This window comes from Acetobacter sp. DmW_136, from assembly GCF_008690365.1.
In the GTDB taxonomy this organism is placed as follows: domain Bacteria; phylum Pseudomonadota; class Alphaproteobacteria; order Acetobacterales; family Acetobacteraceae; genus Acetobacter; species Acetobacter oryzifermentans.
This window is the reverse complement of sequence record NZ_VHON01000030.1, coordinates 1-57,671: the sequence shown is the minus strand read 5'-3', so window position 1 is coordinate 57,671 and position 57,671 is coordinate 1. Positions and strand designations below refer to the sequence as shown.

52 protein-coding genes (1 of these 52 running past the window's edge) are annotated in these 57,671 nt (G+C 54.2%); 24 read left to right on the top strand and 28 right to left on the bottom strand.

What is annotated here, in order from left to right:
- Window positions 1–429: the 5' end (the start) of an MDR family oxidoreductase gene (locus tag FKW31_RS10645; RefSeq protein ID WP_150178532.1), read on the bottom strand. 552 nt of this gene lie to the left of the window's left edge; 429 of the gene's 981 nt are visible here — the first part of the coding sequence; it begins with the start codon at window positions 427–429; its stop codon lies beyond the left edge, outside the window.
- A 225-nt stretch (window positions 430–654) separates the two neighbouring features.
- Between FKW31_RS10645 and FKW31_RS10640 the strand changes: the two genes are divergently transcribed.
- The gene (locus FKW31_RS10640) at window positions 655–1,977 is read left to right on the top strand and encodes a hemolysin family protein (protein WP_006116871.1); all 1,323 of its coding nucleotides are present in this window, start codon (window positions 655–657) and stop codon (window positions 1,975–1,977) included.
- Window positions 1,974–3,269 carry a histidine-type phosphatase gene (locus FKW31_RS10635; RefSeq protein WP_006116870.1) on the top strand — a complete coding sequence of 432 codons (1,296 nt, stop codon included), beginning with the start codon at window positions 1,974–1,976 and terminating at the stop codon, window positions 3,267–3,269. The genes FKW31_RS10640 and FKW31_RS10635 overlap by 4 nt, the downstream gene beginning before the upstream one ends.
- A 48-nt stretch (window positions 3,270–3,317) precedes the next feature.
- Here the strand turns inward: FKW31_RS10635 and FKW31_RS10630 are convergent, their stop codons facing one another.
- Window positions 3,318–4,184, bottom strand: coding sequence for a hypothetical protein (locus FKW31_RS10630; RefSeq protein WP_006116869.1), 867 nt, complete (start codon window positions 4,182–4,184; stop codon window positions 3,318–3,320).
- A gap of 219 nt (window positions 4,185–4,403) precedes the next feature.
- On the opposite strand from FKW31_RS10630, the gene FKW31_RS10625 reads away from it, so the two are divergent.
- The gene (locus FKW31_RS10625; RefSeq protein WP_006116868.1) at window positions 4,404–4,847 is read left to right on the top strand and encodes a glycine zipper family protein; all 444 of its coding nucleotides are present in this window, start codon (window positions 4,404–4,406) and stop codon (window positions 4,845–4,847) included.
- A gap of 104 nt (window positions 4,848–4,951) precedes the next feature.
- On the opposite strand, the gene FKW31_RS10620 is transcribed toward FKW31_RS10625, so the two are convergent.
- The 10 genes from FKW31_RS10620 to trpB form a co-directional block, all read right to left on the bottom strand.
- Window positions 4,952–6,619, bottom strand: a complete 1,668-nt coding sequence (locus FKW31_RS10620; protein ID WP_063353411.1) for an OprO/OprP family phosphate-selective porin — start codon at window positions 6,617–6,619, stop codon at window positions 4,952–4,954.
- 153 nt (window positions 6,620–6,772) lie between these two features.
- The gene (gene pstS / locus FKW31_RS10615) at window positions 6,773–7,807 is read right to left on the bottom strand and encodes a phosphate ABC transporter substrate-binding protein PstS (protein ID WP_082823102.1); all 1,035 of its coding nucleotides are present in this window, start codon (window positions 7,805–7,807) and stop codon (window positions 6,773–6,775) included.
- Between the two features lie 73 nt (window positions 7,808–7,880).
- Window positions 7,881–9,188 carry a cell wall metabolism sensor histidine kinase WalK gene (locus FKW31_RS10610; RefSeq protein ID WP_150178531.1) on the bottom strand — a complete coding sequence of 436 codons (1,308 nt, stop codon included), beginning with the start codon at window positions 9,186–9,188 and terminating at the stop codon, window positions 7,881–7,883.
- An 18-nt stretch (window positions 9,189–9,206) separates the two neighbouring features.
- Window positions 9,207–9,896: a phosphate regulon transcriptional regulator PhoB gene (gene phoB, locus FKW31_RS10605; protein ID WP_063353408.1), complete on the bottom strand. Its 690-nt coding sequence runs from the start codon at window positions 9,894–9,896 to the stop codon at window positions 9,207–9,209.
- A gap of 222 nt (window positions 9,897–10,118) precedes the next feature.
- Window positions 10,119–11,408: an adenylosuccinate synthase gene (locus FKW31_RS10600; protein ID WP_006116863.1), complete on the bottom strand. Its 1,290-nt coding sequence runs from the start codon at window positions 11,406–11,408 to the stop codon at window positions 10,119–10,121.
- A gap of 67 nt (window positions 11,409–11,475) precedes the next feature.
- Window positions 11,476–12,660, bottom strand: coding sequence for an ATP phosphoribosyltransferase regulatory subunit (locus FKW31_RS10595; protein WP_006116862.1), 1,185 nt, complete (start codon window positions 12,658–12,660; stop codon window positions 11,476–11,478).
- 52 nt (window positions 12,661–12,712) lie between these two features.
- On the bottom strand, window positions 12,713–14,191 hold the full coding sequence (locus FKW31_RS10590) for an ATP-binding protein (protein ID WP_150178530.1): 1,479 nt from the start codon (window positions 14,189–14,191) through the stop codon (window positions 12,713–12,715).
- The gene (locus tag FKW31_RS10585) at window positions 14,188–15,441 is read right to left on the bottom strand and encodes a TIGR03862 family flavoprotein (protein WP_150178529.1); all 1,254 of its coding nucleotides are present in this window, start codon (window positions 15,439–15,441) and stop codon (window positions 14,188–14,190) included. Before FKW31_RS10585 ends, FKW31_RS10590 begins: the two co-directional genes overlap by 4 nt.
- Window positions 15,442–15,474: 33 nt before the next feature.
- A complete protein-coding gene (gene trpA / locus FKW31_RS10580; protein ID WP_063353407.1) occupies window positions 15,475–16,308 on the bottom strand; it encodes a tryptophan synthase subunit alpha in 834 nt (277 codons plus the stop codon).
- The gene (gene trpB / locus FKW31_RS10575; protein WP_006116859.1) at window positions 16,305–17,624 is read right to left on the bottom strand and encodes a tryptophan synthase subunit beta; all 1,320 of its coding nucleotides are present in this window, start codon (window positions 17,622–17,624) and stop codon (window positions 16,305–16,307) included. Before trpB ends, trpA begins: the two co-directional genes overlap by 4 nt.
- A 188-nt stretch (window positions 17,625–17,812) precedes the next feature.
- Here trpB and FKW31_RS10570 point away from each other — a divergent pair, with 188 nt between their 5' ends.
- From FKW31_RS10570 to rho, 3 genes are all read left to right on the top strand, one after another.
- Window positions 17,813–19,003: a magnesium transporter CorA family protein gene (locus tag FKW31_RS10570; RefSeq protein WP_193562071.1), complete on the top strand. Its 1,191-nt coding sequence runs from the start codon at window positions 17,813–17,815 to the stop codon at window positions 19,001–19,003.
- Between the two features lies 1 nt (window position 19,004).
- Window positions 19,005–19,538, top strand: a complete 534-nt coding sequence (locus FKW31_RS10565) for a hypothetical protein (protein ID WP_150178528.1) — start codon at window positions 19,005–19,007, stop codon at window positions 19,536–19,538.
- A 235-nt stretch (window positions 19,539–19,773) separates the two neighbouring features.
- Window positions 19,774–21,072 (top strand): transcription termination factor Rho, encoded by a 1,299-nt coding sequence (gene rho / locus FKW31_RS10560; protein WP_035351198.1) that lies wholly within the window; start codon window positions 19,774–19,776, stop codon window positions 21,070–21,072.
- A gap of 62 nt (window positions 21,073–21,134) precedes the next feature.
- Here rho and FKW31_RS10555 read toward each other — a convergent pair whose 3' ends face one another.
- Complete coding sequence (locus FKW31_RS10555; RefSeq protein ID WP_003623789.1) at window positions 21,135–21,428, bottom strand: sulfurtransferase TusA family protein; 294 nt, start codon at window positions 21,426–21,428, stop codon at window positions 21,135–21,137.
- Between the two features lie 159 nt (window positions 21,429–21,587).
- Between FKW31_RS10555 and FKW31_RS10550 the strand changes: the two genes are divergently transcribed.
- From FKW31_RS10550 to FKW31_RS10535, 4 genes are all read left to right on the top strand, one after another.
- Window positions 21,588–22,076 (top strand): Fur family transcriptional regulator, encoded by a 489-nt coding sequence (locus FKW31_RS10550; RefSeq protein WP_006116856.1) that lies wholly within the window; start codon window positions 21,588–21,590, stop codon window positions 22,074–22,076.
- The gene (locus tag FKW31_RS10545) at window positions 22,073–22,921 is read left to right on the top strand and encodes a GNAT family N-acetyltransferase (protein ID WP_035351195.1); all 849 of its coding nucleotides are present in this window, start codon (window positions 22,073–22,075) and stop codon (window positions 22,919–22,921) included. The genes FKW31_RS10550 and FKW31_RS10545 overlap by 4 nt, the downstream gene beginning before the upstream one ends.
- Window positions 22,922–22,985: 64 nt before the next feature.
- Window positions 22,986–24,632 carry an apolipoprotein N-acyltransferase gene (gene lnt, locus FKW31_RS10540; protein ID WP_150178527.1) on the top strand — a complete coding sequence of 549 codons (1,647 nt, stop codon included), beginning with the start codon at window positions 22,986–22,988 and terminating at the stop codon, window positions 24,630–24,632.
- 164 nt (window positions 24,633–24,796) lie between these two features.
- Window positions 24,797–25,291 carry a helix-turn-helix domain-containing protein gene (locus FKW31_RS10535; protein ID WP_150178526.1) on the top strand — a complete coding sequence of 165 codons (495 nt, stop codon included), beginning with the start codon at window positions 24,797–24,799 and terminating at the stop codon, window positions 25,289–25,291.
- A gap of 39 nt (window positions 25,292–25,330) precedes the next feature.
- Here FKW31_RS10535 and FKW31_RS10530 read toward each other — a convergent pair whose 3' ends face one another.
- Window positions 25,331–26,149 (bottom strand): DUF2076 domain-containing protein, encoded by an 819-nt coding sequence (locus FKW31_RS10530; RefSeq protein WP_150178525.1) that lies wholly within the window; start codon window positions 26,147–26,149, stop codon window positions 25,331–25,333.
- 239 nt (window positions 26,150–26,388) lie between these two features.
- On the opposite strand from FKW31_RS10530, the gene FKW31_RS10525 reads away from it, so the two are divergent.
- The 3 genes from FKW31_RS10525 (at window position 26,389) to FKW31_RS10515 (ending at window position 30,550) form a co-directional block, all read left to right on the top strand.
- Window positions 26,389–27,273: a glycine--tRNA ligase subunit alpha gene (locus FKW31_RS10525; protein ID WP_035351216.1), complete on the top strand. Its 885-nt coding sequence runs from the start codon at window positions 26,389–26,391 to the stop codon at window positions 27,271–27,273.
- Between the two features lie 4 nt (window positions 27,274–27,277).
- Window positions 27,278–29,338 (top strand): glycine--tRNA ligase subunit beta, encoded by a 2,061-nt coding sequence (glyS, locus tag FKW31_RS10520; protein ID WP_150178524.1) that lies wholly within the window; start codon window positions 27,278–27,280, stop codon window positions 29,336–29,338.
- Between the two features lie 246 nt (window positions 29,339–29,584).
- On the top strand, window positions 29,585–30,550 hold the full coding sequence (locus tag FKW31_RS10515) for a DMT family transporter (protein ID WP_150178523.1): 966 nt from the start codon (window positions 29,585–29,587) through the stop codon (window positions 30,548–30,550).
- Window positions 30,551–30,552: 2 nt separating this feature from the next.
- On the opposite strand, the gene FKW31_RS10510 is transcribed toward FKW31_RS10515, so the two are convergent.
- From FKW31_RS10510 to FKW31_RS10470, 9 genes are all read right to left on the bottom strand, one after another.
- The gene (locus FKW31_RS10510; RefSeq protein ID WP_003623804.1) at window positions 30,553–30,723 is read right to left on the bottom strand and encodes a DUF1328 domain-containing protein; all 171 of its coding nucleotides are present in this window, start codon (window positions 30,721–30,723) and stop codon (window positions 30,553–30,555) included.
- A 132-nt stretch (window positions 30,724–30,855) separates the two neighbouring features.
- On the bottom strand, window positions 30,856–31,614 hold the full coding sequence (locus FKW31_RS10505) for an OB-fold nucleic acid binding domain-containing protein (RefSeq protein WP_063353402.1): 759 nt from the start codon (window positions 31,612–31,614) through the stop codon (window positions 30,856–30,858).
- A 121-nt stretch (window positions 31,615–31,735) separates the two neighbouring features.
- Window positions 31,736–33,313, bottom strand: coding sequence for a bifunctional phosphoribosylaminoimidazolecarboxamide formyltransferase/IMP cyclohydrolase (gene purH / locus FKW31_RS10500; RefSeq protein WP_063354824.1), 1,578 nt, complete (start codon window positions 33,311–33,313; stop codon window positions 31,736–31,738).
- A gap of 97 nt (window positions 33,314–33,410) precedes the next feature.
- Window positions 33,411–34,148 carry a tRNA (guanosine(46)-N(7))-methyltransferase TrmB gene (locus tag FKW31_RS10495; protein WP_006116847.1) on the bottom strand — a complete coding sequence of 246 codons (738 nt, stop codon included), beginning with the start codon at window positions 34,146–34,148 and terminating at the stop codon, window positions 33,411–33,413.
- An 18-nt stretch (window positions 34,149–34,166) separates the two neighbouring features.
- On the bottom strand, window positions 34,167–35,354 hold the full coding sequence (metK, locus tag FKW31_RS10490) for a methionine adenosyltransferase (RefSeq protein ID WP_150178522.1): 1,188 nt from the start codon (window positions 35,352–35,354) through the stop codon (window positions 34,167–34,169).
- A 188-nt stretch (window positions 35,355–35,542) separates the two neighbouring features.
- Window positions 35,543–36,322, bottom strand: a complete 780-nt coding sequence (dapB, locus tag FKW31_RS10485; protein WP_006116845.1) for a 4-hydroxy-tetrahydrodipicolinate reductase — start codon at window positions 36,320–36,322, stop codon at window positions 35,543–35,545.
- Between the two features lie 6 nt (window positions 36,323–36,328).
- Window positions 36,329–37,471 carry a molecular chaperone DnaJ gene (gene dnaJ / locus FKW31_RS10480; protein WP_006116844.1) on the bottom strand — a complete coding sequence of 381 codons (1,143 nt, stop codon included), beginning with the start codon at window positions 37,469–37,471 and terminating at the stop codon, window positions 36,329–36,331.
- A gap of 155 nt (window positions 37,472–37,626) precedes the next feature.
- Window positions 37,627–39,531: a molecular chaperone DnaK gene (dnaK, locus tag FKW31_RS10475; RefSeq protein ID WP_006116843.1), complete on the bottom strand. Its 1,905-nt coding sequence runs from the start codon at window positions 39,529–39,531 to the stop codon at window positions 37,627–37,629.
- A gap of 209 nt (window positions 39,532–39,740) precedes the next feature.
- A complete protein-coding gene (locus tag FKW31_RS10470; RefSeq protein ID WP_035351211.1) occupies window positions 39,741–40,337 on the bottom strand; it encodes a nucleotide exchange factor GrpE in 597 nt (198 codons plus the stop codon).
- Between the two features lie 193 nt (window positions 40,338–40,530).
- Here FKW31_RS10470 and FKW31_RS10465 point away from each other — a divergent pair, with 193 nt between their 5' ends.
- On the top strand, window positions 40,531–41,244 hold the full coding sequence (locus tag FKW31_RS10465; protein ID WP_003623821.1) for a response regulator transcription factor: 714 nt from the start codon (window positions 40,531–40,533) through the stop codon (window positions 41,242–41,244).
- A gap of 9 nt (window positions 41,245–41,253) precedes the next feature.
- Window positions 41,254–43,056 carry an ATP-binding protein gene (locus FKW31_RS10460; protein WP_006116840.1) on the top strand — a complete coding sequence of 601 codons (1,803 nt, stop codon included), beginning with the start codon at window positions 41,254–41,256 and terminating at the stop codon, window positions 43,054–43,056.
- Between the two features lie 20 nt (window positions 43,057–43,076).
- On the opposite strand, the gene FKW31_RS10455 is transcribed toward FKW31_RS10460, so the two are convergent.
- The gene (locus FKW31_RS10455) at window positions 43,077–43,475 is read right to left on the bottom strand and encodes a RidA family protein (RefSeq protein ID WP_063353399.1); all 399 of its coding nucleotides are present in this window, start codon (window positions 43,473–43,475) and stop codon (window positions 43,077–43,079) included.
- Window positions 43,476–43,739: 264 nt separating this feature from the next.
- Here FKW31_RS10455 and rapZ point away from each other — a divergent pair, with 264 nt between their 5' ends.
- Window positions 43,740–44,720 carry an RNase adapter RapZ gene (gene rapZ, locus FKW31_RS10450; RefSeq protein WP_063353398.1) on the top strand — a complete coding sequence of 327 codons (981 nt, stop codon included), beginning with the start codon at window positions 43,740–43,742 and terminating at the stop codon, window positions 44,718–44,720.
- A 26-nt stretch (window positions 44,721–44,746) separates the two neighbouring features.
- Here rapZ and FKW31_RS10445 read toward each other — a convergent pair whose 3' ends face one another.
- Entirely contained in the window at window positions 44,747–45,355 is a 609-nt protein-coding gene (locus FKW31_RS10445) for a YqgE/AlgH family protein (protein ID WP_150178521.1), read from the bottom strand.
- A gap of 113 nt (window positions 45,356–45,468) precedes the next feature.
- On the opposite strand from FKW31_RS10445, the gene FKW31_RS10440 reads away from it, so the two are divergent.
- Window positions 45,469–46,386: a polyphosphate kinase 2 family protein gene (locus FKW31_RS10440; RefSeq protein ID WP_006116836.1), complete on the top strand. Its 918-nt coding sequence runs from the start codon at window positions 45,469–45,471 to the stop codon at window positions 46,384–46,386.
- Between the two features lie 6 nt (window positions 46,387–46,392).
- Window positions 46,393–46,896: a DUF3465 domain-containing protein gene (locus tag FKW31_RS10435; protein WP_006116835.1), complete on the top strand. Its 504-nt coding sequence runs from the start codon at window positions 46,393–46,395 to the stop codon at window positions 46,894–46,896.
- A 92-nt stretch (window positions 46,897–46,988) separates the two neighbouring features.
- Here the strand turns inward: FKW31_RS10435 and clpA are convergent, their stop codons facing one another.
- Both clpA and clpS read right to left on the bottom strand, forming a co-directional pair.
- Complete coding sequence (gene clpA, locus FKW31_RS10430) at window positions 46,989–49,334, bottom strand: ATP-dependent Clp protease ATP-binding subunit ClpA (RefSeq protein ID WP_006116834.1); 2,346 nt, start codon at window positions 49,332–49,334, stop codon at window positions 46,989–46,991.
- A gap of 166 nt (window positions 49,335–49,500) precedes the next feature.
- A complete protein-coding gene (clpS, locus tag FKW31_RS10425) occupies window positions 49,501–49,878 on the bottom strand; it encodes an ATP-dependent Clp protease adapter ClpS (protein WP_081461458.1) in 378 nt (125 codons plus the stop codon).
- Between the two features lie 314 nt (window positions 49,879–50,192).
- Here clpS and FKW31_RS10420 point away from each other — a divergent pair, with 314 nt between their 5' ends.
- The 3 genes from FKW31_RS10420 to ggt all read left to right on the top strand — a co-directional run bounded on the left by FKW31_RS10420 (window position 50,193) and on the right by ggt (window position 54,095).
- A complete protein-coding gene (locus FKW31_RS10420) occupies window positions 50,193–51,341 on the top strand; it encodes a D-alanyl-D-alanine carboxypeptidase family protein (protein ID WP_150178520.1) in 1,149 nt (382 codons plus the stop codon).
- A 126-nt stretch (window positions 51,342–51,467) separates the two neighbouring features.
- A complete protein-coding gene (map, locus tag FKW31_RS10415) occupies window positions 51,468–52,268 on the top strand; it encodes a type I methionyl aminopeptidase (protein ID WP_063353396.1) in 801 nt (266 codons plus the stop codon).
- A 6-nt stretch (window positions 52,269–52,274) separates the two neighbouring features.
- A complete protein-coding gene (gene ggt, locus FKW31_RS10410) occupies window positions 52,275–54,095 on the top strand; it encodes a gamma-glutamyltransferase (protein WP_150178519.1) in 1,821 nt (606 codons plus the stop codon).
- A 2-nt stretch (window positions 54,096–54,097) separates the two neighbouring features.
- On the opposite strand, the gene FKW31_RS10405 is transcribed toward ggt, so the two are convergent.
- On the bottom strand, window positions 54,098–55,147 hold the full coding sequence (locus FKW31_RS10405) for a lysine-2,3-aminomutase-like protein (RefSeq protein ID WP_006116829.1): 1,050 nt from the start codon (window positions 55,145–55,147) through the stop codon (window positions 54,098–54,100).
- A 20-nt stretch (window positions 55,148–55,167) separates the two neighbouring features.
- On the opposite strand from FKW31_RS10405, the gene epmA reads away from it, so the two are divergent.
- The 3 genes from epmA to FKW31_RS10390 all read left to right on the top strand — a co-directional run.
- Window positions 55,168–56,193: an EF-P lysine aminoacylase EpmA gene (gene epmA / locus FKW31_RS10400; protein WP_006116828.1), complete on the top strand. Its 1,026-nt coding sequence runs from the start codon at window positions 55,168–55,170 to the stop codon at window positions 56,191–56,193.
- Window positions 56,194–56,284: 91 nt separating this feature from the next.
- Window positions 56,285–56,695 (top strand): hypothetical protein, encoded by a 411-nt coding sequence (locus tag FKW31_RS10395; RefSeq protein ID WP_006116827.1) that lies wholly within the window; start codon window positions 56,285–56,287, stop codon window positions 56,693–56,695.
- 52 nt (window positions 56,696–56,747) lie between these two features.
- Window positions 56,748–57,671 (top strand): fasciclin domain-containing protein (locus tag FKW31_RS10390; RefSeq protein ID WP_150178518.1); only part of this gene is annotated, 924 nt, incomplete at its 3' end.

Genomic DNA, 57,671 nt, shown 5'->3' with positions numbered 1-57,671 from the left:
CCCTTCTCTCTGAAGGGCCTGCACACATAACATGGCTGTAAAGCCAGCCGTGCCAAGCGCCATAACCTGCCGCCCGTTCAACCCCAATGGTTGCGGCACAGCCCATAAGCCCGGCACACGGGCCAATTGGGCAAAACCTCCCCAGCGGCTTTCCCCCAAGCCATGGCCGGTTACAATAACATCCTGCCCGACAGGAACCGCAGGGTGGGCAGAAGCCTCTACCCGACCGGCCAGATCAATACCCGGCACCATAGGCCAGTTGCGTATGATCGGGCCCTTGCCTGTAAGTGCTAACGCATCCTTATAATTAAGGGATGACCACTGCACCCGAATTGTTACATCCCCTTCTGGCAGGTCTGCTTCTGCCAGTTCGCGCAGCGTAACCCGCTGGCCAGTTTCTGTTTTTTCTACATACAGGGCTTTAAACATGTTTTTTTCACCGCTGGTTAAGCTTTTGCCACCCATCAACCGGCCAAAATTTGGGGCACGGTACGCATTACACCAACGCCTGCAAAGCCCATCTGTGCCTGCATGACAGTATTTTGAAGTTTCTTCTCATTCCGGTTGGGATCAAAAATTAAACTAGGTATCTGTTCGGCCTGCGGGTATAGATGAAACCACCATTACAGGTTTCACTTTATTTCGGACGTTCTCTTGTTCCTGTTTATTATGGGTCTGCTGACCCTTGTCCTGCTGATTGCTGTCAGCATCCTCATTTCACTTTCCGAGATATCCTTCGCAGCTGCGCGGGAGGTCAGGCTTCGCAGTCGTGCAGAAGCCGGAGATAAACGTGCACAGGCCTTTCTGGCCCTGCGCCGTAACAGCGGGCAGGTTATGACTGCCATCCAGATCTGCCTGAACGGTGTGGGGATTCTGGGCGGTATTGCCAGCTCCGAAATGTTCACCCCGCCTGTAACCGAATTTTTAAGCCGCTGGGGTATGTCAGACTGGTGGGCACAAAATCTGGCCTCCACCTTCAGCTTTATTTTTGTAACCGGCGCCTTTGTTCTGTTTGCAGATCTGCTGCCCAAGCGCGTTGCCATGAACAACCCGGACAAAGTAGCCATGGCGGTTGGGTGGTTCCCCCGCGTGGCGCTACGGGTGCTGTATCCGTTTGTGTGGATTTTCTCCAAAATTTCTGATGCCATTTTGCATGCACTGAAAATCCCGGCTGCTTCTGCGGTGGAACCCATAACACCGGAAGACCTGCACGCCATTCTGGCCGCTGGCACGGCATCCGGCGTGCTGCTGCAACAGGAACACCAGATGATTGAGAACGTGCTGGCCCTACAGGCACGTTCCGTTACCTCCGCCATGACACCGCGTGATGAAATTATCTTTCTGGATATTCAGGACACGCCCGAACATAACCACGAAAAGGTACGCACCAATCCTTATTCCCGCTATCCGCTGTGCAACGGCGGATTGGACAAGGTTATTGGCTCCATCCGTGCAGAAGACGTTCTGGCATCTGTGGTGGACCCTTCCATTGCGCCTTCTGGCCGCCCCCACAGCAACCCCATTGCCCGGATGCGGCGTGAAGTTCTCTCTGTTCCCGAAACACTCAACCTTTGGGATACGCTGGCCCAGTTTGATACCCACGGCACCGGCTTTGCCCTGATAGTTAATGAATATGGGCTGGTTGTGGGGCTAATTACCTTTAAAGACATTATGGGCGTGCTGATGGATGGGTTGGCCAGCCCGTTTGAAGAACAGGCCATTGTAAAGCGTGATGAAAACTCGTGGCTGGTAGATGGCGCAGCCCCGATTGGGGATGTTATCCGAGAACTGCATGTGTTGGATTTGCCCGATAGCGAGCAGTTTGACACAATCGGCGGCTTTATTATGCACCGTCTGCGCCGTATGGCCCGCAAGGCAGACCGGGTAGATGCCGCTGGTTTCCGCTTTGAAGTGGTGGATGTGGAAGGGTTCCGTATCAACCAGTTGCTTGTGACACGTATGACCGAGACCTCATGAATTTTTCCTATTTCCGTTCCTCCGCTTTGCTTCTTGCCTGCCTTCTGGGCACTTCACTTTCAGCCTTTTCACCCACAATCGCTATTTCAGAAGCATCTGCTGCACAGGCGAATACCTCTGAGGCGACATTAGAACGGGTTGTGCTGGTTTCCCGCCACGGAATCCGCAGCCCAACAAAACCTTTAGACAAGCTAGAAAAAAAGACCCGCCACACATGGACACCATGGCCTGTGCCCCCTGGTGAGATGACAGCACATGGCCAGTTTGATCTTGGCCTTATGGGGCAATTTTTAAAAAGCTATTACCACATTGCCAGCAGAGATGCTGCGGCCCGTTGCCTGCCAGAACAACCAGCTTTTATATGGGCAGATTCCGCCAGCAGCCGCACGCAGCACAGTGGCGATATTCTGGCTGCTGCATTAAGCGATGGATGCCAGACACAGGCCCGCTCCATGCCTGCCAAAACGCATGATCTGCTGTTTAACGCTTTAGCCGCTAAAAAAACGACACTGGACACAGATGACGTTGAAAAAGCCCTAGATCCAGAACGCATGCCGGATACGCAACTGCCGCCACCTGTGCAATCCGGCGTCCAAACCTTGCAAACTCTGTTCGCCCCTAGCGCATGCACCACGGGCGCAACCCCATGTTTTTTCAAGCATGCGCCCCTCTCATGGAAAAAAGGTGCGCCTCATGCAGAAAACGGATTGGCATTAGGTTCTACTGTTTCAGAAGCCCTGTTGCTGGAATATGCGCAGGGGCTCCCTTCTTCCATAACCGCAGCAAATACAGATGCCGTGCATACGCTCAACAGTGTTCTGCCTGTGCATAATTATCAAAGTGCGCGTATGCGCCGCGCCCCTGCCATTGCCATCCCACGTGGCGGCAAACTGGCCCAAGCTATTCTAACACTATTGAATGAACAGCCCCTGACCTTGCCAGATGGCAATGTGCTGCCTACGCAAGCCCGTGTGGTTATGTTTGCCGGGCACGATACCACGTTGGACATGCTGACAACGCTATTTGGGCTGGATTGGACCTTTACAGACCAACCAGACCCCACAGCCCCAGATACAACACTGGCTTTTGAAACATGGAAGCACCCTGATGGACGCAAAGAAATCCGCTTTGCTGTTTTCCATCAATCTCTCGCCCAACTGCGAGATGGCCTGAAGCTAGACAACGTTCCGGGGCAAGGTGCGCCTCTGCCCTTAACCAGCACACTTTGTAACCAACCCAAAAACGAAACCTGCTGGCTGGAAAACTTAAGCCAACACGTGCCACAACATTAACGCAGGATAGCCTATGCATCGGAACACCAGTGCATAGGCCAAAGCATTTTACTTGATCGGTTTAAGAAACCGAAATAACGAGCGCGTAATTTTGTTACCCTTGTAACGCACCTGCGTTTTTTTGGGTAAAACGCCAAAATGTTCTTTTACCCGATAGGTATCTAGGCTGAACCCGGCTTCCAGTGCTTCCTTATAAAGCTCATCAAACTTCTGTTGCAGATCCGGGCGCGGATGATTGTAAATTGTGCCATCAAACCAGTGTTTGCGGTCTTCACCATTTAAGCGCTGCAAAGAATATTTATGGGAAAACTGCGTACCCATATCTGAATAATGCAGGAATTTTAGCGCTTCCAACGGCATGCCATCGCCATCCAGATTGCTAAAGGCGGGATCTAGTGGCTGAATATATTCGGGATGCTTTTCAAAAAACGTTTTCAGCTTTTTATGAGCCGATGCGTCTTTTTTAATTTCCGCTAACGGGGGCAGAAGCTTCATGGCGGCTTCGCAATCCCACATCAGGGTGCCCAGCCGCAAATCTCGCCCTTGGCCAGATGCCAGCATCACCTTGCCTTCTGGAATAGGCAGGTTCCATAGCTTTGCAATATCTGAAAGGGCAAAAATATCAGCATCCATATACAGCGCACGCCCCTTGCCGCCACAATAGGCAGGAATACCCCAACGGAAGCCAGAAAACGGCGTTGGCCATTCCGTCGTGTTCCAGCCTTCTTCCGGCTTAAAGCCAGAATACCAGAAACTCGAAGGATCACGCGTAAGCTGCATGAAAGTAATATCAACCGGAAGACTACTATATTTTGTAATACTATAGTGTAACACCATTAACTGTTCTAGGTCGCAATCGTTTGGATCACATCCAATAAACAGTTTAACTACGGCATTCATTCGTAAGTCTTTCATATTGATTTTTTGTTATTAGAATAAACGTTTGCATAACAGAAAGAGCCAACGTTTCAAACGGAAGTAAGGCTAGTTTATTTTTTAATGACTGCTGAGCTGTTTATCTTGTAAGAAAACTCTGCCTGATCATATTTTCATTCTTTCTTTTCCTTAAAAATGGCATGATTATCTACCATATATACGCATGTATCATGGCTTATATACAAAGGACAAATATACATGAAGCTTCATAAAGCGGCGTTTGCCTTCCTGCCGGCTCTTTTGCTTGCAGCTTGCGCTGAAACACCTATGGGCCCTACCGCACAGGTATTGCCCGGCCCCGGCAAAGATTACGGCACCTTTTTGCAGGAACAAAATTTCTGCCGCTCTCAGGCTGCTGCTGCTGTGCATGGTCAGGCAGGTAGCCAGAATCGGAAGGCCCTCTATGGTGGGCTGGCAACCACTGCGCTGGGCGCAGGCTTGGGTGCTGCTGTTGGTGGTGGCACAGGCGCTGGTATTGGTGCAGCCGCAGGTGCTTTGGGGGGTGGCCTTGGTGGCAGTGCTTATTCCAACAGCCAGCAAGGTGGCATTCAGACCCAGTACAACAATGCGTATGTAGCCTGCATGGTTGCCTACAAAAACGTGCTGCCTGCCCCCAATGCTGGTTATATGCCGCAGCAGTAAAAACTACGCTTTATCTTAGCTCACACGCGTTTTGTGGGCTGATAACAGCAAAAAGGGATCGTTCCTTTCGGAACGATCCCTTTTTTAATGGCAGAATATCGGATTTAGAATGCGGCCTGCACACGGGCAGCTACAGAATTCCCATCACGGCCAAGAATATTATAGGCTTGGCTATTACGCGTTACGATAAAGTGGTTGAAGTCCAGCATCACGCGGAAGTGGCGGTTGGGATACCAGTTTACCCCACCAGACCATACCGTTTGGCGGCCACCGCGCACACTGTTTGCCGTATCATCAAAATCAGCCACACTGTAACGGCCAGAAAGTTCCAGCGCGCCCCAGTAACCGTGTGCGGGATCAAATTCGTGTTCCACACCCGGAGCAGAAAACGCACCTTCTTTTTCATTATACATACGGGGCTTGCCAAACAGCGTATAGTTGGCTGCGCCATAGTAACCTTCAAACGATAGAGATGGCAGAGACTGCCCACCCTGCTGTTGATTGCGCGTCACGCCGATGTGGTAATATTCCCCCTTCAGCACCAGCTTTTTCCAGCGGAAACCCAGTTCCGGCCCAGCAGACCATACGGAGCCGATATTGCGCAGCGCGCCTGTATTCAGCAGTGCCGTTGTTGTTAGGTTAACTTCCGGGGCTTCTTTAAAGGTATATGTGCGGCCATTAGTGCCATCATTCACCTTAAATGCGCTAATGGCGGAAAGGCCCAGATGCACATCTATGTCTTTAGAAACATAGGGGCGCCCGGCAACACGGAAGGTGCCACCGGTCTGGCTATCACCAATATTGGTATCCTTGGCACGGTTACCAAATGTCTGACCAGTGAAATACCCTGCAATCCACCAGCGTTTTTCATAATGCAAGCCACCAACACTAAAGCGGGCATCGCCTGCGGCAATGTTACGCACGATATCCGTGATGGCAGGACGTTCCATCATTTCGAAATCGTTGGAGCTTTCGGAATCTTCTTCCGTCACACGTGGCTGAAAATAACCTACTGTTAGAATCGTGTTGTGCAGGCCGGTGTAGTTCAGGTTGGCTTCATACAGACCATCCGATCCGTCCGCACTGCCAGACCCGAAATCAGGCGTAATGTTTGCCACCCAATCTTTATACCGGAAGGTGAATGGAATACGCAGGCGGCGTGCATTTTCTGTGAAACTTGAGAAATCACCTTTGGTTTCGCCCCGGCGCGGAGACATGCCCATAAAGCCACCAAAGTCTTCATGAAATGCCAGACCAATAGACAGGCCATAAGCTCCGTCTTCTGATGCAACCGTAAAACGCCCTTTGGGGAAGCCGATGATCATGCCCCCAACGTGCACGTTTTCATCCTTTTGCGTTGCGGCCTTGAAGTCCTTCCAAGATGTCGTCATGCCGCGATCAGAAGGGGGTGTGCCCACACCGTTGTTCAGCAGAATATTTTTGCGTGGTGTTTGTTCACCAAACTTTACGTTAGGATCTACATCGTTATCAGCATATTTTTCCGGGAACTTATACCCATTTTGTGCCGTTGTACGTGTAGCACGACGTGAAGCAGGGCCTCTTTGCCGTGTTTCATTTTGGGCGATCTGAGATTTAAGATGTGTAATCTGCCCCATCATTTCACGCCGCATTTCAGCCATTTCGGCTTTCAATGCACGGATCTGGGCATCATCTGAACTGGAAGCCTCGGCCACTGGGGCAATTCCAGACATCAAAATTGAAGCAAACGCAAAAGATGGAAGAAGCGGTGAACAACGACGCATCATGGCCATTCCAAAACAGAAGAGGAGCGATGCGTGGTGAATAACTTTATTCCAACTTTTTGTGCGTGACGCTTAGATGATGGTTTCATGACAGTTTCATGAAAAAAGCGGCCCACAAAGGGGCCGCTTTCCATAATAAAATATCTTATTGAAATAAAAAGCTTATTTACCAGCCTGCCATGCAGATTGGATGCTATCTTTAACAGCCTTGGGCAACGGCACGTAATCAAGCTTTGCTGCAATGGAATCACCCTTTGCAAAATCCCAGATAAAGAAGCGCTTTACAGCTTCATCACGCGCGGGATTACGTGCAGGCAGTGGCACCAGAACATACGTGGCAGAAACAATTGGCCATGCCTGCGCGCCAGAAGTGTTCAGCAAATTAACAGAGAAATGCGAAGCATTTTTCCAATCTGCTGCTTCTGCTGCCTGAGAGAAGCTGGCCTGAGAGGCTGCTACAGCCTGACCAGAACTGTTCTTGAGGCGGATGGTAGTAAGGTGGTTACGGCTGGCATAGGCATATTCCACATACCCTACACCACCTTCCGTATTCTGTACGGTAGCGGCTACGCCATCGTTCCCGCGTGCGCCCAAGCCACCCGGCCAACTGATAGATGTGCCTGCACCGTATTGATCATGCCAATTTTTGGAAGACTGATCGAGGTAGGATGTGAACACAAATGTTGTGCCAGACCCATCTGCACGATGGATAGGCGCTACTGCCGTATCTGGCAGAGAAACACCGGGGTTAAGTGCGGCAATTTTTGGATCATTCCAACTGGTGATATCACCAGAGTAGATAGCGGCCAGCACATCACCACTCAGCACCAACACATCTGCCTTAATGCCCGGAATGTTCACAACCGGCACAATCCCGCCCATAACAGTGGGGAACTGAAAAAGATGGGCGCTTTCCAGCTTTTTGGCATCCATAGGCGCATCAGATGCCCCAAAATCTACCGTGCCTGCCAAAATCTGGTTCTGCCCAGCGCTGGAACCTACAGTCTGATAATTTACATTAACACCTGTATCTGCTTTGGCGGCAGAGGCCCAAGCCTCATAAATCGGGGCAGCAAAACTGGACCCCGCACCAGTTACACTTTGTGCGTGAGAAAAAGAGGGTACAGCTGCCAGCAAACAGGCAACCGCAGCAGCACAGGTTTCAGACCGAAAAGAAAAACGCATTTTGGGGAGCATCCCTAAGCATCAACACATAACGGCACCAGTACATGCCGCTTTTGCTTCGTAAGGGAGTGAATGCAAAAATGGGTTACGGCTGCAAGACAGTTTGGTGACAGTTTAATGAAGGATCAGCCACCAATGGCAAAAGCGGTAGCCAGATATGGCAGGATGTGCCCTGGCCCACTGCGCTTTCCACCACAAACCGCCCCCCATGCCGGGTGACAATATGCTGCACAATAGCAAGCCCCAACCCACTACCCTGCACAGCGGCCGCAGTTTTAGCTACGCGGTAAAACCGTTCTGTTAAGCGCGCCAGATGTCGGGCCGGAATACCGGGGCCGTTATCCGTTACACTCAGCACAATACCCGCAGCGCTCGGCCAACGTTGATCTTCCTCTGCCTGATGGCAGGTTATGGTAATAGATACAAGTTTACCGGACTTTGTTTTTTCTGAAACAAGGCTATATTTTATAGCATTTTCAACAAGATTAACCACAACCTGTAAAAGTTGTGTTTCATCCCCTGCAACCTGCCAGCTCTTGTTTTCTGGCGGCTGTACATCAACCTTAACCGGCAAACCGGCAGACAGAAGATCTCCTTCTGCCTGGCATTGCTCAAACAGATCAGCCAGACACACTGCTTCACGCGGTTTTTGGTGTTCCTGCATTTGCACGCGGGAAAGATAAAGCAAGCTGTTCAGCAGGTTTTGCATCCGTTTGGCCTGCTGAGACATAATTTCCAAAAACTCTTTTTGTGCTAATGGATCATCTGCAGCGGGCCCCTGCAAAGTTTCTATAAACCCCAGCAAAGCCGCCAAAGGTGTGCGTAGCTCGTGGCTGGCAAATGCCACAAAATCCGTATGCTGACGTTCCGCAACAACAGCATCTGTTTCATCATGCAGATCAACAAACACCAATGTTGTTTGTGCATTGGGTGCTGTGTTTTCCCTGCGCATACTTATTGGCAACAACTCTGCTGGCAGGCTTTGTTTTTGCAAAACAGCCTGAACCACTCGCAACCGTGGAATATCCAGAATAACACGCACACGGCCCGATGGTGTGTTTCCTACCTTTTGCGCAAGCACCACATCCAGCTTGGCCTGAAACGCCGGATGGCGGACTATACTGCCAAGGTCTCCATCAAACTGCTGTTCAGCCATTTTGGAAACCACACACAACCCGCGTGTTTCATTTATTACCAACATGGCAGCAGGCAGGCAGGCCATAACCTGTTCTAGACAGGGTTGAGAAACTTCCTTACTAGGGCTACGCCGTGCAAGAACAGGCACATGGCTTGCAGAAGCACGCATACGCCCAAGCACCATGCCACCCAAAGTTGCCATGGCTACACCAGCTATGGCCCCCTCCCCCATTATCAGCCATGCCTGTGCAACCATGCCGAAAATTTACCCTGCTTAGCCTTGTGGCAGATCCAACGCATACCCTCTGGCTCGCACTGTACGGATAAGATCTTGCTCATCTCCTTCATTCAGGGTTTGCCGCAAGCGACGAATATGCACATCTACCGTACGCAATTCTACAAAAGAGCTGCGTTCCCAAGCATGTTTCAAAAGTTCCTCGCGCGAGAAAACTTTACCTGGGTTAAGCATAAAAAATTCCAGCAACCGATATTCCGTTGGCCCTAACGCCAGCAAGCGCCCGCCACGTTCCACCTTGTGGCTCACCCGATCCATCACCAGTGTATCAAACCGTAATGTTTTATCTGCTGGTGGCAGGCGGCGCAGCATGGCTTTTACACGCGCAAACAATGCCTCCATGCTAAAAGGCTTTACAAGATAATCATCCGCCCCAGTATCTAAGCCACGGATCGTATCTGTTTCTTCTCCACGTGCGCTGAGCATCACAATCGGAAGCGTCGCTGTTTTGGGCTGCCCCCGTAGCTGGCGGCACACTTCTAAACCGGAAATACCCGGCAGCATCCAGTCCAGCAACAACAGATCAGGGCGTTTTTGGCGCACTTCTTCAAGCGCTGCCTCACCATCCCCTACAACACGGACTGCGTATCCCTGTTTTTCAAGATTGTAGCCGATAAGCCGGGAGAGTGCCGGATCATCCTCAACCACCAGAAGATCTGCCTTATTCATGCTTTCCCTGCTTTTTGTAACATGATTGAAAGATAGGGGGTTCTCACAGCAAAAAACAACGTCCCACCACCTCGCAAGAAAGGGATTATGTGTGAAAACCGCTTATATATCGGGCAAAAAGTACCCGTATGAAAGTTTTGTGAAACCCTCATAAAGTTGCAACAAAAAAAGGCCTTCCCTTATGGAGAAGGCCCTTTTGTTACAAATATTCTGGCAACCAGATCAATCTTCAAACGGATCACGCATCAGAATAGTATCATCCCGATCTGGGCTCGTGGAAAGCAGGGTAACAGGCGCACCCACCAACTCTTCAATCCGGCGCACATATTTAATGGCCTGCGCTGGCAAGTCTGCCCAGCGGCGTGCACCGTGGGTGGTTTCCTTCCAACCTTCCAGAGTTTCATACACCGGCCGCACACGCTGCTGCGCTGCTGGTGCAGACGGGAAGCGTTCGACCTTCTGCCCGTCCAGCTCATACCCAACGCAAACCCGGATTTCATCCAAACCGTCCAGCACGTCCAGCTTGGTAAGTGCCAAACCATTTATACCGCCAACGCGCACAGCATGACGCACCAGCACGGAATCAAACCAGCCACAACGGCGCGCACGGCCCGTGTTGGTGCCAAATTCATGCCCGCGCTCACCAAGACGACGGCCTGTTTCATCATGCAGTTCTGTGGGGAACGGGCCTTCACCCACACGGGTGCAGTAAGCCTTGGCAATACCCAACACAAAACCCGCAGCCGTTGGGCCCATGCCAGAACCCGTACCTGCATTGGCAGCCACAGTGTTGGAGCTGGTAACAAACGGATAGGTGCCGTGGTCTACATCCAGCATCACGGCCTGCGCACCTTCAAACAGAATACGGCGGCCTGCACGGCGGGCATCATCCAGAATATCCCAAGTGGGGGCCATATAGGGCAGCACTTTAGGGGCAATATCTGTCAGGAACGTAAGAAGTTCTTCCTTGGTGAATACAGGTGCACCCAGCCCTGCCAGCAGGGTGTTATGGTGCAGCAGCAATTCATCCAGCTTCCAGTCCAGCGTTTCCGGCTCGGCCAGATCACACAGACGAATAGCACGGCGGGCCACTTTATCTTCATACGCGGGGCCGATGCCACGGCCTGTGGTGCCAATTTTACGATCACCCCGCGCAGCCTCACGCGCGCGATCCAGCGCACCATGCACAGGCAGAATCAGCGGTGCATTTTCTGCAATCTTGAGCGTATCGGGCGTAACTTCCAGCCCCTGTTCCTGAATACGGCCAATTTCCGCCAGCAGCGCCTGCGGGTCCACCACCACGCCGTTGCCGATAATGCCCAGCTTGTTGTTCACCACGCCAGAAGGCAGCAGAGAAAGCTTGTAAACCTGATTGCCCACAACCAGCGTATGCCCGGCATTGTGCCCACCCTGAAAGCGCACAACAATATCGGCCCGGCTAGCAAGCCAATCTACAATTTTGCCTTTGCCTTCATCACCCCACTGGGCGCCAATCACGGTTACGTTGGACATGGATGGTGTGCTCCTGAAAGAATCTTGCCGCTAACTGAAAGAGAAAAAGCCCCTTCCGGGGGAAAAATCATGACAAGGCCGTGCAAACGGTGCCACGCAACACATGGGTGCAACCCAAACGGCGTGCTTCAATCTCTGGCTCTACGGTGAGAGAAGATGCCGCCAGCGTGGCGTAACCCTGCGTGCGCAGGCGTGCGGCCTCCCGCTTATCTGCCCCCGGCGCCACATAAACACGTGGGCGGGCAGGTGTAGGCGGAATCATGCGGAACAGCACATCTGGCCGCAACGTCAGCCCACAGGCGGGTTCATTATCATTACACAGGTAACGCCCACCACGCCCCAGCTCTTCTGAGCGGCCAACGGCAAACAGCGTGACACACACACCGGTGTGGTATTTCCAGCCCCGAAACTCTACCGGATCTACCGTCATGCGCAGATTGGGGCACTGCTCACGCAGGGCGGCCACGGTATCTACCAAACGGTCCAGAACAGCACGGGCCTTGGGCGGCAAGGTAATTTCAATCAGCCGGGCCACCGCATGTTCTGCCAGCCCGGTTGCTTCCAGCAATGCAATAAGCGTGCTTGCCAGTGGGCCACCTTGTTCGGCCACGGCAGCGGAATCCTTACGATCCAGCGCACGCATAAGGGCGGCGCGCTGCGCTTCGGGCACGTTACCTTCTTCCAGCAATGCTGGAATAAATGGCGGCATGGTGAGATCGAAGGAAACATCCTTCACACCCAGACGCTCAAGCGCTTCCGCCCCAACAGACATAACCTCCGCATCCGCTTCTGGCGAATCGGGGCCTATAAGTTCGATACCCGTCTGCATAATCTGGCGGCTGCTTTCTTCCGCAGCCACGGGAGACACCACAACACACACACCAGCGTAAGAAACACGCAGCGGACGTGGCGTGCTGGCCACACGGGTTGCCGCCATACGGGCCACCTGCGGCGTAATATCGGGGCGCAGCACCATCATGCGACGGGTATCCGGGTCCATCACCCGGAAACTCTGTTCCGCAAGGGCCGCACCGGCACCCGCCAGATACGTGTCCTCAAACTCTATAAGAGGGGGCCGCACGCGGTCGTATCCGTGGGATGCAAACACGTCCATAAGCGTGGCAACGCCTTCTGCCTCGGTTCGGGCATCGGGCGTTAAAAAATCTACAAAGCCTGCGGGCAGCAGCGCCGGGCTAAAAGGCGGGTCTTCCGTCATGCTTCGGGCTATAGCACTGCATGGCGTGCCCGTCATGCCCGCAAAGGGGCACTTTTTACGCTATATGCGTCTAACAGGTGTGGTTTTTTCAGCCATCTGCGTTGCCGGGCAGCGTTTCCCACCCTGTGCCGATAAAAGTAAGCACACGGCGGCCCATACCATCTGCACGCAATACAATCAGATTCTGGTCTTCCAACCACCCTAGCAGACGGCGCGCACGCCCCTTTGAAACCGTGCCGTACACTCGCGCAATAGCGGCATCAGATGGACATGGCTGCCGACCCAAGGCGGCACGTGCCAGAAAAAGCCCCACGGCCTGAAGGTCTTCCGGCAAAGTGGAGGCCAGAGCTTCGGCCTCCTGCCATTCGGGCTGCGTGGATGTTTCTTCATCCACACCGCTGCGAGCTGTGGCCAAAGCCCGGTTAAAGCGCCGCATATCCAGCGCATTCCGCCCCAATCCGGCAATCCTGCACCGTACCAGAAAATCCTGATACAAAACGGGTGCTGGTCGAAAAGCAGCTTCTTCATCTTCCATCATGTCACGCAGAATGGCGCGCATGCGGGCTTCACGCTCGGTTTGGGTTTCAGATGTTTCTTCGGGGGCTTCCTGTTCAGCTTGAGCGGCCTGTGCCTCACCATGTGCCGCAAGTTGAGTTAGCAGATCAGGCGGTGGCGGTGCAGGCGCTTTGCGTGGGCGAACAGGCATATCCTGCACAGGCACGGGGGCCAGGATAAGATCATGCACAGGCGCTGGTGGCGGCTCAAACGGCGTAAGCACCGGCCCGGCAGAGCGGCTTTCTGTTTCTACTGTGCCAATACGCACCGGCACTGGCCTGCGGCACAAGGCTGGGCCAAGTGCTACAAAAGTGCCGCGTGCTAAATCTCGGAACGATTCGGCCTGCCTGCGCTCCATCCCCAGCAAATCTGCCGCGCGGGACATATCAATATCCAGAAATGTGCGGCCCATCAGAAAGTTGGAGGCTTCTGCAGCCACATTTTTGGCCAGCTTGGCCAAACGCTGCGTGGCAATAACCCCGGCCAAACCACGTTTACGACCACGGCACATCAGGTTTGTCATGGCGCCAAGGGATGCGCGCCGGGCTTCGTCCGAAACTTCACCTGCGGCGGCAGGGGCAAAAAGCTGCGCTTCATCCACCACCACCAGCACCGGATACCAGTATTGGCGCGGCACCTCGAACATGCCGCCCAAAAATGCAGCAGCCCAACGCATTTGCTGGTCTGCATCCAGACCTTCCAGATTCAGCACAACCGAAGCACGGTGCATACGCATGCGTTCACCCGCCGCATGTAGCGCCATTTCGGAATGGTCTGCGCCATCAATCACCAGATGGCCGAATTTTTCCGCAAGGCTGACAAAATCCCCCTCCGGGTCAATAATCGCCTGCTGCACCATGCGGGCGGATTGCTCCAGCAACCGCCGCAGCAGGTGTGATTTACCAGACCCAGAATTACCCTGCACCAGTAGGCGCGTGGCCAGAAGTTCGGCCAAATCCAATTGTGCCGGGCCACCCCCCGGCACTTCACCCATTATGATCATGCTGCTCATGGCTGGAGGGGATACCGCTTAGCCCCTGTATCCTGCAACCATACCTGTAGGCCCTTTGCTGCCGCGCGCCCCGTGGCAAGGCAGGCATGCAGCAGATAACCGCCTGTTGGGGCCTCCCAATCCAGCATTTCCCCCGCCACAAACACACCGGGCATTGCACGCAGCATAAAGCCATCTGTGCAGGAATCGGACGTAATCCCACCAGCAGTGGAAATGGCACGGGCAAGCGGTTGTGGAGCGCTCAACACTACGGGCACAGCTTTTAACCGCGCAGCCAAGGCTTGAGGTGAGGAAGGAATATCCTGCCCACCTTCACGCAGCAATGCGACAGCAACAGGCGGTAAGCGCAATGCCTTGCGTAATTTATTAGAGAGGCTCTCTCGCGGGCGGGTAGCCGCCAAACGACGGGCTACTTCCTGCTCTGGCATATCCGGGCGCAAATCTACCATCACGGTCACCACACCCTCTTCGGCAATGGCAGCCCGAATAGGAGCAGACAGCGCGTAAATCGCGCCGCCTTCCAGCCCATTAGCAGTTACCATCACTTCGCCCTGCACGCGGTACCCTGCAAAGCTGAGTGCCACAGGTTTAACCGGCACGCCTGCAAAACGCTCCCGGAACAGATCAGACCATGCTGTCTCAAACCCACAATTTGCAGGCTGTAAGGGCGCTATATTCACACCCTGCTGCGCCAGAACTGGCACCCAGCCTCCTGCACTGCCCAAACGCGGCCAGCTTGCCCCACCTAGCGCCAGTAATGTGGCATCTGCCTGCATGGGGTGCGGGGCATCCTGCCCTGCACGCTGCACAAGCAGGTGGCCGTGCTCATCCCATCCTTTCCATGCGGTGCGGGTGTGAAAAACAACACCAAGCGCCTGCAGCCGCGCCAACCATGCACGCAGCAACGGGGATGCCTTCATGGCCGAAGGAAACACACGGCCAGAAGACCCCGTAAAGTGGGCTTGCCCAAGCCCTTCCATCCAGTGCTGGATGTCCTGCGTGGTCCATGCATCCAATGCCGGGCGCAACCATGATTGCGCCACACCATAACGCCGCATCAAGGCCTCATGCGGTTCGGAATGCGTGATGTTTAACCCACCCCGCCCTGCCATAAGAAACTTGCGGCCAACACTGGGCATGCGCTCCAGCACCTGCACGCTGTAACCGGCCTGTGCCAGATACTCCGCAGCAGCCAACCCCGCAGGGCCAGCCCCAACAATAACAATATGAGCGGCTGAAGCGTATGTCATGGACAAGATATTACTGGAATCGGAAAAACGGAATCATACCGCCTTTCCGCCAGCGTTGCGCACGGCTTTTGCCAGATCTTCAATCTGCGCCAACACGCGTGGCAAAGTTTCCGCCGTAGCGCGCCCTTTGTCATCCAACGTATCTGCCAAGGTAGATAGCAAGGCCGAGGCCACAACAGCACCATCTGCAATGCTGGAAGCGTTGGCAGCCTGCTGCGGCGTACGCACACCAAACCCAATGGCGATGGGCAGCTTTGTTACCTTACGCAGGCGCGGAATGGCTTCTTCCAGATCATGCGTGGTAGCGGAACGTGTGCCCGTAATGCCCGTAATGCTCACGTAATACACAAACCCAGAAGCATGAGAGAGCACATAAGGCAGGCGCTTATCCGATGTGGTGGGTGCCACAAGCCGGATGATATCCAACCCGTTTGCCTTGGCAAATGGTGCCAGCACATCGGCTTCCTCTGGCGGCAGATCCACCAGAATCAGGCCGTCCACGCCAGCACCCGCAGCATCACGGCAAAAGCGTTCATATCCGTAGGATTCTACCGGGTTCAAATACCCCATAAGGATAATGGGGGTTTTGTTATCCTGCTGACGAAAATCCGTTACCATATCCAGCACGCCTGCCAGCGTGGCCCCGGCCTTAAGGCCACGACGAGCAGCAGCCTGAATAACAGGGCCATCGGCGGAAGGATCTGAAAAAGGCATGCCAATTTCAATCAGGTCTGCGCCAGCAGCGGGCATTTTCCGCAGCAGTTCGAGCGATGTATCCCAATCCGGATCATACGCTTCCAGATACGGGATAAGCGCACCGCGGCCTTCAGCGGCAAGTGCTTTAAAACGGGCTGCTATACGGCTCACAGCTTGACCCCCAGATGTTCGGCAACAGTGAAAATATCTTTATCACCCCGCCCAGAAAGGTTGACCACCAGCAGGGTATCCTTGGAAAGGGTGGGCGCAATTTTGGCGGCATAAGCCACGGCATGGGCAGATTCCAGCGCGGGAATAATGCCTTCCATACGTGTGCAAAACTGGAAGGCATCCAGGGCCTCATTATCCGTAATGCCTACGTATTCTGCGCGGCCAATATCATGCAGCCATGAATGTTCCGGCCCCACACCGGGGTAATCAAGCCCAGCACTGATGGAATGCGCTTCCTCAATCTGGCCATCTGCGTTCTGAAGCAGGTATGTGCGGTTGCCATGCAGCACACCGGGGCGTCCGCGCTCAATAGAAGCAGCGGTTTTGCCACTATCCAGACCGTGGCCTGCGGCTTCCACACCAATTAGACGAACCGATTTATCATCTAGAAACGGGTAGAAAATGCCCATAGCGTTGGAGCCGCCGCCAATAGCGGCCACCACAACATCTGGCAGACGGCCTTCAGCGGCCTTCATCTGAGCTTTGGTTTCCGTGCCGATTACGCTCTGGAAATCACGCACCATAGCTGGGTATGGGTGTGGGCCTGCCACCGTGCCAATAAGCATGTAGGTATCAGCAATGTTGGCCACCCAATCCCGCATGGCCTCATTCATGGCGTCTTTCAGCGTGCCTGCGCCAGAGGTAACGGGCACGACCTCCGCACCTAGCAAACGCATCCGGAACACGTTGGGCTTTTGCCGCTCTACATCGGTAGCACCCATGTAGATCACGCATTTCAGGCCGAACAGGGCGCATACGGTTGCCGTGGCCACACCATGCTGGCCCGCCCCGGTTTCCGCCACAATACGGGTGCGGCCCATACGCCGGGCCAGCAGAATCTGCCCCATAACGTTATTGAGCTTGTGGGAACCCGTATGGTTGAGTTCTTCACGCTTAAGAAAAATTTTAGCGCCACCCAGTTCTTCTGTCATGCGCTGGGCAAACCAGAGCGGACTGGGGCGGCCGACATAATCTTTCAGATAATAATCCAGCTCCTTCCGGAAAGCCGGATCAGCCTTGGCAGCTTTATAGGCTTCATCCAGTTCCAGAATGAGAGGCATAAGGGTTTCCGCCACAAAGCGCCCCCCATGACGCCCACCAAAATGCCCCCGCTCATCCGGCTGGTGCCGGAGGGAATTGCTCTGCACCGCTGCCGTGCCGTGTTCCTTCGGATCTGCCATTTCTGGTCTGCCGCTCCCATACCGCGTGAAAAACCGCGCCTGCCAGACATGCAAAAGTCTGGCATCGCCTGTCATAACGAAGCCGCAGGCTTACCAGATACCGCAAGGCGTTGCACAGCCCTGCAACCACGTAACCTTGCCAGAAACACGTAGAAGGCCGCATAATTTGTAACAGTTGAATATTTGCAGCCCATATCGCCACCTGACATTCTGTGTTCAGAAAACAGTGGCCCTGCCTGCCTTCGGTAGCGCGCGCACACAAAATGGAGAATCGCATGTTCCTGGCCCACCGGCCTGGTATGCCCGCACGGGCTATTGAGACCGCAGCCGACGCCGCCGATGCCGTATGGCTGGATCTTCTGGATCCCACCCCGCAGGAACAGGCCCTGGCAACCCAATTATGTGGCCAGCCCATTCCCACGCTGGATGATCTGAACGAAATTGAAAGTTCATCCCGCATTAGCGTGCGCGATGGAGCGGCTTTTCTTTCCTCGCCTTTATTACAGAAAACCGGTCCGGAATTTCAGACAACACCTGTCGGCTTTATTCTGACGCAAAACCGGCTATTCACTATCCGCTTTCAGTCCTACCAGTCTTTTGAAACCGTGGCGTTGCTTGTGGCGGATCATGCGCAGGTTATGCCTGCCCCCCATGCCATTCCCACCCCAGAAACACCGCTCCCCACACCCGCATCCACCACAGCCCCCTCTGCCCCACTCCACATCCAGCATGATACCATGCTGCATGCGGGGGAAATTCTGGTGGCGCTGATTGAAACCATTGTAGACCGGCTGGCCGATATTCTGGAAAGCGTGGGAGACCTGCTGGATACTCTTTCGCACGATATTTTCCGCACCCGTCCATCCGGCCAAGCCATGCGCAACATTGCATCATGGCAGCGTGACTTACTCCAGCGCGTGGGCAGTTCGGGCAATCTGTGTTCACGTATGCGCGATACGCTTTTGGGTATGGAACGCATTGCCCTGTTTTTGAGCGAAAGCCGCAAAACAGCCAGCGCCATCCCCACCCCCGGATACATGCTAAGCACGCGCCACATCACCACCGATTCCGTACCGCAAGAAGGGGAAAGCAATACTGCCGCAGCCTATGCGCTTTCCAGCCCGCTGCGGATGCGCATTACCACAGTAAGCCGAGACCTTTCCTCGCTAGATGCCTATGTTTCCCAGGCGCAGGACAAGGTGGAATTTCTGCTGGATGCCACGTTGGGCTTTATTAACATTGAACAGAACGGGGTCATGAAGGTGCTGACAGTTGTCAGCTTTATTGGGGTAGCCCCTACTTTGATTGCTGGCATCTATGGTATGAACTTCAAGAACATGCCTGAACTGAACTGGTCTTTCGGTTACTGGTATTCACTCGGGCTTATGGCCTCCACCATTGTATTGCCCCTGCTGTGGTTCTGGAAAAAAGGCTGGCTGGGAGGGATCAAGTAAAATGCATCAGCTCTGGAAAACGGCTTTTTTCTCCGCCTCTCTTATCGGTAGCATGTCTACGGCACAGGCTGCATCCTCCACACCCACACAGGCCCCGCCACCTAATGGATATCAGGCGTTTTTTGACCATCTGAGCACCGAACCCTTACGCTATGCCGCCGTATCTTCACGCAATGGCAAACGGTTGCTTGTTGGGCTTCATCCTTCCACGGCAGGCCATGTAGCGGGGGAGCTGATGCTGCTGGATGGTACCATGCGCCCGCTGTTAAGTGCGGATGTGGAAGGCACAGCGCCTGATCTGCAAAGCGGGCAAACCGGCATGTGCCAACTTACCACCACCCTAAAGGAAGACAGCCTGCACCTGAATGGCCCATGCTCACAGAATCAGATTTCCGGTGGGCTTACACGCACCATGCACCCTTCCCAGCTATGGTCTCAGGTAAACAGTTTTATTTCCCCTGATATGTCGGTTTCCGCTGTGTGGCTGACCCGTGCCGGGTGGAATGCAGCCATTACCCCTGCGCCAACGCCATGAAGCCCACACCACAAGGTTATTGACGATACATCTGGCCGCCGTTATTATGCCGCCCCAATAGTACTGGCTGACTTCACCTGCCCAGTGCATCCTCCCTTTAGTCTGGATTATTCTGCCCCGGCATCACCTTCCAGCAAGGTGCCTATTTGCCGCAGCCGCGCGCTTCCGGCAGCCGATGGCATGAGAAATCCTGACATATTCCTTATGAACTTTTGCCAGTCAGGGCATTTCCTAGATGCATCTTGCGGAACTCAAGGCCAAATCCCCAGCGGATCTTCTGGCCTGCGCTGAAGACCTGAATATTGAAAACGCGTCATCCCTGCGCAAGCAGGACATGATGTTTGCCATCCTGAAGGCGCTGGCCGATAACGACCAAGCGATCTACGGCGAAGGCACGCTTGAAATCATGCACGACGGGTTTGGTTACCTGCGTTCCCCCGAATCAAACTACCTTCCCGGCCCGGATGATATTTATATCTCCCCCACACAGGTGCGCCGCTTTGCCCTACGCACAGGTGATACGGTAGAGGGCCAGATTCGTGCCCCGCGTGATGGTGAACGCTACTTCTCCATGCTCAAGATCAACACGATCAACTTTGAGCCACCGGATGCTGTGCGCCACCGAATCAACTTTGATAACCTGACCCCACTTTACCCTGAACGTCGCCTTCAGATGGAAGTGGAAAGCCAGGCAACAGCCCCGGAACCCAAATCCGAAAAAGGCAAGAAAAGCGCGCAAAAAGACTTTACCCCGCGCGTTATTGATCTTGTTTCCCCCATTGGTATGGGCCAGCGCGCCCTTATTGTGGCCCCGCCTCGCTCGGGCAAAACGGTTATGCTGCAAAGCATTGCCTCTTCCATCAGCGCCAACCATCCGGAAGTTTTCCTGATCGTTCTGCTGATTGATGAACGCCCAGAAGAAGTTACGGACATGGCGCGCTCTGTGCGCGGTGAAGTGATTGCCTCCACCTTTGATGAGCCCGCACACCGCCACGTGCAGGTAACGGAAATGGTGCTGGAAAAAGCCAAGCGCCTTGTTGAACACAAGCGCGATGTGGTGATCCTGCTGGATTCCATTACCCGTCTGGCACGCGCCTACAACACCGTTGTCCCCTCATCCGGCAAGGTGCTGACCGGGGGTGTGGATGCCAACGCCCTACAACGGCCTAAGCGCTTTTTTGGTGCCGCCCGTAATATTGAAGAAGGTGGTTCCCTTACCATTATCGCCACGGCGCTGATTGATACCGGCAGCCGCATGGACGAAGTGATCTTTGAAGAATTCAAAGGCACGGGCAACTCGGAACTGGTGCTGGATCGTAAGCTGGCAGACAAGCGTACCTTCCCGGCAATCGACATCACCAAAAGCGGCACCCGTAAGGAAGAACTGCTGGTGGATCGGGCTACACTGTCCAAAATGTGGGTTCTGCGCCGCATTCTGGCCCCTATGGGCACGATGGACGCCATGGACTTCCTGCTGGACAAGCTGAAATACAGCAAAACCAACAATGACTTCTTTGAAGCCATGAACAACTGACCGGGCAGGCTTTTCTCGCCTTTCTTTCCGTCAGTTCATTTCTACAGAACGCCTGCTTCGGATTACGAAGCAGGCGTTTCCTGTTTTTTGCGCAACGTGAGCACCACACTGCCATCGGGCTGCGGCACATCGGACAAAATGGTATGCCCAAGCGCCCGAGCAGACCGGCTGATGTTCTTTAGCGGCTCTTCCCCCTTCAGGCGCACAGCCAACAAACCACCCGGTGGCAGGCCATCCAGCGCCAGACGCGTGCGCACAAATGTCATGGGGCATTTTTCCGTTGTAATATCCAAAACGGCAATGCGTGGCTCTTCCTGCACGTTAAAATCAGGCACGTATGCAGCAGAACGGGTCATTCAGAAACTCCATAAAAGGGCGAAAAACGTAAGCTCATCTGCAAAAGATAGGGGCCTGCATCGCATAAAAAAACTGCCAGCGAGTGTAAAATTGGACAAACCCTATCACTTTCGGCTACCTGAAACCTGAAACACAAATTGTAACTCAAAGCAGGATTTGTGATCTTGAAGGCACAGTCGGCAGAATCGCGGATCGAGCAGCTGTGTGTTGAACACGGCCTGAAAATGACCGGACAGCGGCGCGTGATTGCACGTGTTCTGTCTGAAGCAGACGACCACCCTGATGTGGAAGAGCTGTACCGCCGTGCCTTGACACTGGATTCCCGCATTTCAGTGGCCACGGTGTATCGCACCGTAAGGCTTCTGGAAGAAAAAGGTATTCTGGAACGCCGAGACTTCGGCGGTGGGCGCGCACGGTATGAAGCAACGGAAAATGGGCGGCACCATTATCATCTGATAGACGTGGATAATGGGAAAGTTATAGAGTTTGAAGATCCCGAACATGAAGCTTTGATGAAAAAAGTGGCTGATCGGTTGGGCTTTGAATTTGTTTCCATGCGGCTTGAGCTGTTTGGCCGCAAAAAATCCGCTGCAAAGCCGGGCACCAAAACATCCTCTCGTGCCCGCCAGAAAGGAAATGCTGCATGAGTGCAACGCGCAATAACGGAGGGGGACTTTCTGCGCTGGATCTGGAACGCAAAGGCTTTCCCGAACTGCGTGGTGGCACCCTGAGCGTACGCATTGCAGAAACAGAGGCCGAGCTGGAAGCAGCCCAAGCCCTGCGCTACCGCGTTTTTTATGAAGAAATGGGGGCCCGCCCAGAAGGCGAAACCCTGCGCCTTAAACGCGATATTGATGAATTTGATAATGTGGCAGACCACCTGTTGGTAATTGACCACTCCATTGCCTCGGACGCACGAGGCGTGGTGGGCACATACCGACTGGTGCAAAGTGACGCTGCAAAAAAAATCGGGCGTTTTTATTCCTCCAGCGAATATGACATTACGCCCTTAAAGGAATTCCCCGGAAAATTGCTGGAAGTGGGCCGATCCTGCGTAGATAAAAACTACCGTGGCCGCACAGCCATGCAACTGCTGTGGCGGGGCATTGCCTCCTACATTTTCCTGCATCAGATTGATCTGCTGTTTGGTTGCGCCAGCTTGCCGGGCACGGACCCGGACAAAATGGCCAATGAACTTACCTACCTGTACCACAACCATCTGGCCCCTCCGGCTCTGCGTGTGCGGGCTTTGCCAGACCGGAAGGTAGAAATGCTGCGCACAGACCCGCACAGCCTCAACCTGCGCCGGTGCCTGGCTGGCCTACCGCCACTTATTAAAGGCTATCTGCGGCTAGGTGGTTATGTGGGGGATGGCGCGGTGGTGGACCCGCAGTTCAACACTACGGATGTGGCCATTCTGGTCAAAAGTGAGCTACTGGCAGATAAATATTACAGGCACTACGAGCGCCGCCTGCGCGATGCTCTGGACTGATAACGGACAGCTTTTTCAACGTCCGTTTTCTTTTTCTGTCAGTCAGTAAACTAAGGTTTGCGCCGTGGTAAAACTGCCCGCGTTTTTTCAAACGGCGCATAACCGCCTGCGCCGATGCTGGCGGGACAATTGGCGTTTCATAGGGTTTATGCTGGGGGTTGGCGCTCTTTCTGCGCTGGCTCTGCCCCCTTTGCACTTCCTACCCATATTGTTGCTTACTTTTGGCATACTCGGCCAGATACTCAACACCACAACAAGTTGGAAACACGCCGCATGGGCTGGCTGCCTGTTTGGTTTTGGCTTTTACACAGCCGGACTTTACTGGCTGGTCAATGCTGTGCTGATTCGTGCTGATGAGTTCTGGTGGTTTGTGCCTTTCCCTTCCATGGGGTGTGCCCTTATTCTTGCGCCGATGGTGGGGGCACCGGCCGCACTCAGCATGTTGGTGCCCGCAGGGTTGCGCCGTCTGGCATTTTTTGCCGGAGCATGGACGATTTTTGATATGGGCCGCACATTTTTATTCAGCGGTTTTACGTGGAATGCACTGGGCAGTTGCCTTGCCATACCCGGCCCTGTTGGGGACATACTCATCCAACCTGCTGCATGGGTGGGAGAAGATGGGCTAACTTTGGCGCTTGTATTGGCAAGCCTGCTATGTGGCAGCGCCTTATTGGATAACCTGCATCTGCGCATTCCGTTTACGCCACAAGCGGCAGCCCCATATTGCATACCTATAGTTCGGCGTAGAATTTATATAGGCTGTATAGCTGCCTCTGTGCTGTGGCTTGGTGTGGGCGCCGCACGCTTTTACAGCATTTATCCTCAGGGCGAATCCGGGCCAATAGCTGTTATGGTTCAGGGCAATGTGCCCGAAACTGAAAAAGTAGGCAGGTTGCGTCCCAGAGATATCTTTTTGCGCTACCTACGCCTAACAGCCCAAGGCGTGCAGCAAGCTCGGCAATTACAAATTCAGCAGGCAGCCTCTGGCACACCTTATCGCCCTATTGTGTTTTTGTGGCCGGAAACCTCTTTCCCCGGCTACGATCTGTTGCAGGATACGCCCAAGGCCCGAGAAGTTATTATGGATTGGGCTCTTGGGGCCGATGCAGGAATTATTGGTGCACTCCGGCAGGATGATAACGGGCGTTACCGTAATTCCGTTTTGGCTTTGGCTCCTGATGGGGCCGTAAGCGCCGTGTATGATAAAGCACGCCTTGTACCTTTTGGAGAATATCAACCCTCCTTCATCCCTTTACAGATTGTACCGCAGGGCGGATTGGCTGCTGGCCCTGGCCCACAAACATGGCATTTGGCCAACATTCCACCCGTTGGCCCGTTAATCTGTTACGAAGTGATTTTTTCGGGCGATGTGACCAACCCCCATGATCGCCCCCGCTGGTTAGCCAATGTTACGAATGATGGATGGTTCGGCAACAGTGCAGGCCCACGCCAGCATTTGGAATCCGTGCGCTTACGCGCTGTAGAAGAAGGGCTGCCAATCGTAAGAGCTGCCAATACAGGTATTTCTGCGGCTTTTGATGGCAGAGGCCATCTTCTTGCCAAATTGGGATGGGATAAAACAGGTGTACTTGTTTCTGCTGTGCCTGCGGCCCTTCCTCGCACGTTTTTCGGGCATTACGGACAAGCTGTTCCTTTACTATTCTGTGCATTGCTGATTCTGGGCGCATCTATCCGGCGCAGCAAAGCCTGATTTTTCTTAGTTTCCTGTTCACCGTTTTTTTCAGTTTTATGGCGCAGTTCGCTTTTAAATAGGTGTCTGCGCTGTTTTTCTTTTGGAGGAGACGGCAAACATCTTTATAAAATGTTAACCTTCTTGAGCATATTCCCTCGTGAAAGCAGGAAAAGTTTCGAGGCGTGAAACATACGGAGCAGGAACCGATCGACACCACCATGATCCAGCCTCATGCTGCTGCCAGTGCCATTGATGCCCATGTTGGCAAACGCATAAGACTACGCCGCACATTGTTGGGACTCTCTCAGGAAAAACTGGGAGAAGCTTTGGGAATTACCTTCCAGCAGATTCAGAAATATGAACGTGGAGCAAACCGGGTAGGCGCTTCGCGATTGTATCATATTGCCTGTGCGTTGGATGTGCCGATCAGCTTCTTTTTTGATGATATGCATTCTGCGGAAGTTGTTTCCAATAAGCAGGCGCATTTTTCGGAAACACGCAAAAGCTTTGGTGCACCAGCGGACAAGAATGTTAGCGTAGCATCTACATCGGATACAAAAAACATATTCAAAAAGCAGGAAACACTGGAGCTGGTACGCGTGTATTACAGCATTCCAGACGCGCAAATGCGCCGAAAAATTCTTGAGCTTATGCAAACAATGAGCGTATCCAGATAAAAAAGGGCGGCCTTGAAGCCGCCCTTTTTAGTAAGTGGATCAGAAGCTCTGATCGTCTCCCCCACCCCAATCTCCGCCTGCATCTCCGGCATCTCCGCCCCAGTCAGAATTGTTTGCGTCAAAATTCGGATCTGCGCTGGTACCTGCCCCACCAAAAGGATCTGCGCCTGCTGCTGCTGCTCCTGCTCCTGCATCACCATAATAATTGTTAATGGTTTCCGTAGGGGCTGCGCCGCCACCCCATCCAGCATCACCGCCCGCAGCGCCAGCATCATGATGCCCACTGAAAAGGCTGGTGAGCGCATTGGCTGCCATCATACCGCCAGCAACACCTGTTGCTGTGGAAAGTGCACTGCCCAAAAAGCCCGAACCACCCTGAAACATAGAGGGACGCATACCATAAGGCATGGGCTGCGGCTGATATTGCGGCGGCATGGGTGCTGCTGCAGGGCGCCCACCCCAACCCGGAGGCGCTGCGGTTGGCTGCGGTTGGGGCTGAGCCTGCGGATTCTGCCCACCACCAAACAAACCACTAAAAAACCCACCCGATTTCTGTTGCCCAGAACCCTGCTGCTGGGCCTGCTGCAAAGCTTGTTGGGCTTGCTGTAACTGGAACTGAAGCTGTTGAATGCGGTTTTGCGCTTCTACCAGCGCGGCTTCCTGCACAACTGCCATTTGGGTGATACGGTAGCGGGCTTCCGGGTATTTCTGGAATTCCTGCGCAATAAACTGGTCTGCTTCCGGGTCTATTGGGGGCAGGTTGGGCCGCGTAGAAGGCACGCTGGCAAAACCACCCTGCGGCGCGCCGCTTACACGCGCAAAGAATTTTTCGATCAGATCGCGTTCGTCGTTATTCATCCCATACCTTCCCTGCCCTTTTGGGCCTAACGCTGGCGGCTACAGCCTTTGTTTTTACGCCAACACTCTGTCCAAGATGTGGCGCGGATACAAGCGCGATGCAAGAAGCCCTGCACAGGAAGAATTACACCATGGCCTACCTTCTCTTCCGGTTCGACGCATGGGGCTGTATGGTGTGCCCGCACGCAGCATATATATTGCTGCATTATAACGTAACCTACCGGAGTAGCACCCTGATCATGGACCCGGCGTCTGCCCGCCCCACTGAGCGGCCTCTTTCCTTTCAGGATCTTATCCTGACCCTTCACCAGTTCTGGTCCAAACAGGGATGCGCCATTCTTCAGCCCTATGATCAGGAAATTGGTGCAGGCACTCTTTCCCCCCATACCACCTTACGCGCGCTTGGCAGCAAGCCGTGGAAAGCCGCCTATGTGCAGCCCTGCCGCCGCCCCTCTGATGGCCGCTATGGGGAAAACCCAAACCGCTTGCAGCACTATTACCAGTATCAGGTTCTGCTCAAGCCCACGCCGGAAGAAAGCCAGAAACTGCTGCTAGACAGCTACCGCGCAATTGGGATTGACCCCGAACTACACGATATCCGCTTTGTGGAAGATGACTGGGAAAACCCCACCATCGGCGCATGGGGCCTTGGTTGGGAAGTATGGTGCGATGGCATGGAAGTAACCCAGTTTACGTATTTCCAGCAGGTTGGCGGTATTCCCGTAACCCTGCCTTCCACCGAACTAACATACGGGCTGGAACGTCTGGCCATGTATGTGCAGGGCGTGGAGAACGTGTACGATCTGGATTACAACGGCGCGGGCCTGACCTATGGCGATGTGTTCCTGCGCGCCGAGAAAGATTACTCCCGCCATAATTTTGAACTGGCGAACACAGACCTGCTGTTCCAGCATTTTACAGATGCGGAAAAAGAAAGCGTGGCGCTGGCCGAAGCCGGAGTGGCCCAGCCTGCGTATGATCAATGCCTGAAGGCCAGCCATCTGTTCAATCTGCTAGATGCGCGCGGCGTTATCAGCGTGAGCGAACGCGCTGCCTATATTGCCCGAGTGCGTAATCTGGCCAAGCTATGCTGTGAAACCTGGCTGGCTGGCGAGGACAAGTAAGATAATGCCCGAACTGCTGATAGAACTGTTCTCTGAAGAAATTCCAGCCCGGATGCAAAGTCAGGCAGGGGAAAACCTCCTGCGCCTGCTAACCGAGGCTCTGGCCCCCCTGCACCCACAGAATGCCGTGGCCGCCACCGGCCCGCGCCGCATTGCCGCCAGCCTGAACATTGATGCCACAGTGCCCGGCCGCACGGTTTCTGAACGCGGCCCGCGTGAAGGCGCACCAGATAAAGCGCTTGATGGCTTTACCCGTAAACACGGTGTTACGCGTGATGCCCTAACACTACAAAACGGCTTTTGGGTGCTAGAGCGCGAAGAACCTGCCGTAAGCGCGCAGGCCCATATTGCGGCTGTGCTGCCTGATCTGCTGCGGCGCTTCCCTTGGCCCAAATCCATGCGTTGGGGTGCTGGCAGCAGCTTTACATGGGTGCGCCCACTACGTCGTATTCTGTGCATTCTGGATGGTGAAGCCATACCTTTCTCCCTCGCTCAGGGTGAAGATAACGGGCACAATCTGGTGGCTGCCAACCTTACGGAAGGCCATCGCTTCCTCAACCCCGGTGCCGTGGCTGTGTCCAGCGCTACGGAATGGCGGAAAACCTTGCATGACCGCCACGTGATGGTGGATGCGGCAGAACGCCGTAAAACCATTGCAGAAGGCCTGAACACACTGGCTGCCTCCGAAGGGTTGCAGATTGTGCCAGATTCTGGATTGGTGGACGAAGTAGCTGGGCTGGTGGAATGGCCTGTGCCGTTCCTTGGCCAAATTGATGCGCAGTTTATGGAACTTCCTGCCGAAGTGATGCAGGTTTCCATGCGCGTGAACCAACGGTATTTTGCCCTGCGCAACAGCGATGGTTCAGCTGCACCGCGTTTTGCTTTTGTGGCCAACATTATCCCCGCAGATGATGGCACGCTGATTGTTACCGGCAATGAACGCGTGCTGCGTGCGCGCTTTGCAGATGCCCGCCATTTCTGGGATCTGGATCGCAAGCAAACGCTGGCTTCCCGCCTGAAGGCGTTGGATTCCATTACTTTCCATGCCAGCTTGGGATCACAGGGTGATCGCACACGCCGTATGGTGCGTTTGGCCGGTATTCTGGCCGATATGGTGGGCGCACCCAAAGCTGATTGCGAGCGTGCAGCAGAGCTGAGCAAAACCGACCTGACAACCGGTATGGTTGGAGAATTCCCCGAACTTCAGGGGGTAATGGGCGGCTACTACGCTAAACATGATGGCGAAAGTGCTGCCGTGGCTCAGGCCATTAGTGAGCAATATACCCCGCGCGGCCCCGGTGATTCCGTGCCAACTGCGCCGGTTTCTGTTGTGCTGGGGCTGGCCGACCGGATAGATATGCTGGTGGCTTTCTTTGCCGCTGGTGAAAAACCTTCCGGTTCGGGAGACCCGTTCGGTCTGCGCCGTGCCGCATTGGGCGTGATCCGCCTGATCCGTGAAAACAATCTGCGGCTTGATCTGGTGCGCCTGTTTGTTCTGGCTGCCGAAGCCCTGCCTGCTGATTTGCAGGATGCGCCTGATCTGGATCTGCTGCCACAGTTTATTGCGGAACGTCTGCGCGTGCAGGTGCGCTCCGAAGGTGCACGACATGACTGTCTGGCCGCAATTTCCGTCGATAATTCCGATACAGATATCGTGCGTCTGCTAGCCCGTGCCCACGCCTTGCAGGATATGCTGGAAACGGAAGACGGCAAGAACCTGCTGGCCGCCACGCGCCGTGCGGCCAACATTCTGCGGATTGAAGACAAAAAAGACGGCCCACACGAAGATAGCCCAGCCCCCGCCCTGTTCACACAGGATGAAGAGCGCGCCCTGTTTGACGCGCTGGAACGTGTGGAACCCGCCGTGGAAAAGGACTTTGCTGCCGAACGCTTTACCGATGCTATGCGTGAAGCTGCCAGCCTGCGTGAACCGCTGGATAAGTTTTTTGAAGTGGTTACGGTAAACGCCCCAGAACCAGAACTGCGGCTTAACCGCCTGAAACTGCTTTCCCGCGTTGTGCGTATGATGCGGCTGATTGCAGATTTCAGCCAGATTGAAGGTTAATTATCTGCATCGCTTGAGTTTGGCTTGCTGCATCTCAAAAGCAGCAAGCCAGCCAAAGCCAAGTATCGCTTTGGCACGCCCCATGCAGGCTAAACTTCTACACAACGAGTTGTACACGGGCGTGCAACTGATACCCGTAAAAAGCATAGCTTTTGCTACAACACTCTTTTAGACAGGCACAAACCTTTCTCCGGCAAAATTAAAGTCGGAACTGGCTTTTCCCGGTTTTTTGCATGGTAGAATAGAATGACGTCTTCCCGCTCTCTCACCCTTGGTGTGCTTAATGGTATGGGAAGCGGTGCGTTATGGGGCACTGTATTTATTGTCCCCCTACTGCTGCATGATTTTACATCTTTGCAAATAACAGCCGGACGCTACATTGTTTACGGCCTCATTTCCCTGATTTTACTACTCCCACGTTGGAATATTCTTAAAAATATTCTGGGAAAAGCCGAATGGAATGCGCTCATCCGCTTATCTATTCTGGGCAATATTCTGTATTACATTCTACTTTCTACGGCCATTACAACCGTAGGTGGCCCCGTAACCACACTTATTATTGGGTTTTTACCCATTGCTGTATTGGTGGTGGGCATACGTGCTGGCAGTAACATCCGTATCAAACAGATTGCCATCCCCATGAGCTTAAGCGTTATTGGCATTCTGCTTATTGTTTCGCGCAGCTTTACATCTCATGCTGCAAGCACCCCCGTACACCCGGTTGCTTTTTCTTCGCAAATTATCGGGTTATTTTGTGCTGTGGGGGCTTTGATATCCTGGACATTATATGCCGTTGAAAACACACGCTGGCTGTTAAAAACCTCTACGGTAAGCGATCATGACTGGTCTTTGCTAACAGGCGTTGTTACCGGCGCATTGGCTCTTGTACTGGTTATTCCTGCATTTGTTTTTCATGCCGCCCCCCATGCTTGGTTAGATTGGGCACGTTTTTGGGGTGTATGCAGCGCAACGGCTCTTTTGGCTTCTGTGGTGGCCAACGGATTGTGGAACCGCGCTTCCCGCCTGTTACCACTTACACTTTCCGGACAAATGATTATTTTTGAAACGCTGTTTGCTCTACTTTACAGCTTTGTATGGGCGCATCGCTGGCCAAGCTTTGTAGAATTTTGCGCCATTATCTGCCTGATAACAGGTGTGTTGTGGTGTACGGCAGCACACCGCACACCACATGACACATCTGAAAAAGCCTGAAATCAGGTTCGGGGTGTGCGGCCAAAAAAGAGGCTGATCACCAGCAGCACCACAAACACAAACAGCAAAATTTTTGCTATTTCTGTAAAATTACCTGCTGCGCCAGAAAACCCGAATATGGATGCTAGAAGGGCAAAAATTAGAAAAATCAGAACCCAGCGTAAAATAGCCATCTACTCTCTCCCTTCGGCCATACGTCAACACGCATGGCTGTTACTGGCCTGTAGTAGAAAGACTAACGCACAAAACCTGCAACAGTTTGCTGTTACCGCTTTGGGCTTACACTGGGCACCTAAAAGACGGTTTTAGTGTTCTTCTGCACCGGGAATAATATCATAAGCCGGGCTGCCGGGTGGTGGCCCGGGTGGCGGGGCATCCCCCACAGCAATACCCACCATTTTTTCGGCTGATGCGCCAATTTCTCGCGCATCAATGGCTGTGCCCAGTTCACCACTGCTACCTGTGCCAACAGCATAGAGCATTTGCCCCGGAGCAAGCAGATTGGCAACGCGCGTAGCTTCACGCGGGGTAATGCAGACAACAGAGTGATCTTTCAGAATCACACCTGAAAGCTCTCCATTGGCATTGTAAAGCTGCTGCCAGATTTCGCCGTGCAGCACCAAATCTGGGCCAGCAATCATTTCTGTAGAATGCACAGGCATAGCAATAAAGTTATCCTGCATGCCACGGCCACGCGGGCTGGTAATTCCAAACGCCCGGATAATAGGCAGCGTGCGCCCTTTTAACCCACGGATGGAAATAACATCCCCCGGTTTAACCAGCCCAGCCAATGCATGCGTTTGTTCGGGAGAGACAAAAACCTGCGTGCCATCTTCAAGCACCAGCCCAAAGACCCCACCATGCGGAGATGGCAGAAATTGCGCCACCTTACCGCTAAAGGAAGGCAAGCCAGAAAGATCGTACACACCATCTGCCTGCTTTTCTGTATGCGTCTGCCTAGCAGAAAAGGACTCTGCCTTAGAGGCAGGCGTTTTATGTGTCGGCGCAGCTACAGCCACGGAAGACACGAATAATGCAGCAGACAAAGAAAGCAGATAGCGCATAGCCCAACCGATTATGAAACGCCGCCCCCGCCCATATGTGCACGGGGGACAGCATTGCGTGAGATTCGTGGCCCTATTCTCTGCCACGAACTGTTATTCCCACAAGAGCGGGAAAAGCGTGTCAGTGGCGGAAATGGCGCATACCAGTAAACACCATAGCAATACCGGCGGCATCTGCTGCGGCAATCACCTCATTATCACGGATAGAACCACCAGGCTGAATAACCGCTGTGGCCCCGGCCGCAACAATGGTTTCCAGACCATCTGCAAACGGGAAGAACGCATCAGACGCGGCCACAGAACCCTGTGTCAGCGGCTTGTCCAGCCCAGCGGCTTTTGCGGCCTCACCACTTTTAGAAGCGGCAATGCGGGCAGAATCCACACGGCTCATCTGGCCTGCGCCAATGCCCACCGTGGCACCACCCTTGGCATACACAATAGCGTTAGACTTAACGTGCTTAGCCACACGGAATGCAAAAATCAGATCCTGCATTTCCTGTTCCGTGGGGGCGCGCTTTGTTACCACCTTCAGGCCTTCTCGGCTAATCTGGCCGTTATCACGCGTTTGGGCCAGAAAACCCCCTGCTACGGAACGCACGACAATACCTTCTGCCGCCGGGTTAGGCAGGCCACCAGTCAGCAGCAAACGCAGGTTCTTTTTGCGGGAGAGAAGCGCCTTGGCATCTTCTTCCGCATCCGGAGCAACAATCACTTCCGTAAAGATGGTGGAAATCTTTTCCGCCGTGGCTGCATCCAGCGTGCGGTTAAGGGCCACAATGCCCCCAAAGGCAGAAACCGGATCACACCGCAGGGCCTGATCCCACGCGGCCGTTAGGGAAGGTGCAACAGCCACGCCGCAAGGGTTGGCGTGCTTTACAATTACAACAGCCGGGCTATCAAATTCGGCAACAGCCTCAAACGCAGCATCGGTATCATTGATGTTGTTGTAGGAGAGAGACTTGCCCTGCACCTGCTGCGCCGTTGCTACACCGGGGCGCACTGTGCCATCACGATAGAAAGCGGCTTTCTGGTGCGGGTTTTCACCATAGCGCAGGATTTCTGCGCGCTGGCCAGCCATAATAAAGCGTTCGGGGAAAGGCTGCTGCGCCTGCTTGGCAAACCATGCGGCAATGGCGGCATCATACGCAGCGGTGCGCGCATAAGCAGCGCCAGCATAGGCACGGCGGGTTTCTAGCGTGGTGCCACCATCGCCCAGCGCATCAATCAACCCTTCATACTGGGCTGGGTCTGTCAGCACCACCACGTGGGCATGGTTTTTGGCTGCAGCACGAATAAGTGCCGGGCCGCCGATATCAATGTTTTCAATGCACGTATCGGCATCTGCGCCAGAAGCCACGGTTTTTTCAAACGGATACAAATTCACGGCCACCAGATCAATCGGGCCAATGCCGTGTTCTTCCATCTGGGCCACATGGGCAGGCAGATCGCGCCGGCCCAAAATGCCACCATGAATTTTGGGTACCAGTGTTTTTACCCGGCCATCCAGAATTTCGGGGAAGCCTGTGTAATCCGAAACTTCCGTAACAGGGATGCCCGCATCGCGCAGCGCCTTGGCAGACCCCCCGGTAGAAAGAATTTCTGCCCCTTGCGCTGCAAGAGCACGGGCAAGATCAAGCAAACCCGTTTTATCGGAAACAGAAATAAGGGCACGACGGATAGGCAGCGTCGTCTGGCTCATGGCGGACCTTTCGCATGGCAAAAACGTAATGCGGGCTGATGAACCCACATGCCACATGCAAGCCATCAACCGAGGGTGAAAAACGACAAAACCCGCCTTAGCGGCGGGTAAATGTCCAGTACATAGGCTGTCGGCCAGCGGCAATGGCCTTAGCCTCGTACCGGGTGGGAAACCAACCTTCTGGCCGGGTTAAAACGGGTGCGGGCGCTTCAAAGTAATTTTGAGCAGCCATAACTTCCTGCACCCATGCCTGATAGGTAGGATCATCACTGGCAACGCGCCATACTGCTCCGGGCTTAAGCACACGGGCAGCCAGCGCTACATTTTGCGGATGCACAAAGCGCCGCTTGGCATGGCGTGCCTTGGGCCACGGATCTGGAAACATCAGGAACAACCTGTCCAGACACGCATCGGGCAACACATTCAGCACTTGCCGGGCATCATCATCCCACAACCGCAGCATATCTGGTACGGGTGCAGTTGCTTCCTCCCCTACCGGCACAAGGCGGCTTAACAGGGAGCACAAACCATTATGGAAAACTTCGGAGGCAATATACCCCACTTCGGGATGTGCATTGGTTTGGGCAAGCACGTGCTCACCACCACCAAAGCCAACCTCAAACCAGATCTGCTCCGGCTGATGGCCGAAAACAGAAGCCGGATCTGCCGCGCGCTCTAGCGGAAAACGCATACGCGGCAGGGTTTCATCCAGCAGCCGTTCCTGACGGGGGCGCAACGGATGCCCACGCTGGCGGCCATACAGCCGCTCTGGCGGGGGTTTAACATCTGTTACCACAGGCTGACCATTTTCAGCCGAACCTTTAGCCTCCGCCATGAACAGAACGCCCTAAACTTAGCGGTTTAGCGCGCTACGCAGGGCATCAACCAGATCGGTCTGTTCCCACGTAAAGGTGTCCAGCTTAGCATCCGGCTGGCGGCCAAAGTGGCCATAAGCAGATGTAACAGCATAAATCGGACGGTTCAGGCGCAGGTGCTTACGGATACCGCGCGGGGTAAGATCCATAACTTCACGCAGCACTGCACCCAGACGGTTTTCATCCACATCCTTGCCGGTTTCATCCAGATCCACATAGACGGACAGTGGATGAGACACGCCAATAGCGTAGGAAAGCTGAATGGTGCAACGATCTGCCAAGCCAGCGGCCACAACGTTTTTGGCCAGATAACGGCAGGCATACGCTGCCGAACGGTCAACCTTCGTGGGGTCCTTACCGGAGAATGCGCCACCACCATGCGGGGCTGCACCACCATAGGTGTCCACAATAATCTTACGGCCTGTTAGCCCGCAGTCACCATCCGGGCCGCCAATAACGAACACACCCGTGGGGTTGACGTAGAATTCTTTTTCCGGCGGTACCCAACCTTCGGGCAGCACATTCTTAACCACCTGGCCCAGACGGCCACGCAGTTCTTCCTGATTGATGCCTTCATCATGCTGGGTGGAGATGACGACAGAAGTCGCACCAACCGGGCGGCCATTTACGTAGCGCAGGGTTACCTGGCTTTTGGCATCCGGCTGTAGGCCAGCTACAATCGGGTCACCCGCACGGCGCAGATCACGCATTTCATGCAGAATGCGGTGCGCGTAGTAGATTGGGGCTGGCATAAGGATATCGGTTTCGTTCGAGGCATACCCGAACATGATCCCCTGATCGCCTGCGCCTTCATCTTTCTCACCTGCGCTATCAACGCCTACCGCAATATCGGCAGACTGAGCATGCAGGTAATTCGCAGCTTCCGCATGACGCCAGGAGAAACCTTCCTGATCGTAACCGATATCTTTGACAGCTTCACGCGCCAGTTCAATCAGCTTGTCCGATGTTACGGAAGATGGGCCACGCACTTCACCCGCAAGAATGATGCGATTGGTGGTTACCAGCGTTTCACAGGCAACGCGGGCTTCCGGATCTGCCGCAAGATAAGCGTCCAGAACGGTATCGCTGATCCGGTCAGCAACTTTATCGGGATGGCCTTCGGAAACAGACTCCGAAGTAAACAGAAAATCGCCGTCTTTACGCATGATGGTGCCGTTTGCCCCACGCACTGTGAAAAAGGAAACAGATGCCCGCCCTAAAAAAGGGGGACGAGGTCGTATGAAGGGATAGAAAGCAGCGGTCAAGAGTATTGGCCAAACAGGCCAGCCAGAAACGCCGTTTTCAGCCTTGCGCCCAACGCGGGGCGGACACTGCCCGCCCCTTTAGGCTGGCATTAGAGCGGAGGCAGCCCCAGCACATCTTCCATGCTGTAAAGGCCGGGTTTGTGCCCTTTTACCCACTTGGCGGCACGCACGGCACCCGTGGCAAAAATGCGCCGGTCAAAGGCGCGATGCCCCAAAACGATCTGTTCATCTGCGGATGTGAACAATACTTCATGTTCGCCCACAATCTGCCCGCCACGCAGGGCCGCAAAGCCAATGGCTCCTTCCTTGCGGGGGCCGGTATGGCCATCACGCCCACTTTCGCGCACATCCGCCAGATTAACACCGCGGCCCTGCGCTACGGCCTCACCAATAGCCAAGGCTGTGCCAGAGGGGGCATCCACCTTTTGCCGATGATGCATTTCCACAATTTCAGCATCGTAGGAGTCTGCTGGCAGGGCACGTGCCATCATCTGCGCCAAACGCTGCACTAATGTAACACCGGGAGAATAATTGGCGGCATGCACCACAGCAATTTTTTCCGCGGCTTTGTTCACGGCAGTCTGTTGCTCTGCTGAAAGGCCAGTTGTGCCCAACACCCATGCGGTGCCTGCTGCGGCCAGCGCCTGCGCGTTAGGGATAACCGTATCCGCATGGGTGAAATCAATCACCACATCGCTGTTGGCTGCAAGCTCCGCCATATCCTTAAACAGCGCCACGCCTTGCGGCAAACCGCTTGCTGCTTCCGGCTTGCGTGTTGTGCCACCAGAAAGGGTTGCCCCTGCGGCCTGCACTTCTTCTACCAAAAGACGGCCCACGCGCCCCGTTATGCCTGCAATACCGATACGCATGAGCGCTTATTCCTTCCCTTCAAAAAAGTCCCGCACGCGGCGGAAGAAGCCCGTATGTTCTGGGCTTTGCTTCACATCCTCACCGGCTTCTTTTTCAAATTCTTCCAACAGTTCACGCTGGCGCTTGCTGAGGTTCTGCGGTGTTTCCACCGTTACCTGAATGTACATATCGCCACGGGCTGTGGAACGCAGAACAGAGAACCCTTTGCCCCGCAGGCGGAAATGCGCGCCAGTTTGCGTGCCAGCCGGAACTTTTACCTTGGTGCGAGAACCATCAATAACGGGCACTTCAATTTCTGTGCCCAAAGCAGCCTGCGCCATGCGCAACGGCACGCGGCAATAAATATTGGCACCATCGCGCTGGAAGATACTGTGTTCGTCTATGGAAATATGAATATAGAGATCACCCGGCGGCACACCATTGCCCCCAGCTTCTCCTTCGCCAGAAAGGCGAATGCGGGTGCCATCTTCCACACCGGCAGGAATCTGCACTTCAACCGTGCGTTCTTTTTCTATGGTGCCTTCACCGTGGCAAACCTTACAGGGGTTTTTCACCACTTTGCCTGCGCCATGACAGGTTGGGCATGGGCGTTCCACAACAAAAAAGCCCTGCTGCGCCCGCACCTTGCCTGCACCGTGGCAGCTTGGGCAAACTTCAACGCCCGATGCGCCATCGTTAGAGCCCGTGCCGTGGCAGGATTCGCACGCCACGCGGGTAATCACCCGCACATCTTTCTTTACGCCAGCAAAAGCTTCTTCCAGCGTGATTTCAACATGGGTCTGGATATCGTTGCCGGTGCGGGCACGGCCACCACGGCGGCCGCCCATCACGTCACCAAACATCTGTTCGAAAATATCGCCCAGACCACCGGCACCAAAACCACCGCTAAAGTCAAACCCGCCGGGGCCAGGGCCACCGCCTTCAAACGCGGCATGGCCGTACTGGTCATACGCAGCGCGTTTTTGTTCGTCCTTCAGAATATCGTAAGCTTGGTTGATTTCTTTGAACTTGGCTTCTGCCGCATCATCCCCCGGGTTCCGATCGGGATGATACTTCATGGCCAGCTTGCGATAGGATTTCTTGAGTTCATCAGCCGTGGCGGTTCGGGAAACTTCAAGAATTGCGTAGTAATCGAGCTGAGTGGCCATGGAAGTCCTCTTATCGGGGGCTGCCTCTAAAGCATGAGCACAGCATTTGTCCGAAACAACAAAAAGCGCCCGCCTTACAATGAAGCGCGGACGCCAGAAATAAAGTAAAGGGTGACTATGTTTGTCACATAGTCACCCTTGTGCATAGCGTCCGATCAGGACTTCTTGCTGTCGTTCACGTCTTCAAAGTCAGCGTCAACGATCTCTTTTTCGTCCGGCTTTGCAGCTTCGGCTTCCGGAGCTGCTTCACCAGCCTGACCAGCCTTATAAGCGGCTTCACCCACTTTCATGGCTGCCTGTGTCAGGCGTTCGGTTGCGCTTTTCAGAGCTTCTGCATCTGTGCCTTCCATAGCGGCCTTAACGGCAGCAATGGCGCTTTCTGCTTCGCTCTTTTCAGCAGCCGGAACCTTGTCACCAGCTTCGGTCAGAGACTTTTCAGTCTGATGCACCAGAGCTTCGGCATTGTTACGCAGTTCTACCTGCTCACGCTTGGCTTTATCGGCTTCAGCATTCGCTTCAGCGTCTTTCACCATCTTGTCGATATCGGTATCGGACAGACCACCAGAAGCCTGGATTTTGATCTGCTGTTCCTTACCGGTTGCCTTATCCTTAGCAGACACAGACACAATGCCGTTGGCATCGATATCGAAGGTCACTTCAATCTGCGGCACGCCACGCGGTGCTGCGGGAATACCCGTAAGATCGAAGTTACCCAGCAGCTTGTTGTCAGCTGCCATTTCGCGTTCGCCCTGATAGACCTTAATGGTCACGGCGTTCTGGTTATCTTCCGCCGTGGAGAACACCTGGCTCTTCTTGGTCGGGATGGTTGTGTTGCGGTCGATCAGACGGGTGAACACACCACCCAGCGTTTCAATACCCAGAGAAAGCGGGGTTACGTCCAGCAGAAGAACGTCTTTAACATCACCCTTCAGAACGGCACCCTGAATAGCAGCACCAATGGCCACAACTTCATCGGGGTTCACGTTACGGGCAGGGTCCTTACCAAAGAAGCCTTTAACCGTTTCGATAACCTTAGGCATACGGGTCATACCGCCAACCAGAATGACTTCGTCAATCTGAGAAGCAGACAGGCCAGCATCCTTCAGCGCTGCCTTACAGGGTTCCAGCGTACGTTGCACCAGATCGTCCACAAGGCTTTCCAGCTTGGCGCGAGTCAGCTTCAGAACAAGGTGTTTCGGGCCAGATGCATCAGCCGTGATGAACGGCAGGTTGATTTCTGTTTCCTTGGAGGAAGACAGCTCGATCTTGGCTTTTTCTGCTGCTTCTTTCAGACGCTGCAGAGCCAGCTTGTCAGACCGCAGATCAATACCCTGTTCGCGTTTGAACTCGTCTGCCAGATAGCCGATGATGCGGTTATCAAAGTCTTCACCACCCAGGAACGTATCACCGTTGGTGGACTTCACTTCGATCACGCCATCAGAAATTTCCAGAACGGAAACGTCAAACGTGCCACCACCAAGGTCATACACAGCCACGGTGCCACCGCTTTTCTTTTCCAGCCCGTAAGCCAAAGCAGCCGCTGTGGGTTCGTTGATGATACGCAGTACTTCAAGGCCAGCAATCTTACCTGCATCCTTGGTGGCCTGACGCTGGGCATCGTTAAAGTAAGCCGGAACCGTGATAACAGCCTGAGAAACTTTTTCACCCAAATAGGATTCAGCCGTTTCCTTCATCTTGCCCAGAACGAAGGCGGAAATCTGTGAGGGGGCATATTTTTTGCCGCGCGCCTCAACCCATGCATCGCCATTATCGCCCTGAACGATGGCGTAGGGCACCATTTCCTTGTCTTTCTGGACTGTCGGATCATCAAAACGACGCCCGATCAGACGCTTCACAGCGTAGAAAGTGTTAGACGGGTTGGTAACTGCCTGACGTTTTGCAGCCTGCCCCACCAGCATTTCACCACCTTCGGTAAAAGCCACCATAGACGGGGTGGTGCGGGCGCCTTCGCTGTTTTCGATAACCTTTGTTTCGTTACCTTCACGCACTGCAACGCAGGAGTTGGTCGTACCAAGGTCGATACCAATAACTTTACTCATTATATATTCCCTTTCAGCGACCCCATCTGGCCCGAAGCACCAGAAAAGGCCCTTGCTTTCATTTACCCGCCTGCTCTGCCCTTAATTGGGGTATGGAAGCAGGCCTGAATGATAAACCTGATGTATGGTGGCGTTTTCTCTTTTTCAAGAAGGGAAAACACCTTGGCGGGCAGGATTTTTTACCTGCCCGCCATGCCGTAACCTCCGGATCAGGAAGCTTTGGCAACCACCACCATAGCTGGCTTAAGCAAACGCCCGTGCAGCGTCCATGTTGGCGTCCAAGCCTGCATGACCGTGCCGGGTTCGTGCTCAGCACTCGGCTGTTCTGCCATCGCCTGATGCAGGTTGGCATCAAACGGCTTACCTGCCGGATCATCACACTTGATGCCGTGGCGCTCCAGAATAGAAATGAAGGAGCGTTCTGTGCTTTCAATGCCTTCACGCATTTTGGTCAGCACAGAATCTTCGCCTTCCTGCGCAGGCGGCAGGCTGGCCAGCGCACGACGCAGGTTTTCTGCGGCTTCCACAACGTCACGCGCAAATTTTTGCACGGCGTACTGGCGGGCATCATCCAGATCACGCTTGGCACGGGCGCGCAGGTTCTGGTTTTCAGCCTCTGAACGCAGCCACTTTTCCTTAAATTCGGCAACGCTTTGCTCAAGTTCGTGAATACGCGCTTCCGGGCCTTCTGCCTGACCGTTCTGCGCAGCTTCAGCAGCAGCTTCGTGTTCCGGAGCCGTCTGCTCGGCCGGGGCCGGCTGTGCTGCCGGCGTTTCGACCTGTGTGGGATCTGTATCGTGGGTCATGCCTTTTGAAGTAAGCAACACAAACGCTGCCGACAAGACCCGCCACCCCTGCCATGCGCATGATTTTATGCCCTAACAACACAATGCTGAAAAAAGCTGGCCGATTCTGGACAGGGGCCCTTGGCAGGATAGGATGGCAGGGCCTAGTCTACAGGGCTTGCTCGCATGGCAGCAGGGAAGGACAACGCAAACAATGACAGAGCGCACCAAGCAGACAATTGCGCTGGTGGATGATGACCGCAATATCCTGACATCGGTGCAGATGACACTGGAGGCAGAAGGCTTCAATGTTCGCACATATACAGATGGCGAATCGGCGCTGCAGGGTTTAACGGCCTACCCGGTTGATCTGGCAGTGCTGGATATCAAAATGCCCCGCATGGACGGCATGGAACTTCTGCAACGCTTGCGCACCCGCTCCAACCTGCCTGTCATTTTCCTGTCCTCTAAAAACGAGGAAGTTGACCAGCTTATGGGCCTGCGCCTTGGGGCGGATGATTACATCACCAAGCCGTTCTCCCAACGCTTGCTGCTAGAGCGCATTCGCGCCCTGTTGCGCCGGAATGAAGTGAGCCGTGCAGAAGCCAATGGTGAGCCAACGGGTGGTGCGCTGGTGCGTGGCAACCTCTCCTTGGATGAGCTGCGCCACAAATGCACATGGAAAGGGGAAGATGTTCCCCTAACCGTAACGGAATTTCTGCTGGTAAAAACACTGGCCCAACGGCCGGGGCTGGTAAAATCCCGCGATCAGCTAATTGATGCCGCATATGGTGACACCGTGTATGTGGATGACCGCACCATAGACAGCCATATCAAGCGTGTGCGTAAAAAATTCCGCCAGGTGGATGACGAGTTCAACCAGATCGAAACTCTGTACGGTATCGGTTACCGATATCGGGAAGACTGATCACGGTTCATGACCAGCCAGCCCGCCCCTTCTTTTTTCAAGGCGCTGGCAGGCCGCATTGGTGGCCTGCATTATCTGTCCATGCCGGGTAACAAACCCCGCAAAGGCAGCATAGAAGCCACAGCGGCTTATCAGGCCTCACGCACACGGCTGGTTTCTCCGCTGATGCGGCGGGTCTTGCTGGTTAACATTCTGCCTATTGCCCTGTTGGGCGTTACCATTCTGTTTCTTAACCAGTTTCGGAACGGCCTTCTGGCAACAGAAGTAACGGCCCTGCGTGAACAGGCCCGAATTTATGCGGGTGCACTAGGGCAAAGTGCCGTACGCACCACGCACCCCCACGCCGCTAACCCGCAAGACCGTGGCTATGTGTTGGAAGAATCTCTGGCCCGCCCACTGCTGCTGCGGCTTACAGAACCAAGCCCCAACGCCCATGCCCGCCTGTTTGGCCCGGATGGCCGCCTTGTGGCTGACAATCTGGCAGACTGGCCCGAAACGGCAGAGCCCGCCCCAGCCACACCGCGCAATGAGCAGCATGTCAAAACCATTCCTTTTCCTCCGGCCACGCAGCCCGGCATTTATGAACGGTTCCTCACGTGGTTATGGGGAAACCATAATTCGGGCATTGTCACACTGAATACGGATGAGGAAGATATTCCCGCCCGGCCCTCTGGCACGACCATCGGAACAAAAGGCGCTCCGCCTCCTCCTCCATTGGAAGCCCCGCCTTATATCCGGCGCACCGCACGCGGGCGCCTAATTATTACGGTGGCTGAACCCGTCATGCACGATGGCAGCACCATTGGCATTATTCAGCTTACCCGCGTGGCCTCGCAGGTTGATCGTTCCCTGTTTGCCATTCGGTCTTCCATTCTATCCGTTTTTCTCATGGCGCTTGTGCTGACGGTACTGCTCTCGTGGTACCTCTCTCTCACCATTGCGCGGCCATTGTTGCGGCTGGCGGCTTCGGCACAAGTTATGCGTGATGCAACAGGCCGCACTGGCACCGTGCCCGCACGACTGCTGGCCCGGCGTGATGAAATTGGCGATGTGGCACGTGCCCTGCAAGCCAGCGCGCAAGCATTGTGGAAGCGGATGGACGCCATTGAGCGCTTTGCCGCCGATGTTAGCCACGAAATCAAAAATCCGCTGTCCTCCATCCGCTCGGCTATTGAAACACTACTGCGTATTGAAGACCTGAACCAGCAACGCCGCCTACTCACCATTATCAATGATGATGTGCGCAGGCTGGATCGGCTGATTACCGATATTTCAGACGCCAGCCGTCTGGATGCAGAAATGTCTCGCGCAAAGGCTGAACCTGTTGCCATTGCGCCGCTGCTTTCTGTTCTGGCGGAAATTCAGCAGGCCACCCGGCAGGAGGGACAACCCATTGTGCACACCAATGTACAAGGTGATAGCCCAGAAAGCCCCTTGGAAGTTCTGGCTGTGGAAGACCGGCTTGTACAGGTTTTGCGCAACCTGATTGGCAATGCCATTTCCTTTTCTCCGCCCAATGGCCACATTACCCTTTCGGCTCTGCCAACGGGCAAGATGGTCACCATTTCTGTGGCGGATGAAGGGCCGGGTATTCCACAAGCCAAACTGGATTCGATTTTTGACCGCTTTTATTCTGAGCGCCCAAAGAATGAAAATTTTGGCCAACACTCAGGTCTGGGGCTTTCTATCAGTCGGCAGATTATAGAAGCCCTGCATGGCACGATTTCTGTTGATAATCTGCACAACCAGAGTGGGCAGGTTATTGGGGCCTGTTTTACCATTCAGCTTCCACGGGTTATTGTAACCCGTTAGCTTGGCAAAACTGGGTGCATTCAGAAGGCGTAATCTTCTTCCTGCACCTCTGTCACTTCTTCCTGCACAACCAGTTCAAAAATAATTTTGGGTTGGGAAGATGGTGCATCCTTCAGCCACATCAGTGTCATGATGGGGGAAATAGAAGGAAAAAACTGCCTGAAAACAGGGAAACAGGAAGGAAAGTTTTCAGCATCAGCAACTGTGCAGAGAATATGGGTGACATCATGCAAGGCATGCCCCTGCTTGGCCAGAAGCTCTACCCCCTGCTCCAGCGCCGCACGGCACTGCTCTGCCATATCCAGCCCCTTGATATGCGGAGCCGTTATGCCTGAAAGAACAAATCCACCCGTTATATGTTTAAGATGTGGTATATGCTGTTTCACCAAAGCCCTATCTGCCTGTTGTTTTTGCGTCATGATAATGTCAGGACGTAGGGCAAGAAGGAGCGAACCGCAATTTTCTCTTTCGTAACAAACGCCTTGTTTTACGTCACAAAACGCAACGATGTGTTACGAAGTGATGCCTGCCTTGAGGATAATGCCTTCTCACAACGGGTCAAACTGCAGTAAAGTGGCGCAGCAAAGCGCTTAACAGGTTTACTGGCTGATTCCGGGTTCTGGCATTTTTGTGCATTATCAACCAGCACCTGCCAGCCTCAAGATGGAGAGGAAAAGCCGTTCATGGTTACGGCAGATGATACGCCTGCACCACGCCGCATTCTGCTGGTGTCCGGCCTATCTGGGGCGGGCAAATCCTCCATCCTGCGGATTCTGGAAGATCTGGAACACGAAGTTATCGACAATCCACCACTTGGAATGTTGGATGATATTGTAGCCCGTGCAGAACGCCCGGTTGCCATTGGGGTAGATTCTCGCACCCGTGGGTTTGATGCTTCCGCCGTGTTGGAAGCCATGGCCCGCCTGCGCATGAACCCGCACCTGCGTGTTGAACTGATTTATGCCACAGCAGATGAAAGCGTGCTGTTACGCCGCTACACGGCAACACGCCGCCGCCATCCGCTGGCACCGCACGGCAGCATTAAAGAAGGCATTGAAGAAGAAATAGCCCTAACTGCTCCCCTACGGGCTGCGGCTGATCTGGTAATTGATACAACAGATATGCCCCCGCCAGAACTGCGCCAGTTTGTAGAAAGCCGCTTCAGCCCTTGGACTGGTGGCGCACAGGAAGGCCTTACCGTAGCTTTAATGTCCTTCGCTTATCCTGCGGGCCTGCCGCGGGAAGCCGATATTGTGTTTGATGCCCGTTTTTTACGTAACCCGCATTATGTGCCCGAACTGGCCCCCAAAACCGGGCTGGATGCTGATGTAGCGGAATATGTGGCAGAAGACCGCGATTACCTGACATTCCTGAACCAAATTCACGCCATGCTGCAACTGGTGCTGCCGCGCTTTGTGCAGGAAGGCAAGAAATACGCCACCATTGCTATTGGATGTTCGGGCGGGCGGCATCGCTCCGTAACCCTTGTGGAAGCCTTGGCCAAAAGACTTTCCGCCCCGGATGGAATGGGCAGTTATGAAGGTGCGGGTAAATGGCCCATTATGGTCATGCACCGTGAACTGGCCCGGCAAGGTATTACATCTTGGCGTTGGGCGAGAAAACCTGTGGAACCTGCCTTGTCTGACCAATCACGATCTCTTTGATCTTAAAGCAGCAGTCGCGCCTGCCATCAGGCATGTCCCACCTGCCCGCTCAGGCGCAATGGATCAATATTGATAGAAGCCAAGGCACGCCGCCACTTGGCTGCATGGTCACTTCCAAATATAATATCCCGCGTGGCGGGTGCCACCAGCCACGCATCTTGCTGAAGAATTTCCTCTTCAAGCTGCCCGGCTGTCCAACTGGCATGGCCCATAGCCAACAGAGCTTCTTGCGGGCCTTTGCCTGCGGCAATTTCCTTCAGAACGTCTACGCTACCTGTCAGGGCAATATTTGGGCTGACACTCAGGCTATTCTCCCCTTCCCATTCAGCGGAATGCAACACAAGGCCACGTCCGGCATCTACCGGCCCCCCTGCGCACAAACCAATTCGCCTAACCGGAGGCATGGGCTGGATATCAAGCTGGGTGAGTAGCTCATCAAAGCTAGCCACTGCCAAACGTTTGTTCACCACAAGCCCCATGGTGCCAGTATCTGGCGCATGTGCGCATACATAAATCACACTCTGAGCAAAAGGTGTTTGCGCCAACATGGGGGAAGCAACCAGCAACATACCTGCAAGAGATTGTGCCTCTTCTGGCTCGGATTGCACAGGAATAGAAGAATTTACGGATTTCATAGTGAGAATATGAGAAGCGCCTCTTTTTTTGACAAGATTGAACCTGCCTTTATGACTGACATATGCCCCACCGCAATTCGTGAAGGGCAAATATTTTGTAAGGCAATTATAGCATGAATACCCTTTCGCGCTTTCTGGATGCGCTAGACAGCTATCATGTTACGGACGGCAGCAAGTTCAAGCTGAGCGCGCACAATCCGAACGATGATGGCAATCTGGGCCTGACAAAAGCAGATGGAAAACTTCTGCTACGCAAAGTCAAAAGTCTTTTGCAAATATTGCAGGAACTTCTTTACGCCAACCAGACCCATTCCCTGCTGATTATTTTGCAAGGCATGGATGCCGCGGGCAAAGATGGTACTATCAAACATGTGATGTCTGGCGTGAACCCTCAGGGGGTTTCCGTAACATCCTTCAAACAACCCGGCCCTACTGAGCTTCAGCACGGTTTTTTATGGCGTATCCATGCTGCGGCACCGCAGGCAGGGCGGATTGTTATTTTCAACCGCAGCCAGTACGAAGATGTGCTGGTAACCCGCGTGCACCCGGAATTGCTCCAGAATGCCCATCTCACTGGAGATGTAAATACCCCCGAGTTCTGGCAGGGCCGCTTTAGCGATATCCGCCATCTGGAACATTATCTGAGCCGACAGGGCACTGTGGTTCTTAAGTTTTTCCTGAACATCTCACCCGAAGAGCAGCGTAAACGCCTGCTGGCCCGGCTGGATATTCCGGAAAAGCGCTGGAAATTCTCCCCTTCCGATTTAAGGGAGCGCGAGTTTTGGAAAGAATATGCCACAGCTTATCAGGATGCTATTGCTGAAACAGCACGCCCTTATGCACCGTGGATTATCGTGCCTTCCAACCACAAATGGTATGCGCGCCTTGTAGTTATTGGCACCATTATTCGCGCCCTTAGAAATCTGCATCAGGTTACACCCAAACCCGTGCCAGAGGTTGAGCACTTTTTGGATGATTACCGCGCCCATCTTCTGGCTGAAAAAGGCCAGATCCCCACACCACAGAACTGAATTTTCATGACATCTTCACGTTTTCCCGCTCTTATGCTGGCAGGCCTTACGGGTTTGGCAGCCTCTTTCCTTTCCTCCCCTGCGCAAGCGCGATGGGGATGGAAGCAGGAAGCTCCTGCTGCATCCTCTATGCCCGCAACCTGCAACAATCAGGATTTTCTGAGCAAACAGCAGGACTATGAAAACGGTGGCGCCAAAGGGGATACGCCCGTCCATATCTGCGGCACCGTACGCGCTGTAAGCCCCAAAGCGCGCCACACCCGCAGTGGATGGCATGGATATTTTTACGTAACAGTCGCGCCCAACATTTCTATCCGGATTGTAACCAATCTGGATGAAATGCACACGCCATCATGGCCGTGGGTCAATAAGGGAGACCAAGTGGAAGTAGTAGGCCGTTACTATTACGATTCCTACCGTAAGCAGGGCATTGACTGGACACACCGTGGCACTGGCAAATCTTGGCCAATTCCGGGTTCCGTTACAGTTAACGGCACAAAATACGACTGATCTTTTTTCAAACTCACACAGCATATACAAACAGGGCCGCCAGATATTTTCTGGCGGCCCTGCTGTTATTTACGCACGTGGCTTAAGCTCAATTAGCCCGTTGCTTCTTCCTCATGTTCGCTGCCGTGGGTATCTTCCCCATTGCTGGAAGAGCCACCGCTGCTTTCAACAATATCAAACGCCAACTCACCGTTCTTCAGGCCAATTTTTACAGCTCCACCCTTTGCCAACTTGCCGAACAACAGTTCTTCGGCCAGCGGCTTCTTGATGGATTCCTGAATAACGCGCCCCAAAGGCCGTGCACCATACAACCTGTCATACCCGCGCTCTGCCAGCCATTCCTTGGCAGCGGAAGACAATTCGATGGTTACGTTGCGGTCTGCCAACTGTGCTTCCAACTGAAGCACAAATTTTTCAACCACCTGCCCCACAATTTCAGGCGAAAGGTGTGCAAACGGAATAATAGCATCCAAGCGGTTGCGGAATTCTGGTGTGAACAGGCGCTTAATGGCCTCTTCATCCTCACCTTCACGCACCTGGCGGCCAAAGCCCACGGCCTCCTTGCTCATATCCGATGCACCAGCATTGGTGGTCATAATCAGGATGACGTTGCGGAAATCCACCGTCTTGCCGTTATGATCCGTCAGCTTTCCGTTATCCATAACCTGCAACAATACGTTGTACAGATCGGGATGTGCTTTTTCGATTTCATCCAAAAGCAGCACTGCATGTGGATGCTGATCAATAGCATCCGTCAGCAAACCGCCCTGATCGAAACCAACATACCCCGGAGGCGCACCCAGCAGACGAGAGATAGAATGCCGCTCCATGTATTCGGACATATCGAAGCGAACCAGCTCAATCCCCAGCGCCGTTGCCAACTGGCGGGCCACTTCTGTTTTACCAACCCCAGTGGGGCCAGAGAACAGGTAGTTACCAATTGGCTTTTCTGCATCACGCAGGCCAGCACGTGCCAGCTTGATGGCAGCAGACAGGGCATCAATAGCCTGATCCTGCCCAAACACCATTCCTTTCAGATCGCGTTCCAAAGAGCGCAGCACTTCCTTGTCATCCGCAGAAATGCTTTTGGGTGGAATGCGGGCAATACGTGCGATAATATCTTCCACATCCTTCAGGTTCACCGTCTTGCGGCGGCGGCCTTCAGGCTGAAGCATGCGCGAAGCGCCTACCTCATCAATCACGTCAATCGCCTTATCCGGCAACTTGCGATCATGAATGTACTTGGCAGACAGTTCCACTGCCGCGCGAATGGCTTCTTCCGTGTAACGCACTTTATGGTGTTTTTCGTAGCTGCCTTTCAGGCCGCGCAGAATTTTCACCGCATCATCAATGGTGGGTTCAGGCACATCAATCTTCTGGAAGCGCCGCACAAGTGCACGGTCTTTTTCGAAGTGCTGCCGGAATTCCTTGTAAGTTGTAGAACCGATGCAACGCAGCGTGCCCGCTGCCAACGCTGGTTTCAGCAGGTTTGATGCATCCATCGCGCCGCCTGATGTGGCACCCGCACCAATAACGGTGTGGATTTCATCAATAAACAAGATGGCGTGCGGATCCTGATCCAGCTCTGTCACCACAGCTTTCAGGCGTTCTTCAAAATCACCACGGTAACGTGTGCCTGCCAGCAATGCGCCCATATCCAACGAATAGATGGTGGATTTCAGCAGCACTTCCGGCACGTTACCTTCCACAATGCGGCGGGCAAGCCCTTCCGCAATGGCAGTTTTACCCACACCCGGGTCCCCCACATAAAGCGGGTTGTTCTTGGTGCGGCGGCACAAAATCTGGATGGTGCGCTCAATTTCCGTATCGCGCCCGATAAGCGGGTCCACCTTACCGGCAATCGCCTTATCGTTCAGATTGACGCAATAAGTAGAAAGCGCATCCTGATTGCCTTTCTGACTTTTGCTTTCAGCCCGTTCGGGTTCTTCACCCTTTTCTGCATTGGATTCCGTACCCGCTACCGGGCGACGCGTAGACCGATCCGGCGCTTTGGCAATACCGTGAGACAGAAAGTTAACGGCATCCAGCCGTGTCATATCCTGCAATTGCAGGAAATACACCGCATGGCTTTCCCGTTCTGCAAACAGGGCCACAAGCACGTTTGCACCTGTTACCTCATCCCGCCCGGTAGATTGCACATGAATAGCAGCCCGCTGAATAACGCGCTGGAACGCGGCGGTGGGTTTTGGTTCTGTTGGCCGATCAGATGCCAGCCCAGCCAAATCCTTATCCAGAAAACCTGTCAGATCCGTGCGCAGGCGATCCAGATCCACCCCGCACGCCCGGAACACCGTAACGGCGTCCGCATCATCAACCAGGGCAAGAAGCAGATGCTCAAGCGTGGCGTATTCATGATGCCGTTCACCGGCCAGAATGAGCGCCCGATGTAGAGTCTGTTCGAGATTGCGTGACAACATGACGAGACGCTCCTTTCCCCAGACATTGCAGGCACGGCAGCAACGCTACCCACCATACCCGCAGCCCTTGTTATCATATTTGGCTGCTTCTTCAGGAAATGCGAGTCTTATTCCGCGTAAAAAACGCGTACCATGCCGTTTTTTAGCAATAACGTTGCAGAAGTGATCAGTCTTTTTCGATCGTGCACTGTAGTGGGTGCTGGTTTTGCCGCGCCAGATCCATAACTTGCGCCACCTTGGTTTCTGCTACTTCATAAGTGAACACACCACACACCCCAACGCCACGCCGATGCACGTTCAGCATGATGTCTGTGGCCTCTTCCCGATTCTTCTGAAAAAAACGTTCGAGCACGTACACCACAAATTCCATTGGGGTGTAATCATCATTCAGCATCAGCACTTTGTACATGGCAGGCTTGCGGGTTTTGGGCTTAGCCCGCACCACCACGCCAATATCGGCACCATCATCCGAAGAATCCGTGCTTCCACCACGGCGCAAAGGCCCATTACCCGTATGCAAAACAGGATCGCGATGCAGAACCATTATGGGCAAACTCCGGCAGCAGGTCAGACAAAATCATGGGGCTGTATCTTCCACCATATTGGTTACGGCAACCCCATATGGAAGAGGGCATACCACGCCATACCTTTATAACGTGGCTCTGCCCTGTGTACTGCCATATTTGTGCCACATAGGCAGAACACACGAAAATATACACACTACCACGCCGCTAAAACTGAAACCCTGATTCGGATTTTTCCAGATTTATGCAGACGTGGGCTTGCGATCTTAAGCGGCAGACGGAATAGTAACCCTGCAGGAAGCAGGTGGGGGTGGCAGTGGCAAACAGGACAGTCATGCGGTACGCAACAACGGCAGAAAACAATAAGCTGCCCAAGCTGAAACGTAAAAAAGCGCCCTCTTTACGTAAATGGGTTGGCCTGCTGGCAGGGTTGGCCGTTGGCACCACAGCCACTTACGGTAAAGCACATGCACAGTATGCGGGGCAGTTAAGCTCTATTGTGGTAGATGCCCGCACTGGCGCTGTTCTTTCGCAAGATGATCCGGATCTCCGCCGCTATCCAGCCAGCCTGACAAAGCTGATGACCCTTTACATGACATTCAACGCCCTGCGCGCTGGTGCCATTTCACTGGATCAAGCTGTACCCGTTTCCATCCATGCTTCTACTATGGAACCTTCCAAACTCGGATTGGTTCCCGGTTCCCATCTGACTGTTGAGCAAGCGATTCTGGCCCTTGTTACCAAATCCGCCAATGATGCTGCCTGCGCATTGGGCGAGCTGATTGGTGGCGGTAGCGAACCTCAGTTTGCCGCCATGATGACACAGCAGGCCCATTACTTGGGCATGAGCAACACCACCTTCCGCAATGCCTCTGGCCTACCTGATCCAGACCAGATGACAACCGCGCGTGATTTATCCACCTTGGGCCGCCGCCTGATTGCTGATTTTCCGGAATATTATCACTACTTTTCAACGCCGTATTTCAGCTTTCACCGCCGGATCATTCCCAACCACAACCCTATGCTGAAAGTATATGCAGGGGCGGATGGCATGAAAACCGGCTACACGCAGGAAGCCGGACGCAACCTAGTGACCTCCGCCATACGCGACAATGTGCGGCTTGTAGGCGTGGTGATGGGGGCTTCCAGCAATACCCAACGCTCATTAGTTATGGCTAATCAGCTAGACCGTGGGTTTGATGCAGAAGGTGTGGCCCCTGTTGCACGGCCTCTTATGCTAGCTCGCGCTCAGGTTGGCACACGCACAGCCCGCAACCATCATGCCCTTATCATGGCAGCATCTGCCCACCGCCGGGTGGTGGAAGTGGCCTCAGCCCCTGCAACACGCCGTGGCCGACACGTGCTGGCCATGCCGGTTTCTGGGGGCCACCATGTGCGGCTGATTGGCGCCAAGGTGCGGCCTGCAACGGCTACATCTTCCAAAAGTGCCGCCAAACACCGCACAGCGCATAACCACACCTAAGTTTTTTTCTGCCGATTCTTTCTGCTTAGGCAATCCGCAGCAGCATAAGCGGGTTGCCTTTGCTGCTTGCTGGCTCCATCTTGCGGCTGACTCGTTTAACGCCTGCAAAATTTAGGGAGCGCAATTATGGCCGGCAGAGGCGGAATTATTCTGCATACTGAAGAAGATTTTAAAATGTTGCGTGCTGCCGGGCGTCTGGCAGCTTCTACGCTGGATATGATTACCCCTTACGTCAAACCCGGCGTTACCACTGGGGAACTTGATCGTATTATTCATGAATACACGCTGGCGCATGATGCCGTACCCGGCCCGCTGAATTATCGTGGTTACCCCAAGGCCTGCTGCATTTCCGTCAACCATGTTGTGTGCCACGGCATTCCCGGTGATCGTGTTCTGCAGGAAGGGGATATCGTTAACATTGATGTCACCCCAAAACTGAACGGCTGGTTTGGCGATAGCAGCCGCATGTACACGGTGGGCAAGGTTGCTATCAAAGCTGCTAAGCTGATTACCGCAACCTATGAAAGCATGATGCGCGGGATTGAAGCCGTACGCCCCGGCGCCACGCTGGGTGATATTGGCTACGCCATCCAGAGCTATGCAGAAAAACACCGCTATTCCATTGTGGAAGACTTCTGTGGCCACGGCATTGGCCAGACCTTTCATACTGAGCCCAACATCCTGCATTATGGCCGCCCCGGCGAGGGCATGAAGCTGAAGGCAGGCATGGTGTTTACCATTGAACCCATGCTGAACATTGGCAAAGCAGATGTGAAAATTCTGGAAGATGGATGGACAGCCGTTACGCGCGACCGCTCCCTTTCTGCCCAGTTTGAACATATGCTGGCCGTAACCGAAAAAGGGTATGAAATCTTCACCCTTTCTCCTGCCGGTTATACCTGCCCGCCCTACCCCGTAAAAGGATAAGCCCCTATGCCTGCTCACATACAGCGTTCTTCCCTTCCGTCCCGTTTGGTGGCGATGGCAGTACTTTGTATGGGAGTGGGGGCAACTACCATACAGCCACTCTGGGCTGCTGCACCCGTAGCATCTGCACCAGACCCGCTGGCATTCAGCACAACGCAGCCTGACCAGTTGCCACCTTTAGCCCCTACACGTGGGGCACATGGCATGGCCGTTTCTGCCCAACGCCTTGCATCCGAAGCCGGCGCGCGCATTCTGGCCCAAGGTGGCAACGCCGCAGATGCCGCCGTAGCTATGGGGTATGCACTGGCTGTTGTTTACCCTGCTGCGGGCAATTTAGGGGGCGGTGGCTTTATGCTGCTGCGTGCACCGGGCAAACAGCAAAGCGTTTTTCTGGATTTTCGGGAAAAAGCCCCTGCCGCCGCCACCCCCACTATGTTTTTAGATGAGCATGGCAATGTGCTGCCCGATCAATCCGTAATAGGATGGAAAGCAGTTGCCATTCCCGGCACCGTTGCGGGGCTGGAGGAAGTGCATAAACGCTGGGGCAAATTGCCGCGTCAGGCCGTGCTGGCCCCGGCCATTCGGCTTGCGCGTGAAGGGTTTGCGCTGGAAGCCGGAGACGTAGCGCTTCTGAACACCTCTACTGAGGCATTTCGTAAAGACCCCTACGCACGGGCTATTTTTCTGCGCCCAAATGGCTCTCCCCTACAGGTGGGAGACAAGCTGGTACAAAAAGACCTCGCCCACTCGCTTGAGCAGATTGCCCGCCACGGTGCAGATGCTTTTTACAAAGGCCCCATTGCCCACGCCATTGTAAAAGCTTCTCGCAAAAACGGTGGCATCCTCACCCTTGCGGATTTTGCACATTATGCACCGCGCGAACTCCCTCCGCTAACGTGTCATTATCGTGGGTTGGAGGTAGAAACCGCACCACCCCCAAGCGCGGGTGGCGTTGCGTTGTGTGAAATGCTGAACATTCTGGGTGGCTACAACATGCAAACCCTTGGTTTGCATACCGCTCCCGCTTTACAGCGCGAGATTGAAGCCATGCGCCACGCTTATTCTGACAGGCGTGACTTGGGTGACCCAGCTTTTGTGCCCAACCCCAGCCAACATTTGCTAGACCCAGCCTACGCAGCCGAAATACGGACACATATCCCCACAGACCATGCCGTGCCTTCTACATCCTTGAAAGCCGGGGATGCCTCTGCCGAAAAACCCGAAACCACTCAGTTTTCTGTCATGGACAAAAATGGTTTTGCCATTTCCACCACGTACACACTGAACGGGTGGTTTGGGGCCAAAGTGATTGGTGGCAACACTGGCATCTTCATGAATGATGAGATGGATGATTTTTCCATCAAACCCGGCGCGCCCAATATGTTTGGTATTCCCGGCAGCACAGCCAATGCCATTGCTCCGGGCAAAACGCCTCTTTCTTCCATGACACCCACCATCCTCTCCCGCAATGGCAAACCCATTATGGTGATAGGCAGCCCCGGTGGCTCTCGCATTCCTACCATTGTACTGTCTGTTATTCTGGGCGTTGTGGATTATGGCTTAGATATCCAGCAGGCCATTGATCTGCCACGCCTGCACGAGCAGTGGATGCCCGATGCGGTGGAAATAGAATCCGGCGCAGTCTCCTCGGCTGTAGAGCGCACGCTGGAGCATGAGGGCTATCATTTTGCCCCGCATGCACCATGGGGCATACCGGAGGGTATTCTGGCCGGTAGCCCGCGCTTAACAGACCAAACCACAGGGGCACCGCCCTATTTTGGCGGGTATGACAGACGCCACCCCGGCGGTGCAGCTATAGGCGAGTAAGCCTATAGCCTGTCCAGCTTGTGGGTTTCTCCCTTAGGGTCTTTTACCTGCTGCGGGCCTTGCACGTATTCAGGCCCCAAGGGCACCTTGCCGTACCCTCCGGGAATATCCAGCACATAAAGCGGCCATGCCAAACCGGTTACACGTCCGCGCAATCCTGCAAGCAGGCGCTGCCCTTCCTCTACCGGCACATGAAAATGTGCCGTGCCGGGGGCTGGGTCTAGCTGATGCAGGTAATACGGGCGCATGCGCGTTTCCACCATGGCACGGAACAGATCTTCCAGCGCCTGTTCGCTATCATTCACGCCACGCAGCAAAACAGACTGCCCCAATAGCGGAATACCCCTGCGCACAATGCGCTTAAGGCATGCTCGTGCAGGTTCCGACATCTCGCGCGCATGGTTGATGTGCACGGCCATCCACATAGCTTTGTTTGTTTCCAGCGCATCCAGCAAGGCGTCTGTTACCCGCTCTGGATCCGCTACGGGCACGCGGCTATGCACACGAATGGTCGTGACATGCGGCATGCGTGAAAGCTCTGCTACAATATGACCAAGCCGACGCGGAGAGAGCATAAGCGGATCTCCGCCCGTTAGAATCACTTCGCGAATCTGCTTATGTGTACGCAGCCATTCCAGTGCTTGTTCCAACGCGGCATCATCCAACACACCGCCATCTGGCCCCACATGCTCGCGCCTAAAACAGAATCGGCAATAAAGCGGGCAAATCAACAAGGGCTTCAGCAACGCCCGATCTGCGTAACGATGCACAATGCCGGGAACGGGTGAAAGTGCATTATCACCAATAGGGTCGGAACGCTCCTCTGGTGCAATCTCCAATTCCTGCGCAGAAGGCACAACCTGTACGCCTATCGGATCATCCGGCGAGGTGATTAAATCCAGAAAAGCTGGCGGAATGGCCGTAGCATAATGTTGGGCAACATCGTCCAGCATCTCATGCTGTTGAGGAGGCACCAAACCGGCTGCTATCAGATCATCCGGGGTGCGCAGTGTTTTGCGCCGTGAAAAAGAGGGCTTGACCGGGAAAGACATGTCACGCCTCTACTCCCCTCATGTCAGACTCTGCAACTGTTCAGCCCAATCCGGGTCTAAAAGACCCCGATCATATTCTTGACCGGCTTCCTTTTCTGCTGCGCCGCAATCTGGTTTGGCGCGGGACGCGTGCCTTTCTGGAATCTCGCGGCTGCGTAGAAGTGGAAACACCTTACGCCGTGCCCACGCCGGGGGAAGAGGTGCACCTGCAACCTTTCCATACCGTGCGGGAAACCCCTGATGGCATGCAACAAAACCTGTTCCTGCACACCAGCCCGGAATTTGCCATGAAGCGTATTGTGGCGGCCACTGGGCTACCTGTTTTTCAGTTTGCGCGTGTCTGGCGGAATGGAGAAGGCAGTTACCTCCATGCCCCCGAATTTACCATGCTGGAATGGTACCAACCCAACATGACACTGGAAGGGCTGATGGATGAAACCGAAGCCCTTTTGCAAGCGGTGTTGCCGCCGATTCTCCAGCATTCAGACCATAGCCTGAGCATATCTGGGCCGTTTGAGCGGCTTACAATGCAAGAAGCTTTCCATCGCCATGCGGGTGTAGATCTGCTGCCCACAGAAGGAAATGCACAGGCCTTGGCAAAAGCAGCAAGCTGCACATTGCGTGAGGGGGAAACGTGGGAAGACCTCTTTTTCCGCCTGTTGATGGAGCGGATAGAACCGGCCATTGGCCGTACACGCCCCACTTTTCTAACCCATTGGCCTGCCAGCCAAGCCGCATTGGCGCGCAAAAGCCCACAAGACCCGCGCGTTGCCCTACGGTTTGAACTTTATGCCGCAGGCATGGAGTTAGCGAACGCTTTTGAAGAACTAACAGACACCACAGAACAACGCGCCCGCTTTAAGGCCGACCGCCAGCAGCGCCAAACTCTGTACCCCAACCGTCCAGAATGGCCCGTGGATGAAAAACTGCTAAGCGCCCTGCCCCATATGCCTGCCTGCTCTGGCATTGCACTGGGGTTTGACAGGCTGGTTATGCTGGCTTGCGGCACAACACGTATACAGAACGTCTTGTGGATAAACGGTTAGTCTGCAACATTTGGCGCAACCATAATATGTTGTTTAACATTTATCCATATGATGCCCGGTTACAATACTACCGGCGGGAGCCAGAGCTGCCATGATGCATAAAAGATTTATCCTGCTGCTGGGCGCTCTGGCTCTAACGGGTTGCCAAGTACCTAGCAAAAAGGAACGGCGCCAGCTTGATTCCATGATCGGCAAGCAAACAACTGATGTAGTGCGCACATTTGGCGTGCCCACGCGGCAGTTTGTTTCCGGTAACCACACCTTTTTAGCTTATATCAACCAGCAAACCGATTACACCATGCCCATGAGCGGTTGGGGATGGGATGGCGGCTGGGGTGGCTGGGGCGGATACGGCCCCGGCTGGGGTATGGGCGGTTGGGATGGTGGCTGGGGCGGTATGGGGGGTGGCATGGGCACAGCCTATACCTATACCTGCCAGACTACGTTTGAACTGGTAAACGGTATTGTAACAGCCTGGACAATGCGAGGAGACGGGTGCTGAGTATGCCCGGTGCAGTCTTCTACTTCATGAAGCCAGTCTTTCTTTTAGCGGCATGATCTTTTGGGAGACATCCATGCACCTTAAGCGTGTTCTGTACAGAACAGCCTTTAACCCACGTGCGCTTGCACCCGCAGCCATAGGCATTGCCGCCTTGGCGCTTGGCGGCTGCACACAAAGCCGCGCACGGCAGGATACGTATAAAGTTGCCAATTCAACCTGTTCGTACATGATGCCAACAGTTTCGGGCACACGCACTTACGCACCTGCAAAACCAAGCCAGACCCGAGAGGTAGAACCAAAAAGCGCTCCAGATAGCCGGGTTGCCTACCCCAACCCGGAAACACCGGCTTTTTGTGACCGCCCGCTGTCGGATACGCTCCCGAGTTCTCTGGAAATGGCAGATTACACCCATCTGCTCAATACAACTGGCCTGTTAACCACCTTACAACGGAGTGGGCCATTTACAGTTTTTGGCATTCCGAATTCAGCACTAGAAACCTATAACGCCCAAACAGGCAACAAACTGACAAGCCCGGATAATACGGCTGTTATCAAGGAAATGCTGTCTTACACCATTGTTAAAGGGCGTTGGCCTCTGGCCAAAATCAAGCATGCTGCTCTGGCTTCTCCTACCCAGTCTGTCGGGCTTCCTACCTTGAATGGCCAGTTGCTTTCCGCGTGGGTGGATAATCAGTCTGGCCAAGTTGTTGTTGGTAATGGGCAGGGCATGACGTCTCACCTATGGGTTACGGGTATTCCGCAGTCCAACGGTGTGCTGTATTTTATGCAAGATCTGATTCTTCCACCTGTGCCGCAGCAGAGCGCCAGCGCTACCACGCCTGTTTCTGCGGCCTCTGTAACCCCTGTCAGCCGCCCACTGCCCACAGCACAGGCACAGGCACAGGCACAGGCACAGGCACAGGCACAGGCACAGGCACAGGCACAGGCACAGGCACAGGCACAGGCACAGGCCAGC

Bases quoted from the DNA above. Each gene is read 5' to 3' on its own strand.
- FKW31_RS10635 (WP_006116870.1), top strand. From the start codon at position 1,974: ATGAATTTTTCCTATTTCCGTTCCTCCGCTTTGCTTCTTGCCTGCCTT.
- FKW31_RS10630 (WP_006116869.1), bottom strand. From the start codon at position 4,184: ATGAAAGACTTACGAATGAATGCCGTAGTTAAACTGTTTATTGGATGT.
- FKW31_RS10625 (WP_006116868.1), top strand. From the start codon at position 4,404: ATGAAGCTTCATAAAGCGGCGTTTGCCTTCCTGCCGGCTCTTTTGCTT.
- FKW31_RS10620 (WP_063353411.1), bottom strand. From the start codon at position 6,619: ATGGCCATGATGCGTCGTTGTTCACCGCTTCTTCCATCTTTTGCGTTT.
- pstS (WP_082823102.1), bottom strand. From the start codon at position 7,807: ATGCTCCCCAAAATGCGTTTTTCTTTTCGGTCTGAAACCTGTGCTGCT.
- FKW31_RS10610 (WP_150178531.1), bottom strand. From the start codon at position 9,188: ATGGTTGCACAGGCATGGCTGATAATGGGGGAGGGGGCCATAGCTGGT.
- phoB (WP_063353408.1), bottom strand. From the start codon at position 9,896: ATGAATAAGGCAGATCTTCTGGTGGTTGAGGATGATCCGGCACTCTCC.
- FKW31_RS10600 (WP_006116863.1), bottom strand. From the start codon at position 11,408: ATGTCCAACGTAACCGTGATTGGCGCCCAGTGGGGTGATGAAGGCAAA.
- FKW31_RS10595 (WP_006116862.1), bottom strand. From the start codon at position 12,660: ATGACGGGCACGCCATGCAGTGCTATAGCCCGAAGCATGACGGAAGAC.
- FKW31_RS10590 (WP_150178530.1), bottom strand. From the start codon at position 14,191: ATGAGCAGCATGATCATAATGGGTGAAGTGCCGGGGGGTGGCCCGGCA.
- FKW31_RS10585 (WP_150178529.1), bottom strand. From the start codon at position 15,441: ATGACATACGCTTCAGCCGCTCATATTGTTATTGTTGGGGCTGGCCCT.
- trpB (WP_006116859.1), bottom strand. From the start codon at position 17,624: ATGACAGGCGATGCCAGACTTTTGCATGTCTGGCAGGCGCGGTTTTTC.
- FKW31_RS10570 (WP_193562071.1), top strand. From the start codon at position 17,813: ATGGAGAATCGCATGTTCCTGGCCCACCGGCCTGGTATGCCCGCACGG.
- FKW31_RS10565 (WP_150178528.1), top strand. From the start codon at position 19,005: ATGCATCAGCTCTGGAAAACGGCTTTTTTCTCCGCCTCTCTTATCGGT.
- rho (WP_035351198.1), top strand. From the start codon at position 19,774: ATGCATCTTGCGGAACTCAAGGCCAAATCCCCAGCGGATCTTCTGGCC.
- FKW31_RS10555 (WP_003623789.1), bottom strand. From the start codon at position 21,428: ATGACCCGTTCTGCTGCATACGTGCCTGATTTTAACGTGCAGGAAGAG.
- FKW31_RS10545 (WP_035351195.1), top strand. From the start codon at position 22,073: ATGAGTGCAACGCGCAATAACGGAGGGGGACTTTCTGCGCTGGATCTG.
- FKW31_RS10530 (WP_150178525.1), bottom strand. From the start codon at position 26,149: ATGAATAACGACGAACGCGATCTGATCGAAAAATTCTTTGCGCGTGTA.
- FKW31_RS10525 (WP_035351216.1), top strand. From the start codon at position 26,389: ATGGACCCGGCGTCTGCCCGCCCCACTGAGCGGCCTCTTTCCTTTCAG.
- glyS (WP_150178524.1), top strand. From the start codon at position 27,278: ATGCCCGAACTGCTGATAGAACTGTTCTCTGAAGAAATTCCAGCCCGG.
- FKW31_RS10515 (WP_150178523.1), top strand. From the start codon at position 29,585: ATGACGTCTTCCCGCTCTCTCACCCTTGGTGTGCTTAATGGTATGGGA.
- FKW31_RS10510 (WP_003623804.1), bottom strand. From the start codon at position 30,723: ATGGCTATTTTACGCTGGGTTCTGATTTTTCTAATTTTTGCCCTTCTA.
- FKW31_RS10505 (WP_063353402.1), bottom strand. From the start codon at position 31,614: ATGCGCTATCTGCTTTCTTTGTCTGCTGCATTATTCGTGTCTTCCGTG.
- purH (WP_063354824.1), bottom strand. From the start codon at position 33,313: ATGAGCCAGACGACGCTGCCTATCCGTCGTGCCCTTATTTCTGTTTCC.
- FKW31_RS10495 (WP_006116847.1), bottom strand. From the start codon at position 34,148: ATGGCGGAGGCTAAAGGTTCGGCTGAAAATGGTCAGCCTGTGGTAACA.
- metK (WP_150178522.1), bottom strand. From the start codon at position 35,354: ATGCGTAAAGACGGCGATTTTCTGTTTACTTCGGAGTCTGTTTCCGAA.
- dapB (WP_006116845.1), bottom strand. From the start codon at position 36,322: ATGCGTATCGGTATTGCAGGCATAACGGGGCGCGTGGGCCGTCTTTTG.
- dnaJ (WP_006116844.1), bottom strand. From the start codon at position 37,471: ATGGCCACTCAGCTCGATTACTACGCAATTCTTGAAGTTTCCCGAACC.
- dnaK (WP_006116843.1), bottom strand. From the start codon at position 39,531: ATGAGTAAAGTTATTGGTATCGACCTTGGTACGACCAACTCCTGCGTT.
- FKW31_RS10470 (WP_035351211.1), bottom strand. From the start codon at position 40,337: ATGACCCACGATACAGATCCCACACAGGTCGAAACGCCGGCAGCACAG.
- FKW31_RS10465 (WP_003623821.1), top strand. From the start codon at position 40,531: ATGACAGAGCGCACCAAGCAGACAATTGCGCTGGTGGATGATGACCGC.
- FKW31_RS10460 (WP_006116840.1), top strand. From the start codon at position 41,254: ATGACCAGCCAGCCCGCCCCTTCTTTTTTCAAGGCGCTGGCAGGCCGC.
- FKW31_RS10455 (WP_063353399.1), bottom strand. From the start codon at position 43,475: ATGACGCAAAAACAACAGGCAGATAGGGCTTTGGTGAAACAGCATATA.
- rapZ (WP_063353398.1), top strand. From the start codon at position 43,740: ATGGTTACGGCAGATGATACGCCTGCACCACGCCGCATTCTGCTGGTG.
- FKW31_RS10445 (WP_150178521.1), bottom strand. From the start codon at position 45,355: ATGAAATCCGTAAATTCTTCTATTCCTGTGCAATCCGAGCCAGAAGAG.
- FKW31_RS10440 (WP_006116836.1), top strand. From the start codon at position 45,469: ATGAATACCCTTTCGCGCTTTCTGGATGCGCTAGACAGCTATCATGTT.
- FKW31_RS10435 (WP_006116835.1), top strand. From the start codon at position 46,393: ATGACATCTTCACGTTTTCCCGCTCTTATGCTGGCAGGCCTTACGGGT.
- clpA (WP_006116834.1), bottom strand. From the start codon at position 49,334: ATGTTGTCACGCAATCTCGAACAGACTCTACATCGGGCGCTCATTCTG.
- clpS (WP_081461458.1), bottom strand. From the start codon at position 49,878: ATGGTTCTGCATCGCGATCCTGTTTTGCATACGGGTAATGGGCCTTTG.
- FKW31_RS10420 (WP_150178520.1), top strand. From the start codon at position 50,193: ATGCGGTACGCAACAACGGCAGAAAACAATAAGCTGCCCAAGCTGAAA.
- map (WP_063353396.1), top strand. From the start codon at position 51,468: ATGGCCGGCAGAGGCGGAATTATTCTGCATACTGAAGAAGATTTTAAA.
- ggt (WP_150178519.1), top strand. From the start codon at position 52,275: ATGCCTGCTCACATACAGCGTTCTTCCCTTCCGTCCCGTTTGGTGGCG.
- FKW31_RS10405 (WP_006116829.1), bottom strand. From the start codon at position 55,147: ATGTCTTTCCCGGTCAAGCCCTCTTTTTCACGGCGCAAAACACTGCGC.
- epmA (WP_006116828.1), top strand. From the start codon at position 55,168: ATGTCAGACTCTGCAACTGTTCAGCCCAATCCGGGTCTAAAAGACCCC.
- FKW31_RS10395 (WP_006116827.1), top strand. From the start codon at position 56,285: ATGATGCATAAAAGATTTATCCTGCTGCTGGGCGCTCTGGCTCTAACG.